At 39.6% G+C, this 57671-nt stretch carries 51 protein-coding genes and 6 pseudogenes (1 of these 57 running past the window's edge); 36 read left to right on the top strand and 21 right to left on the bottom strand.

The genetic code is table 11. From position 1 onward, the window contains the following. The 3 genes from IQ226_RS04435 to IQ226_RS04425 all read right to left on the bottom strand — a co-directional run. On the bottom strand, positions 1-135 hold the 5' portion of the coding sequence (locus tag IQ226_RS04435) for a hypothetical protein (protein WP_193892594.1). 111 nt of this gene lie to the left of the window's left edge; 135 of the gene's 246 nt are visible here — the first part of the coding sequence; its start codon is at positions 133-135; the stop codon falls past the left edge of the window. Between the two features lie 94 nt (positions 136-229). Continuing rightward, positions 230-613: a type II toxin-antitoxin system VapC family toxin gene (locus IQ226_RS04430; RefSeq protein WP_027402759.1), complete on the bottom strand. Its 384-nt coding sequence runs from the start codon at positions 611-613 to the stop codon at positions 230-232. After that, entirely contained in the window at positions 597-863 is a 267-nt protein-coding gene (locus tag IQ226_RS04425) for a hypothetical protein (protein ID WP_193892591.1), read from the bottom strand. Before IQ226_RS04425 ends, IQ226_RS04430 begins: the two co-directional genes overlap by 17 nt. Positions 864-1203: 340 nt before the next feature. On the opposite strand from IQ226_RS04425, the gene IQ226_RS04420 reads away from it, so the two are divergent. From IQ226_RS04420 to IQ226_RS04400, 5 genes are all read left to right on the top strand, one after another. After that, complete coding sequence (locus IQ226_RS04420; RefSeq protein WP_193892588.1) at positions 1204-1371, top strand: hypothetical protein; 168 nt, start codon at positions 1204-1206, stop codon at positions 1369-1371. A gap of 197 nt (positions 1372-1568) precedes the next feature. Beyond that, positions 1569-1865 carry a hypothetical protein gene (locus IQ226_RS04415; RefSeq protein ID WP_193892585.1) on the top strand — a complete coding sequence of 99 codons (297 nt, stop codon included), beginning with the start codon at positions 1569-1571 and terminating at the stop codon, positions 1863-1865. Positions 1866-1869: 4 nt separating this feature from the next. Next, entirely contained in the window at positions 1870-2268 is a 399-nt protein-coding gene (locus IQ226_RS04410) for a type II toxin-antitoxin system VapC family toxin (protein ID WP_193892582.1), read from the top strand. 202 nt (positions 2269-2470) lie between these two features. Further along, positions 2471-2764, top strand: a complete 294-nt coding sequence (locus tag IQ226_RS04405) for a hypothetical protein (protein ID WP_193892579.1) — start codon at positions 2471-2473, stop codon at positions 2762-2764. A gap of 9 nt (positions 2765-2773) precedes the next feature. Next, positions 2774-3181 (top strand): type II toxin-antitoxin system VapC family toxin, encoded by a 408-nt coding sequence (locus tag IQ226_RS04400; RefSeq protein WP_193892576.1) that lies wholly within the window; start codon positions 2774-2776, stop codon positions 3179-3181. Positions 3182-3236: 55 nt separating this feature from the next. Here the strand turns inward: IQ226_RS04400 and IQ226_RS04395 are convergent, their stop codons facing one another. Continuing rightward, entirely contained in the window at positions 3237-3599 is a 363-nt protein-coding gene (locus IQ226_RS04395; protein ID WP_193892573.1) for a hypothetical protein, read from the bottom strand. A 231-nt stretch (positions 3600-3830) separates the two neighbouring features. On the opposite strand from IQ226_RS04395, the gene IQ226_RS04390 reads away from it, so the two are divergent. The 10 genes from IQ226_RS04390 (at position 3831) to IQ226_RS04345 (ending at position 9176) form a co-directional block, all read left to right on the top strand. Next, the gene (locus IQ226_RS04390) at positions 3831-4406 is read left to right on the top strand and encodes a Uma2 family endonuclease (protein ID WP_193892570.1); all 576 of its coding nucleotides are present in this window, start codon (positions 3831-3833) and stop codon (positions 4404-4406) included. Positions 4407-4511: 105 nt separating this feature from the next. Further along, positions 4512-5462, top strand: a complete 951-nt coding sequence (locus IQ226_RS04385; protein ID WP_193892567.1) for a DNA cytosine methyltransferase — start codon at positions 4512-4514, stop codon at positions 5460-5462. A gap of 4 nt (positions 5463-5466) precedes the next feature. After that, complete coding sequence (locus IQ226_RS04380; protein ID WP_193892564.1) at positions 5467-6507, top strand: HaeII family restriction endonuclease; 1041 nt, start codon at positions 5467-5469, stop codon at positions 6505-6507. 436 nt (positions 6508-6943) lie between these two features. Next, positions 6944-7144 carry a type II toxin-antitoxin system VapB family antitoxin gene (locus tag IQ226_RS04375; RefSeq protein WP_190393431.1) on the top strand — a complete coding sequence of 67 codons (201 nt, stop codon included), beginning with the start codon at positions 6944-6946 and terminating at the stop codon, positions 7142-7144. Then, entirely contained in the window at positions 7141-7551 is a 411-nt protein-coding gene (locus IQ226_RS04370) for a PIN domain-containing protein (protein ID WP_193892561.1), read from the top strand. The genes IQ226_RS04375 and IQ226_RS04370 overlap by 4 nt, the downstream gene beginning before the upstream one ends. Before the next feature lie 150 nt (positions 7552-7701). After that, positions 7702-7938 (top strand): hypothetical protein, encoded by a 237-nt coding sequence (locus tag IQ226_RS04365; RefSeq protein WP_228039233.1) that lies wholly within the window; start codon positions 7702-7704, stop codon positions 7936-7938. After that, the gene (locus IQ226_RS04360; RefSeq protein ID WP_193892558.1) at positions 7938-8222 is read left to right on the top strand and encodes a type II toxin-antitoxin system mRNA interferase toxin, RelE/StbE family; all 285 of its coding nucleotides are present in this window, start codon (positions 7938-7940) and stop codon (positions 8220-8222) included. The genes IQ226_RS04365 and IQ226_RS04360 overlap by 1 nt, the downstream gene beginning before the upstream one ends. 107 nt (positions 8223-8329) lie before the next feature. Then, positions 8330-8512 (top strand): hypothetical protein, encoded by a 183-nt coding sequence (locus IQ226_RS04355; protein WP_193892555.1) that lies wholly within the window; start codon positions 8330-8332, stop codon positions 8510-8512. A 161-nt stretch (positions 8513-8673) separates the two neighbouring features. Next, the gene (locus tag IQ226_RS04350; protein WP_193892552.1) at positions 8674-8964 is read left to right on the top strand and encodes a BrnT family toxin; all 291 of its coding nucleotides are present in this window, start codon (positions 8674-8676) and stop codon (positions 8962-8964) included. Then, positions 8961-9176, top strand: coding sequence for an antitoxin (locus tag IQ226_RS04345; protein WP_127055269.1), 216 nt, complete (start codon positions 8961-8963; stop codon positions 9174-9176). The genes IQ226_RS04350 and IQ226_RS04345 overlap by 4 nt, the downstream gene beginning before the upstream one ends. Positions 9177-9308: 132 nt before the next feature. On the opposite strand, the gene IQ226_RS04340 is transcribed toward IQ226_RS04345, so the two are convergent. The 4 genes from IQ226_RS04340 to IQ226_RS04325 form a co-directional block, all read right to left on the bottom strand. Next, a complete protein-coding gene (locus IQ226_RS04340) occupies positions 9309-9539 on the bottom strand; it encodes a type II toxin-antitoxin system HicA family toxin (protein ID WP_071187708.1) in 231 nt (76 codons plus the stop codon). Further along, positions 9536-9775, bottom strand: coding sequence for a type II toxin-antitoxin system HicB family antitoxin (locus IQ226_RS04335; protein ID WP_071187707.1), 240 nt, complete (start codon positions 9773-9775; stop codon positions 9536-9538). The genes IQ226_RS04340 and IQ226_RS04335 overlap by 4 nt, the downstream gene beginning before the upstream one ends. Positions 9776-10165: 390 nt before the next feature. Next, a complete protein-coding gene (locus IQ226_RS04330) occupies positions 10166-10426 on the bottom strand; it encodes a Txe/YoeB family addiction module toxin (protein ID WP_193892549.1) in 261 nt (86 codons plus the stop codon). Continuing rightward, entirely contained in the window at positions 10407-10658 is a 252-nt protein-coding gene (locus IQ226_RS04325; protein ID WP_193892546.1) for a hypothetical protein, read from the bottom strand. Before IQ226_RS04325 ends, IQ226_RS04330 begins: the two co-directional genes overlap by 20 nt. 217 nt (positions 10659-10875) lie before the next feature. Here IQ226_RS04325 and IQ226_RS04320 point away from each other — a divergent pair, with 217 nt between their 5' ends. Further along, entirely contained in the window at positions 10876-11061 is a 186-nt protein-coding gene (locus IQ226_RS04320) for a hypothetical protein (protein ID WP_193892544.1), read from the top strand. Positions 11062-11261: 200 nt separating this feature from the next. Here the strand turns inward: IQ226_RS04320 and IQ226_RS04315 are convergent, their stop codons facing one another. Beyond that, positions 11262-11477, bottom strand: a complete 216-nt coding sequence (locus IQ226_RS04315) for a hypothetical protein (protein WP_193892541.1) — start codon at positions 11475-11477, stop codon at positions 11262-11264. A 546-nt stretch (positions 11478-12023) separates the two neighbouring features. Here IQ226_RS04315 and IQ226_RS04310 point away from each other — a divergent pair. From IQ226_RS04310 to IQ226_RS04290, 5 genes and pseudogenes are all read left to right on the top strand, one after another. Then, a pseudogene (locus IQ226_RS04310) lies at positions 12024-12467 on the top strand (DUF4277 domain-containing protein); the annotation flags it as partial. A 474-nt stretch (positions 12468-12941) separates the two neighbouring features. After that, positions 12942-13043: pseudogene (locus IQ226_RS25835) on the top strand (hypothetical protein); the annotation flags it as partial. Positions 13044-13250: 207 nt separating this feature from the next. Beyond that, positions 13251-13979: a UMP kinase gene (gene pyrH, locus IQ226_RS04300; RefSeq protein ID WP_193892539.1), complete on the top strand. Its 729-nt coding sequence runs from the start codon at positions 13251-13253 to the stop codon at positions 13977-13979. Continuing rightward, positions 13966-14514, top strand: coding sequence for a ribosome recycling factor (gene frr / locus IQ226_RS04295; protein ID WP_193892536.1), 549 nt, complete (start codon positions 13966-13968; stop codon positions 14512-14514). The genes pyrH and frr overlap by 14 nt, the downstream gene beginning before the upstream one ends. Before the next feature lie 176 nt (positions 14515-14690). Further along, positions 14691-15809: a geranylgeranyl reductase family protein gene (locus tag IQ226_RS04290; protein WP_193892534.1), complete on the top strand. Its 1119-nt coding sequence runs from the start codon at positions 14691-14693 to the stop codon at positions 15807-15809. Positions 15810-15974: 165 nt separating this feature from the next. Here the strand turns inward: IQ226_RS04290 and IQ226_RS04285 are convergent, their stop codons facing one another. Further along, entirely contained in the window at positions 15975-17060 is a 1086-nt protein-coding gene (locus IQ226_RS04285) for an AI-2E family transporter (protein WP_193892532.1), read from the bottom strand. Positions 17061-17148: 88 nt separating this feature from the next. Further along, complete coding sequence (locus IQ226_RS04280) at positions 17149-17367, bottom strand: hypothetical protein (protein WP_370567076.1); 219 nt, start codon at positions 17365-17367, stop codon at positions 17149-17151. 340 nt (positions 17368-17707) lie between these two features. On the opposite strand from IQ226_RS04280, the gene IQ226_RS04275 reads away from it, so the two are divergent. The 3 genes from IQ226_RS04275 (at position 17708) to IQ226_RS04265 (ending at position 20418) form a co-directional block, all read left to right on the top strand. Beyond that, positions 17708-18232: a DUF6444 domain-containing protein gene (locus IQ226_RS04275; RefSeq protein WP_193892530.1), complete on the top strand. Its 525-nt coding sequence runs from the start codon at positions 17708-17710 to the stop codon at positions 18230-18232. A 229-nt stretch (positions 18233-18461) separates the two neighbouring features. Then, complete coding sequence (locus IQ226_RS04270) at positions 18462-18911, top strand: hypothetical protein (protein WP_193892528.1); 450 nt, start codon at positions 18462-18464, stop codon at positions 18909-18911. Between the two features lie 481 nt (positions 18912-19392). Further along, positions 19393-20418, top strand: coding sequence for a dihydrodipicolinate reductase (locus tag IQ226_RS04265; RefSeq protein ID WP_193892525.1), 1026 nt, complete (start codon positions 19393-19395; stop codon positions 20416-20418). Positions 20419-20502: 84 nt separating this feature from the next. On the opposite strand, the gene IQ226_RS04260 is transcribed toward IQ226_RS04265, so the two are convergent. Continuing rightward, positions 20503-22200, bottom strand: coding sequence for an arylsulfatase (locus tag IQ226_RS04260; protein ID WP_193892522.1), 1698 nt, complete (start codon positions 22198-22200; stop codon positions 20503-20505). 97 nt (positions 22201-22297) lie between these two features. Between IQ226_RS04260 and IQ226_RS04255 the strand changes: the two are divergent. Then, positions 22298-22636: pseudogene (locus IQ226_RS04255) on the top strand (transposase); the annotation flags it as partial. Positions 22637-22974: 338 nt separating this feature from the next. Here the strand turns inward: IQ226_RS04255 and IQ226_RS04250 are convergent. The 3 genes and pseudogenes from IQ226_RS04250 to IQ226_RS04240 form a co-directional block, all read right to left on the bottom strand. After that, positions 22975-24522: a radical SAM protein gene (locus IQ226_RS04250; RefSeq protein ID WP_193892519.1), complete on the bottom strand. Its 1548-nt coding sequence runs from the start codon at positions 24520-24522 to the stop codon at positions 22975-22977. Between the two features lie 54 nt (positions 24523-24576). Beyond that, positions 24577-25446 (bottom strand): sulfotransferase domain-containing protein, encoded by an 870-nt coding sequence (locus IQ226_RS04245; RefSeq protein ID WP_193892516.1) that lies wholly within the window; start codon positions 25444-25446, stop codon positions 24577-24579. Between the two features lie 163 nt (positions 25447-25609). Beyond that, a pseudogene (locus IQ226_RS04240) lies at positions 25610-25992 on the bottom strand (IS701 family transposase); the annotation flags it as partial. A gap of 301 nt (positions 25993-26293) precedes the next feature. Between IQ226_RS04240 and IQ226_RS04235 the strand changes: the two are divergent. The 9 genes and pseudogenes from IQ226_RS04235 (at position 26294) to IQ226_RS04195 (ending at position 44884) form a co-directional block, all read left to right on the top strand. After that, a complete protein-coding gene (locus IQ226_RS04235) occupies positions 26294-27328 on the top strand; it encodes a methyltransferase (protein ID WP_193892513.1) in 1035 nt (344 codons plus the stop codon). Positions 27329-27534: 206 nt separating this feature from the next. Next, a pseudogene (locus IQ226_RS04225) lies at positions 27535-30513 on the top strand (amino acid adenylation domain-containing protein); the annotation flags it as partial. After that, positions 30502-30927: a phosphopantetheine-binding protein gene (locus tag IQ226_RS24890; RefSeq protein WP_370567080.1), complete on the top strand. Its 426-nt coding sequence runs from the start codon at positions 30502-30504 to the stop codon at positions 30925-30927. The pseudogene IQ226_RS04225 and the gene IQ226_RS24890, both read left to right, overlap by 12 nt. Before the next feature lie 25 nt (positions 30928-30952). Then, entirely contained in the window at positions 30953-38863 is a 7911-nt protein-coding gene (locus IQ226_RS04220) for a type I polyketide synthase (protein ID WP_193892504.1), read from the top strand. Between the two features lie 354 nt (positions 38864-39217). Then, positions 39218-40597, top strand: coding sequence for a guanitoxin biosynthesis MATE family efflux transporter GntT (gntT, locus tag IQ226_RS04215; protein WP_193892501.1), 1380 nt, complete (start codon positions 39218-39220; stop codon positions 40595-40597). Positions 40598-40675: 78 nt separating this feature from the next. Further along, a pseudogene (locus IQ226_RS04210) lies at positions 40676-40906 on the top strand (transposase); the annotation flags it as partial. A gap of 718 nt (positions 40907-41624) precedes the next feature. Further along, a complete protein-coding gene (locus tag IQ226_RS04205; RefSeq protein WP_193892695.1) occupies positions 41625-42158 on the top strand; it encodes a YdcF family protein in 534 nt (177 codons plus the stop codon). Between the two features lie 362 nt (positions 42159-42520). Then, positions 42521-43720 (top strand): DarT ssDNA thymidine ADP-ribosyltransferase family protein, encoded by a 1200-nt coding sequence (locus IQ226_RS04200; RefSeq protein ID WP_193892499.1) that lies wholly within the window; start codon positions 42521-42523, stop codon positions 43718-43720. Further along, positions 43721-44884 (top strand): FAD-binding oxidoreductase, encoded by a 1164-nt coding sequence (locus IQ226_RS04195; protein WP_193892497.1) that lies wholly within the window; start codon positions 43721-43723, stop codon positions 44882-44884. 81 nt (positions 44885-44965) lie between these two features. Here the strand turns inward: IQ226_RS04195 and IQ226_RS04190 are convergent, their stop codons facing one another. The 6 genes from IQ226_RS04190 to IQ226_RS04165 all read right to left on the bottom strand — a co-directional run bounded on the left by IQ226_RS04190 (position 44966) and on the right by IQ226_RS04165 (position 55477). After that, positions 44966-45607, bottom strand: a complete 642-nt coding sequence (locus IQ226_RS04190; RefSeq protein WP_193892495.1) for a hypothetical protein — start codon at positions 45605-45607, stop codon at positions 44966-44968. A 159-nt stretch (positions 45608-45766) separates the two neighbouring features. Next, positions 45767-47458, bottom strand: a complete 1692-nt coding sequence (gene ilvD, locus IQ226_RS04185; RefSeq protein WP_193892493.1) for a dihydroxy-acid dehydratase — start codon at positions 47456-47458, stop codon at positions 45767-45769. Between the two features lie 229 nt (positions 47459-47687). After that, positions 47688-48074: a GxxExxY protein gene (locus tag IQ226_RS04180; RefSeq protein WP_193892491.1), complete on the bottom strand. Its 387-nt coding sequence runs from the start codon at positions 48072-48074 to the stop codon at positions 47688-47690. 97 nt (positions 48075-48171) lie between these two features. Next, a complete protein-coding gene (locus IQ226_RS04175; RefSeq protein WP_193892489.1) occupies positions 48172-53028 on the bottom strand; it encodes a ribosome assembly protein 4 in 4857 nt (1618 codons plus the stop codon). Positions 53029-53248: 220 nt separating this feature from the next. Beyond that, positions 53249-54592 carry an AAA family ATPase gene (locus IQ226_RS04170; RefSeq protein ID WP_193892693.1) on the bottom strand — a complete coding sequence of 448 codons (1344 nt, stop codon included), beginning with the start codon at positions 54590-54592 and terminating at the stop codon, positions 53249-53251. Between the two features lie 114 nt (positions 54593-54706). After that, a complete protein-coding gene (locus tag IQ226_RS04165) occupies positions 54707-55477 on the bottom strand; it encodes a pentapeptide repeat-containing protein (protein WP_193892486.1) in 771 nt (256 codons plus the stop codon). A gap of 241 nt (positions 55478-55718) precedes the next feature. Here IQ226_RS04165 and IQ226_RS04160 point away from each other — a divergent pair, with 241 nt between their 5' ends. Both IQ226_RS04160 and IQ226_RS04155 read left to right on the top strand, forming a co-directional pair. Continuing rightward, positions 55719-56465: a DsbA family protein gene (locus IQ226_RS04160; protein ID WP_193892483.1), complete on the top strand. Its 747-nt coding sequence runs from the start codon at positions 55719-55721 to the stop codon at positions 56463-56465. A 358-nt stretch (positions 56466-56823) separates the two neighbouring features. Next, positions 56824-57519 (top strand): CAP domain-containing protein, encoded by a 696-nt coding sequence (locus IQ226_RS04155; RefSeq protein ID WP_193892479.1) that lies wholly within the window; start codon positions 56824-56826, stop codon positions 57517-57519. The last annotated feature ends 152 nt before the right edge of the window (positions 57520-57671 follow it).

Here is a 57671-nt window from a genome sequence, read left to right as displayed (position 1 = left end):
ATAGTTTAAAATTAGGTAGTGCGATCGCTGTTTGGGGATGTTGGGGTGCGATAGCGAAGCGCTCCGTAGGAATCGGTTAAAATTAGGGTTGTGTGCGATCGCTGTTGAGGATATTAGTTGGAAGAGCGATCGCATAAAATTAGGGTAGTTGTGAGCGATAGCGAAGCACTCCGTAGGAATTTAGATTACATCCATCAAGAGTTGCACTTTATTTAATTCTCATTCCTAATTATCTTTTATATGGTTGTATTGTTATTAAACCTGGAATAACAGCATAATGCTTCACATTAAATGTATGTAATGGTAAACCGAAAGCAATTGATGTTTGACCGATCAAAGCATCAATTAACCCAAGATTATGACTGAGATTATAATCTGCAAATGTTTCTAATGCTTGATCACAAGTTTCAGGTGTTGGCCAAATTACTTCAACATTAGCAATAAATTTGCGAATTTCCTGCAATTCCAACTTATTTCTACATCCTTGCATCAATTCCATCGCTACATAACCAGGTAAAGCAATTTCTTCCTCTCCCAAAGAACTTAACCAACTAATAGCAGGTGGATATTTACGCAGAAAGTCAATCATAATATCACTATCTAGGAGAATCATGATCTCTCCTTTGTGACTGTTCACGCAACTGACGAGCGTAAGCAAGACTATCTATAATATCGTCGCGTTCTTCCCATAAACCTATCAAGCTTGAATCAAGTAATTCATGAGCAGTTAATACCTTTTTCCTTGTAGGAAGAATGGATAATAAAACAATTACCTCTACCTCTTGTCCTTCTACCACAGGTAAATTTTGAAAAGAGATTTCACCATTTTTCTCTATAGTTTTTTGTAACCTAATTGCTTGCATAATTTTGTCATCCTTACAATAATATAATGCTGCTGTTTAATTAAGTACATTTCTAATTATAGAATATCACAAAAAGAGATCGCTGTTTGGGGATGTAGGGAGGGCGATAGCGAAGCGCTGTTGCAAGCAATTCGTTTAAAATTAGGGGTTGTGTGCGATCGCTCTTTGGGGATGTTAGGGTGCGATCGCATAAAATTAGGGTAGTTGTGTGCGATCGCTATTTAGGGATGTTGGGGTGCGATCGTTTAAAATTAGGGTAGTTATGAGCGATCGCTGTTTGGGGATGTTGGGAGAGCGATAGCGAAGCGCTCCGTAGGAATCGTTTAAAATTAGGGTAGTTGTGAGCGATCGCTGTTTGGGGATGTTGGAGTGCGATCGTTTAAAATTAGGGGGTTGTGAGCGATCGCTGTTTGGGGATATTGGGGTGCGATCGTTTATAATTATGGGGTTGTGTGCGATCGCTGTTTGGGGATGTGGGATGCGATTGTTTAAAATTGGGGGGTTGTGAGCGATCGCTTTTGGGGAGTTGGGAGTGCGATAGCGAAGCGCTCCGTAGGAATTGTTTAAAATTGGGGTAGTTGTGTGCGATAGCGAAGCGCTCCGTAGGAATCGCTGTTTGGGAATGAGTATTAAAGAATTAATTTATTGAACGATATAATATAAATAAGAATTAGATTTTTCCAAAGCACAAACAGAGTAAACATCATGCAAGAACAATTAACCGACTATCAACAAGAACTAACAGAACGCATTTCTCATGTTGTCGATAAACTATTTCGTGGTAGTAGTTTCTACATGGTGAAATTAGATCAATATGAAATGACTGAAATGTTAATAGAATTATTTAGCAGATTTTCCACAGAAGAAATGAGAGCAATTAAAGAACATGATTTAACCAGAAGAATTGATAAAATTCTTGTGTTAGAAGCTGTTGCTGGGACATTAAACGATTTAACACCAGAAGAAATAGCGATTTTTGATGCAGCAGTAGCAGGAAAATAAAACCGTGAATTATTTACTGGATTCAAATATCGTTAGTTACATTTTAAAAAAGAATGCCATTGTAGATAATAAACTCCGAGAAGTCAATATTCAGGGAGGAATGGTATTTATTAGCTGCATTACTTATTATGAAATCAAGAGAGGACTTTTATCTATTAATGCTGTAAAGCAATTGTCTGAATTTCATATCTTTTTTCAAAAATATCAAACATTATTTTTAGATGATTTAGAAATTATTGAAAAATCCTGTGAAATTCATGCCAAATTAAAAGCTAAAGGTACTCCTATCCAAGATGCTGACATTTTAATAGCAGCTACAGCAATTGTCCGGGATTTAATTCTCGTTTCTAATGATTCTGATTTATTAAGAATTGAAGGACTTAAATTAGAAAATTGGTTGTGATAGAAATTTAGGAATAAGTTGGGAGAGCAATCGTTTCAAATTAGGGGGTTGTGTGCGACAGCGAAGCGCTCCGTAGGAATCGCTGTTTGGGGATGTTGGGGTGCGATAGCGAAGCGCTCCGTAGGAATCGTTTAAAATTGGGTTGTGTGCGATCGCCCTTGAGTTTAAATAAAATAGAATCATATAACCACAAAACCGCACTATGACTTCACGACTCGAAAATGCGATCGCTGCTATCCAACAGCTATCATCTATAGAACGTCAACAACTGTTGCAAATCTTTACCCAAAGCAATTTATCCTCAAACTCTCAAACTGATCTTAAAAATCTCAGTCATCAGTTTTGGCAAGATACCACGCTCAAAGAACTACTTGTCACACAGAATCCTATCACCGTAGATAACCTCAAACATCTCGCTGCTGACTTTTGGCCTGAAGAAGACTCCATCGAAGATTTTCTCATTTTCCTACGACAACAACGCCAAGAAGTGATTTAACCAAACGCCATGAGTTTTTACCTCATTGATACTGATATCGCTTCTTTCATCTTCAAAGGTAGTGATTATGCCGACCCTTATTTACCTTATTTAACTGGTCAACAATTAGCAATGTCATTCATGACCGTAGCTGAACTGTTTCAGTGGGCAATTTTGCGTCAATGGGGAGATAGTCGTTTAGCACAACTAGAACAATACCTATCTAACTACTTAATTATTCCAGTTGATCAATCACTTTGTCGAGAATGGGCGTATATTCGTGCCAAGCGACAAAGCGCAGGACGACCAATATCTCCACAAGATGCTTGGATTGCTGCAACGGCTTTACGCTACGATTTACCGCTAGTTACTCACAACATCAAAGACTTTTTGGATATTCCCAATCTACGGCTTATTATCCCTTCATCCCCATTATGAACGTCATAAATAAGAACGATCGCTTAAAATTAGGGTGGTTGTAAGCGATCGCTGTTTAGGAATAAGTTGGGATGCGATCACTTAAAATTAGGGTAGTTGTGAGCGATCGCTGTTTGGGGATGTGGGGAGGGCGATCGTTTAAAATTAGGGTTGTGAGCGATCGCTGTTTAGGAATAAGTTGGAATTGCGATCGTTTAAAATTGGGGTTGTGTGCGATCGCTGTTTGGGGATGTGGGGTGCGATTGTTTAAAATTGGGGTAGTTGTGTGCGATAGCGAAGCGCTGCTGCAAGCAGTTCGCTGTTTGGGGATGTTGGGAGTGCGATAGCGAAGCGCTGCTGCAAGCAGTTCGTTTAAAATTAGGGTTGTGTGCGATCGCTGTTGGGATGTTGGGAGTGCGATAGCGAAGCGCTGCTGCAAGCAGTTCGTTTAAAATTGGGGTTGTGTGCGATCGCTGTTGGGATGTTGGGAGTGCGATAGCGAAGCGCTGCTGCAAGCAGTTCGTTTAAAATTGGGGTTGTGTGCGATAGCGAGGCGCTCCCTAGGAATCGTCTAAAATTAGGGTAGTTGCTATTAATTGGTAATTAATAATATAGAATAGGATATGAGATAGTTAAATTTTCTCCCTGAACATTCAATGAGGATATGACAATGAATGCTTTAACTGTCAATTTGAAATCATTAATAGAAATGACTGATGAGCAGTTTTTTCAGCTATGTCAAAACAACCGGGAATTGAGATTTGAAAGAAATGCAAATGGAGAGTTAATAATTATGCCACCAACGGGAGGAGAAACGGGAAATCGTAATGCGGGTATTACTGCTCAACTTTGGATTTGGAATGAGCAAAATCAGGAGGGTATAGTTTTTGATTCTTCTACTTGTTTTAAGTTACCAAATGGTGCAGATCGTTCTCCTGATGCTTCTTGGATCAAGTTAGAAAGATGGGATGCTTTAACTGATGAGGAAAAACAAAAGTTTCCTCCTATTTGTCCTGATTTTGTCATTGAGTTACTTTCTCCTAGTGATAGTTTGAAGACTACACAAGAAAAGATGAAGGAATATATAGATAATGGTGTGCGTTTGGGGATATTAATTAATCGGAAATCTCGTCAAGTGGAGATTTATAGACCTGGTAAGGAGGTTGAGGTTTTGGATTCTCCTGCTACGGTTTCGGGGGAAGATGTTTTAAAGGGTTTTGTTTTGAATTTGGGGATGATTTGGTAGCATCATACATATAGGTATTTATTTAACATAGAACAGATATATCTCAATGACTCTATACTAATTATGTTAAAATAAGTACGATAAACTTAATTAGCCAAACATGAAATGTATAAAACAATTGATTTATTTGCTGGGATAGGTGGAATTAGACTCGGTTTTGAAGCCTATCATTGTAAAAATGTATTTACTTCCGAATGGGATAAAGATGCTCAAGTAATGTATGAGGCAAACTTTGGAGAGAAACCTCATGGTGATATTAATTTCATATCGCCTTCTGATATTCCAAACCATGATATTTTATTGGCGGGGTTTCCTTGTCAACCCTTTAGTATTGCTGGAAAAGGTTTAGGTTTTACCGATACAAGAGGGACTTTATTTTTTAATATCGAAAAAATACTGGAAGTTAAAAAACCACGGGCTTTTTTATTGGAAAATGTAAAACGATTGACCACTCACGATAACGGTAAAACTTTTTCAATAATTTTAGATAGATTGAAAGCATTAGGTTATACCGTTTATTATAAAGTTCTTAATTCTTTAGATTTTGGCTTACCTCAAAAAAGAGAGAGAATTTATATAGTTGGTTTTTTAGAGTTTATTGATTTCAATTTTCCAAAACCATTAGGTTATTACCAACCACTTAGTACCATTTTAGAAAATGACGACAATATACCTCGAAGTTATTTCTTATCAGAAAAAATAAAGAATAAACGGTTAAATTCGGTAAAAGATAATCCTCCTTTTCCTTCTATTTGGCATGAAAATATTGGCGGTAATATTTCTGCATTACCCTATTCATGTGCCTTAAGAGCAGGAGGCAGTTATAATTATCTTGTAGTTAACGGCGTTAGACGTTTAACCGATAGAGAAATGCTGCGTTTACAAGGTTTTCCCGATGAATTTAAAATTGTGTCACCTTATTCCGTAATACGTAAATTAGCAGGTAATTCCGTCTCTATTCCTGTTATTAAAGCAATAGCTGGAGAAATGATCAAGGCTTTAGAATCTCAAAAAATGGCTACACAATATCCTATTCAAATATCATTATTCAAGTAAAAAAATGAATTTAGAAGAAGCTAAAAAAGCATTAGACAAAGTGATTGATAAGGCAAGAGTTCATCTTTATAAGCCGATACAAATTGCTGAAATACTCTATCGTGATAGGGTGGAACAAGATATTAAGCTTTTAGATATTACTACTTACCGCAATCAATCGAAAAAATGGCGTGATATTATTTGTATTCAGTTTTTAGGAAGAACTAGCACATCCTCTGCGCGTTATCAGGATGATATATTCAATGAAAATGCAATCCCTCCCACTACTTTGGAAGTTTTAGGAAAGGAGAATAGAAATACAAATGGTGGTGTTGAAGCCTATATTTATCGTAAATTCCTACAACGCTTTAGCCAAATGTCTACAGGTCTGGATTATTGCATCACACATGATAAATCGAATTTTGAATTAAATGAATTCTTAGCCTTATTTTGGCGTGAACCAGGATTACGTCGTAGTATTGATAAAATTTACGAAATAATAGTTTATGCCTTATTCTCTGCTTTAGTTGAAGCACTTGAAGTGTCTATTGAAATTAGCATGAATTTTGAGCAAATAGATATTCTTAGAGAATTTGAAGATTTTGCTAAAAGCGTTATTCAATTAACTCCTGAACAAACTACAGTTAAACTGAAAGCAAGAATTAATCGTGTGGGTGTAACCAATGCCGCAGATAGAGGTTTGGATATGTGGGCTAATTTTGGTCTTGCTATACAAATAAAGCATCTTTCTCTGACTGAAGAACTTGCAGAAAATATTGTTTCTTCAGTATCTGCTGACCGCATTGTCATCGTTTGCAAAGCTGCTGAACAGAAAATAATTGTTTCCTTACTTAATCAAATGGGATGGAAATCTAAAATACAAAGTATTGTTACTGAAGTAGATTTATTAAATTGGTATGAAAGGGCATTGCGTGGTAAATTCTCTAATTCTTTAGGTGATACGGTTTTGGAAAAATTAGCTGACGAAATACAATTGGAATTTCCAACTACCGATAAAAGGGAGTTTTTACAATTTATAGCCCATATTCCGCACTTCACAATGTAGTATCCATCTTTTCAAGAATTATTCCTAATAAGGGTTAAATTTTTCAATATTAATACTTAAAATGATGGATAAAATATGTGTTTTATTAAACGATAAAAAATAAAATTATGGAAATATTCGCGTATTACAAAATGAAGTGCGGAAAGTGGGTTATAGAAAAACGTGGCTACAGTAAATTAGTGAATAATGTTTGGATGTAACTATGAAGCGCAACATTTCATTGTAGTGCGATCGCTGTTTAGGAATAAGTTGGGAGTGCGATAGCGAAGCGCTGCTGCAAGCAGTTCGTTTAAAATTAGGGTTGTGTGCGATAGCGAAGCGCTCCGTAGGAATCACTGTTTAGGAATAAGTTGGGAGTGCGATCGCAGTATGAATGAAATCAATCACCTAGATTGCGCTACCATTTATTTAGTCATTTTTAGGATCAGAATTGATTGTGACTACATCTCTCAACATCAACGAAGCCTTACTAAAAGAGGCGTTGGAACTTGACAATCAGGTGAACATTGATTCTTTAGTAGAAACAGCACTGCGCGAATATATTCAACGTCGTAAGCGGCTCAAAGTATTAGACCTGTTTGGGACCATCGAGTATGACGAAGACTATAACTATAAGCAGCAACGTCATCAAGCATGAGTATTATTGTTGATACTTCCGTTTGGTCATTGGCTCTACGTCGGAAAACACCGTCTGATTCTTCCCCAGCAGTCACAATATTGCAGAATCTAATTACTAATGACCAAGTTGCCTTATTAGGCGCGATTCGTCAAGAAATTCTTTCTGGAATCCGCAATTTTGAACAGTTTACCCGTCTGCGAGATTACCTCCGAGCTTTCCCTGATTTAGAACTCATGCCAGAAGACTACGAACTTGCTGCCAAGTTTTTTAATACCTGCCGGAGTAAGGGCATTCAGGGTTCAAATACTGATTTTTTGATTTGTGCAGCTGCTCATCGTCGCAGCTACAGCATCCTCTCCACTGACAATGATTTTCAGAATTTTCTAGTACATATTCCTGTGATTTTATTGCCTGTTGAAGGTTAGTGCGATCGCCTAAAATTGAGGTGGTTGTGTGCGATAGCGAAGCGCTCCGTAGGAATCGCTGTTTGGGGATGTTGGGATGCGATATTTCATTATTAGCAAAGCTACAAGAGAAATACTAAAATAAATAAAGTAATTCAGTTGAGAGCATTTATGCAACAAATTAACACATTTGAAGAAGTTCTCAATCTAGTGACTGACCTACCACTTGATCAACAAGAACTACTAATTAGTATCCTACAACGTCGAATAGCTGATATGCGACGAAAAGAATTAGCAAGTTCATCACAGGAAGCACTAGCTGAATTTAGAACTGGTAATCTTAAACCTCAAACCGCAATTGAAGCGATCGCTGAATTAAGAACTTACTTAAATACTAATGAAACATAATGAGAAAACTGGTTCTTACTTCTCGCTTCAAGCGATCTTTGGGAAAATTTGTCAAACATGATCAGAATTTACAAGTACGTATTGAGGAAACATTACAGCAAATGGAAACAGATTTATTTGCTTCTAGCCTTGCTACCCATCAGTTAAAAGGTGAGTTTGATGGTTTACGTGCTTGTTCCTGTGGATATGACTGTCGGATTATTTTCTCTATGGAAAAAGATGATGAAACTGGTGAAGAAGTATTGGTTCTTTTAAATATAGGTTCTCATGATGATGTCTACTAAAAGAGAGCGATCGCTGTTTGGGGATATTGGGGTGTGATCGTTTAAAATTAGGGGGTTGTGTGCGATAGCGAAGCGCTCCGCAGGAATCGCTGTTTGGGGGGTTTGGGGTGCGATGGTTTAAAATTAGGGTAGTTGTGTGCGATAGCGAAGCGCTCCGCAGGAATCGCTGTTTGGGGATGTTGGGGTGCGGTTGTTTAAAATTGGGGTTGTGTGCGATCGCGTTTGGGGATGTTGGGATGCGATCGTTTAAAATTGGGGTTGTGTGCGATCGCCATTTAGGAATAAGTTGAAATTGTGATCGTTTAAAATTGGGGTGGTTGTGTGCGATCGCGTTTGGGGATGTTGGGATGCGATCGCGAAGCGCGACCTAGGAATCGTCTGAATAATCTATAGCTTGTGGCATAATCATAATGTAAATTTTAGGAATACAAATTAAAAATTTAGTACAATAATGAATGAGTTACGATTTACTTGGGATGCACAAAAAGCTGAAAGTAATATTCAAAAACATGGAATTTCTTTTGAAGAAGCAAAATCTGCCTTTATTGATGATAATGCTCGTTTAATTTATGATCCCGATCATTCTCAAGATGAAGATAGATTTATTTTATTAGGAATCAGTGTTTATTATCGCCTTTTAGTTGTTTGTCATTGTTATCGAGAAAATGATCCAATAATTCGGATTATTTCAGCAAGGAAAGCAAATAAACTAGAACAAAAACAATATCAGGAGTTCCTATGAGAGAAAATTATGATTTTTCTAAATCCGTTAAAAATCCCTATTCTAAACAATTAAAAGAACAAGTTACAATTGATTTAGAAAAGGATATTATTCAATACTTTGAAGAAATAGCTCAAGAAACAGGTATTTCTTATTTGAATTTAATTAATCTTTATTTGCGTGAATGTATGGAAAATAAACGTAAGTTATCGTTGATAGAAAGTAACAATTAAATCCGTATTTCCATCGGCGATCGCTATTTAGGAATAAGTTGGGAGAGTGATCGCTTAAAATTAGGGTTGTGTGCGATAGCGAAGCGCTCCGCAGGAATCGCTGTTTAGGAATAAGTTGGGAGTGCGATCGCTTTATTTTTGTACTAATTTAAAAAATGTTTCTTTGTCAATACCAATATCTTGAATCATTCCCATTAAAGTACCTGGTTTAATGTCTTTTCCTTGATGAATTGGAACAACAACTCTTAAACCATTAGTATTCTTGTAAATAGCATGACTACCTTTTTGTCTGTCAAAATAAAAACCCAAATTTTCGATAACCCTAATAAAATCTTTAGCTTTTATACTTGGTAAATTACTCATAATAAAATACTTAATGGCTTAACAATTAAATCCTCTTTAGGAACAGGTTGATTATCAGCTATTAAACTTTCAATATATAATTCAATAGCTTCTGTAATATTCTCAATTGTTTCTTCAAAAGAATCTCCTTGAGAATGACAACCTTTGAGAACAGGACAAAAGGCATGATAACCCCCATCTTGTTCCTTTTCCACAAGTACAGTGTAATTGTAAATTTGTTTACTTTTGTTATCCATATATCTTTACGTTTTTTGAGTTAGTGATTTTTAGCGTTGATTTATTCCATGATAAACGGTTTGGGGAATTTGGGAGAAGTGCATTAGCGTAAGCGTTGCACTCAGTAGGAATCGCTGTTTGGGGATGTTGGAGTGCGATAGCGTAGCGCTCCGTAGGAATCGTTTAAAATTAGGGTAGTGTGCGATAGCGAAGCGCTCCGTAGGAATCGCTGTTTGGGGATGTGGAGTGCGATAGCGAAGCGCGACCTAGGAATCGTTTAAAATTAGGGGGTTGTGAGCGATAGCGAAGCGCTCCGCAGGAATCGCTGTTTGGGGATGTTGGGGTGCGATAGTTTAAAATTAGGGTAGTTGTGAGCGATAGCGAAGCACTCCGCAGGGATCGCATTTATATCAATCATAATGATATTTACAGGAAATGATAATTAATAAATCTTCTTCAAGTTTATAAACCAACCTATGTTCATCGGTAATTCTCCTAGACCAGTAACCTTGTAATTCATATTTTAATGGTTCTGGTTTTCCTATACCTGAAAATGGTTCTCTTTCGATATCTTTAATGAGTGATAATATTTTTTTAAAGACTTTTTTATCCTCTGTTCCCCATTGTCCCAATTCTTCAAAAGCTTTTGGTTCAAATGCTACTTTTTTCATATTCATCTAAATCAACATAAATTAAATTTCCTTTTGCTACATTTTCTATGGCTTTTAGTAAATGCTTTTTATTAGGTTCCGACTTTAAAAGATAACTTGTTTCATCTTCAACAGTTTCTTGATCAACTAACACAATTACCTCTACAATTGTTCCCTCTGACAACTCAGTTGTAGGTAATTCAATCTTGCCATTTTTACCAACAGTTGCCTTTTGTTTAATTCCAGTAATCATAGTTTATATTGAGTTCCTTCTTTCTTCTTATCATAACATCTATACTTAAATAGATTCATCGCCCTTACGAATTTATTTTCCATAAGCAATCACTTTTCTCTTACTCTGGGTCTGGAAAGGTTTGTTAAGAGCGATAGCGTAAGCGCTGCTGCAAGCAGTTCGCTTAAAATTGAGGTGGTTGTGTGCGATAGCGAAGCGCGACCTAGTAATCGCTGTTTTGGGATGTGGGAGTGCGATCGCCCAAAATTGGGGTAGTTATGAGCGATCGCTGTTTGGGGATGTGGGATGCGATAGCGAAGCGCTGCTGCAAGCAGTTCGTTTAAAATTAGGGGGTTGTGAGCGATCGCTGTTTGGGGATGTGGGGAGGGCGATAGCGAAGCGCTGCTGCAAGCAGTTCGTTTAAAATTAGGGGGTTGTGAGCGATAGCGAAGCGCTCCGCAGGAATCGCTATTTAGGAATAAGTTGGGAGTGCGATCGCTGTTTTAAACTGTCCAATCTTCGAGTAATAATCCGGTCACCTTACCAAAATCGTTGAAAGATTGCTGTAATCGTTTCCTGTTTGTCGTTGAAGAATGCTCAGGTGATCTGTATCTAATAAATATTTCATAATTCTTCTGGCGTTTCCAGAATGGATTCATCACCTTGACGAATTACTCTTCCATAAGCAAGCAGTTCTTCAAAAGCTGAGTCATTCTTAAAAGAACCTGTAATTTGTTCTAGCCAATTCATTGGTTGAGGAGCTACAATTTGCTTTTGTAACTGTGTAAGTGCAATTTCTACTGCTGAAAGCCGTTCTTCTATAGATGTATTGATTGTCATTTGAGTTTTCCGTTAATCATTCGTTTCTATCTGAAGCATAATGATTTCAAGAGGATTTGACAACCACTGCTGTTTGGGATGTTGGGGTGCGATAGCGAAGCGCGACCTAGGAATCGTTTAAAATTAAGGGGATGTTGGGAGAGCGATCATTTAAAATTAGGAGTTGGGGGCGATAGCGAAGCCCGTCGTAGACATCGTTTAAAATTAGGGTGGTTGTGAGCGATCGCTATTTAGCCCACATTCCGCACTTCGTTTTGTAGTACAGACACAAGTGTAATAAGTAACATAAATAGCTTAAATATAAACACATAACTAAGTTGGCAATAAATATAGACAGTAATATAAAAATTGCCAACAAATTGAAATTACAGCACTTCTCGGTGTTATGAGGTACATATCTAGCGGGCAAGATGCCCGCACCACAAGAGTTTCATGATTCAACTTTGTACCTCATAAGAGCGGAAACCGCTGTAATAAGGTATTGACAATAAATTCAGAAGAAAAAATGAGAAAATGAGTCTGAATGAAATCAAAATACCAAAAAATATGAATTACCAAAAAAAAGAATTTGAGAGTAAAAACTTAGATCACTTAGGAATAATAGCAGGAATAATAGATGAAATAGAAATAGTAGAAAAAGTCAATGAAATATTGTTAGTAGATAGTAGAGAGAAAGTAAATACAGGCGAAGTAGTTAAAGCAATCATTCTGAATGGACTAGGTTTTGTATCAAGACCATTATATTTATTCCCTGATTTTTTTCAAGATAAACCCATAGAACATTTAATAAGAGAAGGAATAAAAGCATCAGATTTAAATGATGATAAAATAGGTAGAGTAATGGACAAGCTCTACAAACATGGATTAACAGAACTATTCCTAATTATTGCCTTAGAAGTAGTAAAAAAATTTGGAATAGAAACTAAATACTCCCATTTAGATTCAAGCTCATTACATTTACATGGAGAGTATAAGAGGATGTTTGAAAAGTTTCCGGCGATTAGAAATCGCTACTACACAAACAAAGTCCACCTGCGTGGACTAACGAAAAATCAAGGCTTTTGAACCCACGTATCCCTTACGGGACCGAAGGAATAGGTGGGTTTCGTCTGTGTGGTTCCGCGACTTCTAGTCGCCCTTGCAAGTAATAAATTAGACTTTTCAAACACCCTCTTAAAAAGCAACCTATATGCAAGCAGGACACAACTCAAAAACCTGACTTCACTGGAGTTAAATCCTGCCGCATCCTTTTTAAAATAGCGGTCAGAGTCCAGGGATTCCAGTGGTTGAGGCTACACCTAACGGAACTAATAATCAACCGAGGGAACGAATAAAAACGGGTTGAGGGTCTAAGGGCGGTCTAACCCTACAAGTAGGCTGGACGAGCAGCGGAACTCCCTCAATTCGGGGAGGACAGACTGTAATTGGTCTGAGGTGTTCAGAATACACAAATTGGAGCAGAGCATGATTAGACACAGAGAAAACTCTAGTGAATCCTGGAAAACGTTGCCTTGGAAGAAATTCCGCCGTAACTTATTCCGCCTACAAAAACGAGTGTACAAAGCGGAAAACATGGAGACAATTCACAAACCTTGTGTTATGTGTATGATATGCTGACGATTGTTTATGGCCAAATCAGCAAATAGATCCAGCCCAAACCGAACAAATGGGGACTTTATGCAAATGGCGGACAACCTAACTAGACACAGATAGTCACTGTACTGTTATCTTAGGTTGGAGGCAATTGCAACTTTTTTGATAAAGCGGAACTTCATGGGAACGAATTACCGACGGGTTTTACTTAAACTGAGCGGTGAAGCCTTAATGGGCAACTTAGGCTATGGCATTGACCCAGAAGTGGTCGAGGAAATAGCCAAGGAAATAGGCGAGGTGATAGCCAGTGGTGTGCAGGTGGCCATCGTGGTTGGCGGTGGCAATATTTTTCGAGGCATTAAAGCAGCATCAGCAGGTATGGATCGGGCAACCGCTGACTATATCGGGATGATTGCCACAGTAATGAATGCTATGACCCTGCAAGATTCTCTAGAACGGATGGGAGTTCAAACAAGGGTGCAAACAGCGATCGCCATGCAAGAACTAGCAGAACCATATATTCGCCGTCGTGCCATCCGTCATCTTGAAAAAGGACGGGTGGTAATTTTTGGCGCAGGTTCAGGAAATCCCTTCTTTACCACAGATACCACTGCGGCCTTAAGAGCGGCAGAAATTGAAGCAGAAGTGATTTTTAAAGCTACTAAAGTAGACGGCATTTACGATGCTGACCCCAAACTTTATCCTGATGCCAAGCGTTTTACCACCCTTACCTACGCCCACGTTTTGGCTAAAGATTTGCGAGTTATGGATAGTACCGCAATTGCTCTATGTAAAGAAAATAATCTCCCCATTTTAGTATTTGACCTGACGGTGCGAGGTAACATCCACCGGGCAGTCATGGGAGAATCTATTGGCACTCTTGTGGGAGGTTCTTGTGAAATTAGCTGAAGCTGAGAGTACGATGCAAAAAACCGTTGAGTCTACTCAACGAGCTTTTAATACAATTCGTACTGGTCGCGCCAATTCGAGTTTATTAGATAAAGTCCAAGTGGACTATTACGGTTCACCAACACCCTTGAAATCTCTGGCAAACATCAGCACGCCAGACTCTTCAACCATCCTGATTCAGCCCTACGATAAGGGCAGCTTAAATATCTTTGAAAAAGCTATCTCTCTGTCGGATGTGGGCTTAACTCCCAGTAACGACGGTAGTGTGATCCGGTTGAATATTCCCCCACTAACTAGCGATCGCCGGAAAGAATTTGTCAAACTTGCCGTTAAGTATGCCGAAGAAGGTCGTGTAGCAATTCGCAATATTCGCCGAGACGCTCTCGATTCCATTCGCAAACAGGAAAAAAGTGCGAAAATCTCCGAAGATGAAGCACGAGATCAGCAAGACAAACTCCAAAAACTGACCAACAAGTACATAGCAAAGATAGACGAATTGTTGATAGAAAAGGAAAAAGAGATTACCACTGTGTAAGGTGACAGGTGACAGGTGACAGGTGACAGGTGACAGGTGACAGGTAAGAATTTTACCAATCACCAATCACCAATCACCAATCTCCATTTACTAAAAATTGATAAAAAAAATCATAGCCTCCTAATATATACTGAAAAATCAACTAAGTTAAGATAGAGCGCGAAAAATTAGCCATTATGTACGACTGCATTATTGTTGGCGCAGGTCCTGCCGGAGGAACAGCAGCATATCATCTAGCCAAAAAAGGGCGCTCAGTTTTAATCCTAGAAAAGGAATCCCTACCCAGATATAAGCCCTGTGGCGGTGGTGTGTCACCTAGCGTAGCTCAATGGTTTGACTTTGACTTTAGCCCTGCTATCTCTACTAAAGCTGACTCTTTGCGCTTTACCTGGGAATTAGGCGATCCTGTAGAAGCAAAAATTGACACCAAAGAACCCGTTTGGATGGTGCGGCGGGATATTTTTGATCATTTCCTGATCCAACAAGCTCAAAATCAAGGGGCTGAACTACGAGACAAAACAGAAGTTACAGGGATAGAATTTAAAACCGATGCTTGGCAAGTTACCACAGCCACAGGAATAGTCACTGGTCGTTATCTCATTGCCGCTGATGGTGCAAAAGGTCCAATGGCTAAATGGCTAGGGTTTAAAGACCGCAAACGCCGATTGGCCGGAGCATTAGAAGCAGAAATTCCGGCAATTGTCGAGAAAAAAACCACAATTCACTTTGAGTTTGGCTTAGTCAAAAACGGCTATATCTGGAACTTCCCCAAAACTGACTGTTATTCTATCGGAGTCGGCACTTTTATGGGTGGCGAACCCCAAGACTTTAAGAAAATTTTGGATGAATATGCCAAATCTTTTAATTTAGATATCAAAACTAGTAAACAATACGGTCATCCTCTATGTATTTGGGATGGAAACCAAAAACTCCATACCCAAAATGCAGTTTTAGCTGGAGAAGCAGCTTGTGTAGTTGACCCCTTTACCGCCGAAGGTATTCGTCCCTCTATTTTTAGCGCCGTTCTCGCCGCAGGGTTTATTCACGATGCTTTAAGTGGTGATATTAACGCTTTAGAAAACTATACCAATGCCATTAATGAACAATGGGGAAATGATATGGCTTGGGCGCAAAAACTAGCAGGGGCATTTTATCGCTTCCCTGGTATTGGTTACAGAGTTGGTGTTAAACGTCCCTCTGGCGCTCAAATCATGGGTAAAATCCTCTGTGGAGAATTGCGCTATGATGATGTTGTTGGTCGCGCCTTAAAGCGATTAATTCCTGGTTTTGGTTGATAAGCTGTTGTGCATTTAGTTTGTATAATTCTAGCGGGCAAGATGCCCGCACTACAAAGTTCAAGTAAATTATGGTTATCAAATTTAGCTGCGTAACAGCTTACAGCAGGAGTCAGGAGTCAGGAGTTTATAAACAAGAAACAAAAAAATATCTTTCATGAACTCCTAAACTTCATTATTAATATCGGAATGTTCCTCAACTATAGTTAATTTTGTATGATCTTCTTGATCATTATTCCATTGATCTAACACATCTTTAATTAATACTTCTTGTACCCAAATTTTGGCAACAACCGTCAGAGGAAGTGCTAAAAATAATCCTAAAAATCCAAAAAAGGTCACAAAAAATAACTGAGAAATTAAAGTCACAGCGGGTAGTAAAGATACTTGATGAGCCATGACTACAGGTGTGATGAAATTACTTTCAGTCTGTTGAATAACAAAGTAGAGAACGAACACAGCAACAGCTTTCCAGGGATTATCCAAAAGGGCGATCGCCATAGCGGGGACTACACTCATAGTCGGACCCAAATTAGGAATTAAATTCATAAATCCGGCTAACACACCCAAAGCCAGCGCAGCTTTTACACCCAAAATTGATAACCCCACCAAGCTCATCAACCCAACTACAAACACGCCAATAGAAGCACCAGTCACCCATCCCTCTAAGGAAACTTCGCACTGTTCTATAATTCCTACCACCCGCCGCCGATAAAAGGAGGGAAATATGCGAACAAATACCTTTTGATAAGCATCGGGATTAACTAATAACATTCCTGTTAAAACCAGGACTAATAAAATTTTCAGAACAACTTCTAACGAGCCAGAAACAAAAGCAAAAGAATTACCTAACAGGCGATTAAATAGCGGTTGAGCTTGTGCAATTAAACTATTTAGATCCGGTATATAAGGTAATAATTGTTCAGGAATATGACTTCTTTGGACATCAATCCAACTATTCAACCGCCCAAATCCTTGGGGAACTCGATAAGTAAGTTCATGAAATTGCTGGACAAAAGGTGGGACAATTAACCAGAAAAAACAGACAACACCCCCCAAGAAAATCCCTACAGCTAATAAAACTGCTAATCCCCGTTTTATTCCTAAACTTTGAAAGCGTCGCGCGAGACGATTTAAAGTCGTCGCTAACACAACCGCCGCAAATATTAATAGCAAAACGTCACGAAGTTGCCACAATATATATAAAGATATAACTAAAGCAATTAAGCCTATCCATTGACCAAGATTCACAAGCAAGACTCCCAGCTTGGTAAAATGCTTTTTGATGACAATGCAGTTAGATTAGCTGATTTTAGCAACATTACCTATATTTTTTTGATTAATTTTGCTTTTGTCTTGGTATTCGCCACAGGAGAACAGTGGCCATAATTATAGTTGGTGATAAAATCATAATCAGCACATTTGTCACCGTTGCTGGAATCCCTAAAAACGGAGCAGCATATTTAATTAATACCGATAGCAAAGTCGAAAATAATAGCAGCTTCAGCAAAAATCCCAATTGATTTTCCATAACAGTGCGGGGAACACATAATTTCATAGGGTATATACCAAATAATAACTGAAAGTAAAGATACTAATCTCTCCTCTGGGTGTAGGTAGAGGATTCAAAGGTACTGACGGAAGCGATAAATCACAGCGAGAATATAACAAAGCTAATTGTAAAATAGATGACAAACCATATCCAGAAAGCCGATTTGTAGCCTCCGTACTGTACGAACACTTTAAATTAGACGGAATCATATTCATTGGTACTGTTAAATCAATGTGGGAAGAAGTTTATCGCTTTTTCTGTGAAAAAAATCATATAACGTAACCGTTCAGGGGGGTAGAAGAGCGATCGTTAAAAATTACCTCCAAAATGTGATAAATTAAGTGACATGGAACTAAATCGCGTCAATCACTTAGAACAGATACCTCCAGAAGATTGGGGTAAGACTCCAGCCAGCGTCAAGAAACTGGTGGAGGAAATGGCGCAGGAAATAGAAAAACAGTCAAAGAAACTAACAGAAGTCCTGACAGTTCAAGAACAGCTATTAGAAAAAATAAATAGGAGTTCCGTTAACTCATCATCACCACCATCAAGTGACCCACCGGGATTTGGAAAAAAGCCTGTAAAACAAAAAAGCAGCAAAAAAAGAGGGGGTCAAGCAGGTCATAAAGGAAATAGCCGAGACTTATACCCAATCGAAGAATGTAGGGAAGTCATAGAACATCATCCCGAAGAATGTGTAAATTGTGGAGCTACCCTGACGGGAGTTGATACAAACCCCTATCGTCACCAGATAGTAGAAATTCCACCCATCAGTCCCATAGTGATAGAGCATCGTCTACATCAATTGACCTGTAAAGGATGTGGCACAAAGACCCGTGGGACATTCTTTGCTTCCACAAGTTACTGCTGATTCTGATGATTCTGACTTGTTGAAAGCTGCTTAATTTTACCTGAGTTCGACATAAGATAATTTGTGGAAAACTCGCCCCAAGTATGAGTCTCAAACCCTTATGATCTCGTTGAAAAAATCATAACTCCGTTCGCGTAGCGTCTCCGAAGGAGAAACTCCTAACACCGAACTCAGGTTAATTCAACCTATCGGACGTAATCGTAAGTTTCAACCCTTATGGCTGGCTTGGTTGGGTCAGACAATACCTGCATTAGAGGATCTCTGGCACAAATATTTACGCCGTTTTACTCTAGAACATTGGTATCGTTTTGCAAGGCAAAGGTTACATTGGACACAGCCTCAACTTAGCTCTACTCGGGCAGCAGAAGGATGGAGTGATCTAATGCCCCTGTTAACTTGGCAACTATGGCTGGCAAGGGCAGCCTGCATCGACTCCCCATTGCCTTGGCAATCAACTCAGAATACACTGTCTCCAGGGCGTGTAGCACAAGCCTTTCCCCTAATTTTAGCTGCTATTGGTACTCCTGCCCAACCCCCCAAAACTCGCGGTAAATCACCCGGTCGCGCCCAAGGACATCAGCCACCTCCACGTCCCCGTTATCCCACTGTCAAAAAACACGCATCTAAAAAACCTAAATCAGAAGAAACACTGAAGAACGCCGACCTAATTACTGCTTAGTTTCTGCTTCTTTTTCCGCGATTCGACAACACTGGGTCTCTCAAGGACTTTGGGTAATTTTCTCTTGCCTTCTTTTCATTATCATTGTTGCTAAATGCCAGTGAGTCCAAACTCAAGTTTATTCTCAACAACTAGCAATTATTGAGAATAAAGTTTCTTTAGCTAAAAGTCTTTAACTCTCTCCCCATGTGCTTTCTAGCGGATTTTTTACGTCGAACTCAGGTTAAATTAAGAGAATTCTATCTTATTTTTTTCAAAATGAGAATTGCTGTGTATGTGGTTTTCGAGTTGTTGTTTTGGAAGACTATAACTCTACTACATCAGCCCTCTCGCTTCATACTCTTTTTTTGGCTACAGTATTGGTAAAGTAACTTTAATTCGGCGTTCGACCGGATTGATTGTTGCTTAAACTTGATGTAAAGCCACCCTCCGCTTCGCTAAAGGGTGGGGTTTCTACCCAATTGTCCAATGAGGATTAGTAATGAAAGAGCCTAAAATTAGAGCGATCGTGTGGGGTTGTGGTATGATGGGTCAGACGCTCATCAGGCACTTGCATGAAAAGGGGATCGAACTTGTGGGTGTGCTTGATCGCAATCCCTCCCGGATTGGCAAAGATGTTGGTGAAATCTTGGAGATCGAGACATCCTTGGGGTTACTCATCCGCCATCCTGATGAAGCCGAGCAAGTTTTTCAAGCTGCAAAGGCCAATGTTTGTATCATCTGTACCCGTAGTATGATGGTAGATCTCTACTCTCCCCTAGAAATGGCAGCCAAACACGGTGTTAATGCTATCACGACTGGAGAAGAAGCCTTCTACCCTTGGACTACCTCCCCCAACCTGACTCAAAAACTGGATCGGCTGGCTAAAGAACACAACTGTACCCTGATCGGTTCTGGTTTTCAGGATGTCTTCTGTGGGCATCTGATCGCCACTGTGGCTGGTGCAACTCACCGCATCGATCGCCTTGAGGTGATTACACGCTACAATGTTAATGATTATGGGAAAATTCTCTCCGAACTGCATGGTGTGGGGCTAACAGTGGCAGATTTCCAACAAGTAATCGCCACCCACAAGACACCTGCTGTCAACTGGCATGTCAACGAGTGGCTCTGTTCCCATCTAGGATGGAGAATTCGGACTCAAAAGCAGCAATTTATACCCACTACAGACACAGAGATTGTCCCAGCCATCTGTCTTGACAGGGATATCCCCGTCGGTGACGTTACGGGAATGAAATCAATCGTCACTACAGAAACCGACCAAGGTCCAATTGTGGAAACTCAGGCGGTGGGAAAGGTCTATAGCACTGGTGAATTTGACAGCCATGAATGCTCTGTGATTGGCGAACCGAGCACTACCCTAAGAATCACTCGGCCTGCTGTAGCGGTCTTAACCTGTGGCACGGTTGTTAACCGATTGTTACAATCGATCGATGCACCTCCTGGTTTTCAAACCACAGATCGGCTGCCACCACCCAATTACCTCAATCTGCCCTTACATCTGTAGGGCTTATCGACAGATCGGGTAGGGGCACCTGAGGCATGAATTGCCCCTACCTGAATGGAAACCAGATCGCCCAAACCGCCTGAACTAGCTGCCTCTGTCAGCAGGCTTTGCGGGGACAACGCCTTTTTCCTGTTCATACTTCTCGTACAAAGCAACCATTTTATTCAACTGCAATGGATACATCTGAGCTAGATCTTTCAATTCAGTGGGGTCAATACTTAGGTTGTACAGATGCCACTTTCCATTTCCCCAGGGCTGCTTCAGCTTGACAATTTTCCAATCTCCCAAGAATAATGCGCTATTTCCTACGCCGTAAAGCTCCATGCCAACAGGTTCATTCAGACCATAGATTCGCTCCGCTTTCCCTTCCAGAAGCGGACGCAGGGAACGCCCTTGCAATGGGAAGATGGGACGTCCCTGATAATTGACACCTGGATGCTTGATTCCAGCGTAATCAAGCAAAGTTGGTGTCAAATCGAGGGAATTAGCGAAGGCATCGATTTTACTCTTAGACTCGATCTCCCCTGGACGGAAAACAATCATCGGCACGCGAATACCACCTTCAGACATTTTCCCCTTGAACCATTGGAAGGGCGTGGTTCCTACTTGCGCCCAAGGTTGTCCGTAGCCCACGAAGGAGTTAGCATTTCCAATATTCTCATAGCTGTTATTAATTCCCATCTTCTTAAACCATGCTTGATAGGTTTGGGGATCTTCCTCGGAGTAGTCATCGCCAGCCGCACTATTGTCACTTAAAAAGACGAAGATGGTATTGTCATACTCGCCGATCTGCTTTAAGTGTTCGACGATCCGTCCAATGTTGCGATCTAGGATGGTCGTACTCGCAGCATAGATTGCCATCTTCTTGGCTTCGTACTGCTGCTGCTCTGGCTTCAACGTATCCCAAGCAGGAACCCTGGGAAATCTGGGTGGTAACTCCAGATAGTCAGGAATGAGAGCCAGTTCCTTCATCCGCTGGAAGCGTTCTTGACGCAACCGATCCCACCCTTTTTTATACTTGTCGATGTGCTTGCTAATCTCTTCCTGGGGTGCCTGCAATGGTTCGTGGGGGGATGTGTAGGCAGCGTAAGCAAAGAATGGCTTGCCATCACCATGATTTTTATCGATGTATTCAATCAACTTGCTCGTATAAGTAACAGTCGAGTAAAAATTTCGGGGCAGTTCGACAGCTTTACCATTTTCCAGGTAAGTGGCTGCTGAATATGGGTCAAATGGCATATGGTTAAAATGACCGCCACCACCTTCGAGTAAAGTAAACGATTGCTCGAAACCTTTATCGGAGGGAAAAGTCCCTGGGATCTTACCCAGATGCCATTTACCAGCCATAAAAGTGTGATAGCCAGCATCTTTCAATAATTGAGGTAGGGTTACAATCCTGTTGTTGAGATAGCCTTCATAGCCAGGCTTCCCCTTTTGATTAGGGGTTAAAAGCTCTTCCATATTCCCAAGACCATTTTGGTGGTTATCCACGCCAGTCAGTAACTGAGAGCGACTGGGAGAGCAAGAGGGCAAAGTATGAAAGTTAGTTAACATTCTGCCCTGTTTAGCGAAGCTATCTATGTTAGGGGTAGGAATCTCACTCCCAAAAGCCCCTAGATCTGTATACCCCATATCGTCAGCGACAAGTATCACAATATTAGGGGATCGGTTCTTGCCTCGATTACTGTTGGCTTGATTGCTTTTTATCTTAACTGAAAAGCCGATGATGCTTAGGCTGGTAAAAATTACCATCAGTAAAAAATTTGGAATTCGTCGGGACATATAGCAATCCTAAATGTAAATGAGAAGTTACTTTAATAGTCTACTAGTGGTCTGTCAATTTTGATTTTGTGCGTTACCGATTTCCAGAATTATTGTGGAACAGTCAATACAGAATAATACTACTCACAATTTTAAGCTTGACTGTCCTGAAAATGTAGAACAAGGAGCAGAAAGTCGCTACCATAAAATTAGTCATTTTCAAGAAGAGATTGAGAAATTATTTGTAAACATATTTTTAGATTTGGATGTAACAGATGATTTAGTACATGGAAATCAAGAACAAGTATTTTTCAATACTTATTATGGAGGATATTGCTATGGACCACTTTATATTTTCTGTGGAAAACATTTATTAGCAGCTAAACTTAGGGCTTCCAATGTAGATCCAGCAGAGGGAGCATTATCAGAATTACAGAGAGTTATTAAACAAATACGTGCAGAATAGAATAATGTAGAGATGTATATATTACCTAAATAGCTCTTGATATTTAACTAAGTTTATCAAAAATATACTTAGAAGATATCCTTTTTTCATCTTTACTATTTATGTATCAAATAAACTTCCTTTGTTTTACTCTTTATGAACAATTTTTTTCGCTTGTGAGAAATCCGGGCTTAGTGTGCAGAGATTTGGAATGCGTATTTTTAAGTTAGAAAGTGCTTGCCGTCGGCAAGCACTTTCTCTATCACCTCATAATGATTATCATTCTCTACAAATTTTGTTTTTTGAGTTTTTCTGGGGATTTTATTTTTTGGAAGTCCCTAAAGAAATAGTTAAACTATTTCCTGAACTAGGCGCTTGTCAAATTCAGCGTGTACTGCGCTCAAATAAGAACCATTGTTGATGGCTGAATTCATCGCAAACAGACGCATCTGCCAATCTGAAACCTCCTCATAGCTTAAATGGAGAGTGTCAGAACAAACTGAAAACAACCCCCCAATCACAGCCGGATCGTCATAGTGTAGAAGACCCAACTCCCGCAAATTCCGATCCTGTGGTGTTCCGGGTAGAGGCGAGATGGTCAGTGGTGCGAGAAAAAATTTCAGTTCTGGATTGATCGCCTTCAGTTCCTGAGAAAGTTCCCATACCGCCTCTTCAAGGTAGAGATAGCTATCATGGTTATCCTCTGGCATCCCAATGATGACTCCGTAGGCAAGATCGGGAACACCAGCTTCAACTATGGCTCGTAGCATCTCACAATGCTGATTCCAAGGTAGGAGCTTTTTATAATTGTCCCTCCCCATAAACGGACGTTCTGCCGGAATGTAAGCATGAAGACAACCGACTTTACCGTCATAGCCCCAGACAGCCTCAATCAGTTCACGATCGGGTGTCAAGTCGGTGTCGTCATAGTTACGTCCGCGTCCTTTTGTTGCTTTTCTGATTTCAATCCCATTGTTCCAAGCGAAACCCAGTTCCATTTGCCTTATCCCGCTCACAATCTCCAGCACCTCCGCATTCCCTTCCGGAAAGAGGACCCGTCCCAGAAATTGATCGGAAGCGGACACAATGAAATCTGCTCCAGCCGCCTTTTGCAGAGCGCACCACTCTAGTGCCCTTTTCGGCGACATTCTTTTATAGCCTGTGCCATATGTAGGAGTCTGACAGAAATCGCACTTGCGATCGCAACCAATGTCAAATACCACTGAACCCACATTCCGAATAGTTCCCTTAAAACCTCCTTCTTTGTATTTTGTCCCTAAGCACTGCTTGACTACTTCTAGTGATGGTAGAGGCCAATCTTCTGGACTGAGTGGGTGATTGCTTTTTGGGTATTGACGACCATCAGCTAAGATGACACCGCTTAGCTGCGATCGCGATTCTCTTCCTAGCACATCGTCAAAAATAGCCCAATTAGCTGCACCAGATTTGTCCGTGACCACTGCTTTTGCCCCGGCTTGCAGGTATAGCTGCGGTACAGCAAGGGCATCAGAACCCCCAACGACAACAGGCTTACTACCACCTGCCAGATGCTTAACTACTTTCAAGGCTAGATCGCGGTATTCTGTGAAATTGCTCGTCACACCCCAAACCTCGTAAGCTTCGGGGTCTAGATTAGAAATTTTTGTCCCTACGTATTTTTTGGTGAGCGGTTTTTCTCTCCATGTCACCGTGCCATATTCTTCAGATTCATTGCCAGCTTGCAGGTTAACCAGTTGAGCGTCAAACCCTCCCGCTTGCAGGCTAGCAAGTAAAACTTGCTTGCTAATCAGAGGCATTCCTACACTTGGAGTAGAATAGGACATTCCATCTGCATCGATTAGTTGATGTTCTGGTAATTCAACTAATCCAATTGTGGGAGCCATGTCATCTTTTAGCATATACTATACTTTTCCTCAATTTCTCTTTCCTTAAAGTTCTCAAAAAATCTATTCTCAGGCTGGTTCTATTACTGCTAATGGAGGTAAATCTCCAGCATTTTCCATCCAACTGACCAATTCAATCGGCAACTTTTCAGAGACAACTTTTTCATAATTTTCAAGCATTTCCGGGGTTAGTAACTCTTTCCACAGACCATTTTTCCCCTTGCCAAAAAATCCTTGAGGAAGAAATCCTGGGGGCTGAAATTTCTCCCAATTCTCTTTCATATAGGCTAGGGAGGATTGATGCAAAATAATTTCTTTTCTTTCAGCATCTAGTTTCAGATTTAGAAAGTTAGCGATTCTTTCAATTTCGTTTAGCTTATCCTTGTCTAAATTAGAATAATGTACGAAAAGCACATTAGGAAGGTGTCTCACTTTCCACCAACTATTTACATTTTCCCAAAAAGACCATAAAGGTGATCCAGTTTCTAGCCATTTATCCCAAAATTCAAAAAAGCTTCCATTAATTAGGGTTTGCCAATGTTTGGGATCGTAACTCCCAGACTGATTATACAGGGATAGGGCAATGTCTCTTGCGTCTCTGACAAGATAAATGTATTTCCAATCGGGATAGTATGGCAGAGCCTCAAAAGGTAGGTGACTCTTGAGAAATCTAGGATCTGGTAAGTTTTCTATATGTTTCAGTTTTGGCTCTGGCGAATCAAACAATGGGTCAGCTACTAGCTCTACCCAGGAACTTAGTTGATGAAGAGACTTAAATTTATTAAATTCACTGTTCCCGTTAATTAGTAGATTGACTATTTGTTGAGTCAAAGTTGTTCCAGCTTTGTAGCAAGAAGCAATGACTATATCTGTTTGCCGGGGTTTAACACCATTCCAAATAGTTGAATCGCAGTCGTAGTCTTTTATTACTAAAGTCATGGTTTGTTGATGTTCGATTGCCTATTTAATAAATATGCTGCCTGCTCATTCTCCAGTCTCAAGGCAGTTACGTTACCGTTGGCGCGATCGCCCCCAACTAAAAGACTGGGATATTTTAGGACTTACGCATTGACAAAAAACATTATCTATGTATTCTAGATTATTGGACTTTCTCCTCATCTGGCAGATATAAAATATAATGTCTAGAGTCTTCTTTTTTAAAGTCTTTCCTAAACAACTTTATAAATCCAAATTCTTTCAGATGAGGTGACTAAATTTAAGCCAATATATAGTTTTATGAACTTTACCTGACCAAAAATAACTGATTAATTCGGCATTTTTAGGGTCGCTGTAAATCTTTTCTATGACTGTATCGTCTACACTTAATATCCCTCCTACCAAGTTGATGATTTTCTCTATTATGCTGAATAAATCTTTAGGTTCGTATCTCTCTCTCAATAAAAAGCGGTTTACACTATCATCTGAAACATCTCCCAATATCTCTGCTAACCTACTGCACCCTCCATACTTTGGCTCTGACAGCAAAAATAAGGTGTAGATGTCTAGATTGCATTGTGCTGTCGAGGGTCTAGTAATTTCTCTCATACTCTCATACCCATTACTAGACAACCCTTATTTATCAATACACTATTTTGTTATTCTGTCAATGCGTAAGTCCTATATTTTATTGATTTGTACACCCTGAGTCCTCAACCGTCAAGTGATCCCATTTTTAAGTTTTGTATCGTAAAAGTAAGAAAAATTATTTGAATAATTTTAATAAATTTTGATAAACTGTGATTTTGCATTACGATCAAACTTACTAGCAAGTTATAATAAGTACAACATGGCAACCAGTGAAACCCAAGAAACAGCGTCATCATCTATAATTGCTTTTATCAAGCTAATCAATGGCTCACGAATTTTACAAGCGATGAATGTAGCTGCTAGGTTAGGCATCGCTGACTTGCTAAAAGATGGAGCCAAGAGTATTGAGGATCTATCCCAAGCTAGTGATAGTCATGCTCCATCACTGTATCGAGTGCTTCGCGCCCTTGCAAGTGTCGGTGTTTTTACTGAAGTTGAACCTTGCCGATTTGCGTTGACTCCGATCAGTGAATATCTCCAGAGTGACATTCCTGGCTCCTTACGCTACCTGGCTATAATGCATGGCGAAGAGTGGTTTTGGAGCGGTTTAGCTGAAATGTATCGCTCTGTCAAAGAGGGTAAACCTGGAATCAGCTACGTTTATCCAGTAAACAGCTATTGGGAATACCTCGTCCAAAATCCAGAACCCAAGGCTATCTGCGATCGCGGAATGCTTGATGTTACCAAAAATTTATATAAGTCGTTCATCAAATCTTATGACTTCTCAAGTTTTACCAAAGTTGTAGACATCGGCGGTGGCACAGGCAATTTAATCTCATCGATTCTGAAAGCTAACCCGCACTTGCAGGGTATACTCTTCGATCTACCGGAAACTGTTACCGAAGGAGCAAAGTTTCTGGAGATAGAGGGACTAGCCAACCGCTGTGAAACAGTAGGTGGAGATCTACTAAAATCTGTACCTGTCGGTGGGGATCTCTATATAGTTTCATTCGTGCTAGTAGATTGGGATAATAGTAGTTGTTTAAAAATTATCAAGAACATACGTCAGGCTATAGTGGAGACAGGGAAATTACTGATCGTTGATTTTATTATTACTCCCGGTGATGAATATCATCAAGCGAAATGGGTAGATATATTTGAGCTATGTATGGGCAATGGACGAGTACATACTGAGACAGAATATAGAGAAATATTTGAACAAGCTGGTTTTCGATGGTTACGTACTTTACCTACGGAAGCCGCTGCTAGCGTCATAGAAGTAGTACCTGTATAACTTAAGGCGCTTCTATATTAATAAATATTGTGTCGAGATTGCAACTTCTGCTAGACTGAGGAAACTCAATTAAGTTAATTTGGCTCTAAGAAACAGAAACTTCAAGAGCGATCTTTGAAATCACCACCAATACCGTAAAGTTAGGTAAAAATGATGTTAAATTCGTTACACAAGACTCATTTACATTAGTTTCAAGGAAGGCTATCATGGTACTGCGTCCCCAAATTGTTAAGCCAATCCCCTCCAAAATGCCTCTGATTTCTGGGAGCGATCGCAATTTTCAGCCAGAACTCCCTGAATCTAGTACAGAAAATTTAACTAAATGTTTTCCCCTCTCTTATGCTCAGAAAGCCTTGTGGTTAATCTATCAAATGGCTCCGGAAAGTGCAGCATACAACATCTATAATACGGTACGGATCTCCTCTAAGTTAAACATACAAATATGGTATCGAGTATGGCAGAAAGTTGTAGAACGCCATGCAATATTGCGTTCTACATATACCAATTGCAACGGCGAACCAATTCAGATAGTTCATGCTCACCAAGAAATTGATATTAAGTTAACAGATGTATCGTCTTGGAGCGAAACATTTTTGAAGCAACAAATTCTGGCAGAAGCTCATCGCCCTTTTAATTTAGAACGAGGTAAGCTATTGCGGGTCAATCTATTTACTCGTTCCCTCACAGAACATATTCAACTGATTGCAATACATGAAATTGTAGGAGGAATGCCATCTATTAACATAATGATTGATGAATTTATCGTTTTGTATCAGATAGAATTGAACGCATTGACCTAAACGAAAATAATGATAAAAACTAACTTTTCAAACGATAATGCGCTCCCGTTACCTAGTCAGCAATACGAGGACTATGTACGTTGGCAATCTGAGATGTTAGCGACTTCCGAAGGAGAGCGACTTGCGGCTTACTGGGAAAAACAATTGATGGGTGAGTTGCCATTCCTAAATAATCCGCTTGTAGATCGGCCAAACCCCACTGTACAAACTTATAGAGGAGATGTATATCTCGATCGTCTCCAAGAATTGACTATATTTAAACTGAAAAAACTAGAAAAAATTGAAAAAACAAGCATTTTCCAAATTTGTCTAGCAGCTTTCTATGTATTACTCGAACGCTTATCAGGTCAAGAAGAGATCCCGCTCGGAGTGCCGATGACTACTGGTTGGCCAGGACTAAAGGAGTGTGAAAGAGTAGTTGGGATGTTGGCTAACCCAGTAGTTTGTCGGGTAAATCTGGCCGGAAATCCTACCTTTAAAGAACTTCTCGTTCGAGTTTCTAGCACATTAAACGAAGTAAAAGAGTATAGAGATTATCCTTTTTCTCTGTTAGTCTCCCGGCTGAAACCTCACCGAAATAATAGCAACTCCCCAATTTTGCAAGTGTGCTTTGGTTGGGAAACCCAAACCTGGTATGAAAAGAACAACTTATTATTTGAAAGAGGCGATCGCGCCCTAAAAATAGAACCATATCTGCTCGGAGAGCAAGGTGGAGGGGCTTTCGATCTCTATTTGACAATACTGGAAGCTGGCGATAATTTGCAACTTTGCTGGAAATATAGTACAGACTTATTTAATGCTAGTACAATCACCTGCATTGCCAGCTATTTCCAAACTCTACTGGCAGGAATTATCACTAGTCCAAACCAGCACATTGCAAAATTACCACTTTTGACAGCAGCAGAGCAACATCAACTGCTCGTGAAATGGAACAATACTCAGACAGATTGTTGCCAAGAGCGATGTATTCATCAATGGTTTGAGGAATTAATAGAGCGATCGCCAAATGCTGTGGCGGTAGTTTTTGAAGGGAAGCAACTTACCTATCTAGAACTTAATCAGCAGGCAAACCAGTTAGCTCGATACTTACAGACACTAGGGATTGAACCAGAGGTCTTAGTGGGTATCTGTGTAGAGCGATCGCTAGAAATGATTGTAGGCATCTTGGGGGTTCTCAAAGCTGGCGCAGCTTACGTGCCGTTAGATCCCAACTATCCTCAAGAGCGCTTGGCTTATATGGTAGCAGATTCTCAACTACCAGTGCTGTTAACTCAGCAACGATTAGTTGAGGGACTTCCTACAAGCACTGCCAAAGTGGTTTGCTTGGACTCAGACTGGGAGACAATTACCTCTTTTAGTAAAGAGAATCCAGTCCACAAAGTCACACCTGATAACTTAGCTTATGCAGTCTATACTTCAGGTTCGACGGGCAAACCTAAAGGAGTTTTAATTGCCCATAGGGGATTGTGTAACTTAGTTGAAGCTCAAATTCGCAGTTTTTCTGTACAGCCAAATAGTTGCGTTCTCCAGTTTGCTTCGTTTAGCTTTGATGCCTCAGTCTCAGAAATTTTTATGGCTCTTGGGGCTGGGGCAAAGTTGGCGATCGCCCACCCAGAATCTTTACAGCCTGGACCTGATTTAATCAAGCTATTTCAAAAACAAAAAATAACTCATGTAACTCTGCCTCCCTCAATCCTCGCAGCTCTACCTTATCAGGAGTTGCCCACATTGCAAACTATGATTGTGGCGGGAGAAAATTGTCCCCCAAACTTGGCTAAAAAATGGTCTAAAGGACGACGATTCTTTAATGCCTACGGCCCTAGTGAAACAACTGTCTGTGCTACTATTGCTGAAATCACCGACATTGACGATAAACTTCCTATTGGTCGACCAATTGCTAACACGCAAGTCTACATTTTAGACCGTCATCTTCAACCCGTACCAATTGGCGTACCAGGGGAACTACAGATCGGTGGTATTGGTTTAGCTAGAGGTTATCTCAACCGTCCTGATTTAACCGCAGAAAAGTTTATTTCTAATCCTTTTAGCCAAGAAAAAGGAGCGCGTCTCTACAAAACGGGGGATTTAGCCCGCTACTTACCTGACGGCAATATCGAATTTCTAGAGCGTATAGATCGTCTAGTAAAAATTCGGGGTTTTCGGATCGAACTGAGGGAAATTGAATCTATACTGATACAATACCCCTCGGTACAACAAGCAGCAGTTATCGACCGAGAAGATATACCAGGAAATAAACGTCTTGTTGCCTATTTAGTTGCTCAGGACAACCTAAAACTTGGTGAATTAAGAAATTTTCTGAAAACAAAACTGCCAGACTATATGCTGCCTAGTGCCTTTGTGTGTTTGGCAGCAATGCCTGTTACTTCTAGTGGCAAGCTAGACCTTCGTTCACTCCCAACTCCCGCAGATTTACGCCCAGAATTGGAAACGGTTTATGTCAATCCTGAAACCGAGATTGAGACAATGATTGCTACTGTTTGGCAAGAAGTCCTTGGACTAAAAAAGGTGGGAGTTAACGATAATTTCTTTGAACTAGGCGGTCATTCCTTACTAATACCTCAGATCCATAGCAAATTGTTGGAAGTTGTCGGGCAACAAGTTTCTATTGTGGAACTGTTTCAATACCCAACCATACAATCTTTGTCTAATCATTTGAGTCAGAAAAAAAATATACAGCCTGAATCTCCCTCAATTCATAAACGTGCCAGTACCCGTTGTGCGCTAATCGCAGAAAACGAACAACAGCGGCAACGCCGAAGAAAGCATCGCGATCGCTAATATTCAGTAAAAAAATATTAAACAAATGAACACAGATTATTCAACCGATTCAATTGATAAATCAGCCCTAGCAATTATCGGTATGTCTGGACGCTTTCCAGGCGCTAAAAATATTGATGAATTTTGGCAAAATTTAAAAAGTGGAGTGGAATCTACTTGTAGTTTTTCTGAGGAAGAACTTCTATCAGAAGGTATAGACTCAGTTTTGGTAAACGATCCGCACTACGTAAAAATTGGTTCGATGCTATCAGACATCAGCGGATTTGATGCTGCTTTCTTTGGATTTAGTGCCAGAGAAGCTGAATTAACTGACCCACAACAGCGGATATTTTTGGAGTGCGCTTGGGAAGTATTGGAAAATGCTGGTTATAATCCTGAAATCAGCGACTCTGCAATTGGTGTTTACGCAGGAGCAGGGATGAATGTTTACTTGCTCAATAATGTTCATCCTAACTATAATTCATCAGGTCGTTATTTAATAGACTCAGCCCTCGGCACTCAAATAATGATTGGCAATTATGAAGATTATTTGCCAACACGGGTTTCTTATAAACTCAATCTGAAAGGCCCTTCAGTTAATGTTCAAACCGCCTGTTCTACTTCCTTGGTTGCTGTTCATATAGCCTGCCAGAACTTGCTAAATGGCGAGTGCGACATGGCTTTAGCTGGTGGAATTTCTCTGCTGCTGCCACATAAAGCTGGCTATATGTATCAGCAGGGGATGATTGTCTCTCCTGACGGGCATTGCCGCGCCTTTGATGCGAAGGCACAGGGAACATTTTTTGGCGATGGCGTGGGAGTTTTACTGCTCAAGCGATTGCAAGATGCGATCGCCGATGGAGATTACATCCATGCCATTATTAAAGGTTCTGCCATTAATAACGATGGCAATTTAAAAGTAAGCTACACCGCTCCCAGTGTCGAAGGTCAAGCCGAAGTAATTGCCGAAGCTCACGCTGTAGCTGGAATTAATGCCGAAACTATCAGTTATATAGAAGCTCATGGCACGGGAACAGCAATTGGAGATCCGATTGAAATTGCCGCACTCTCTAAAGCATTTGGTGCTAGTACCCATAAAAAGGGATTCTGCGCGATCGGTTCAGTAAAAACAAATGTCGGACATCTAGGGGCGGCGGCTGGTATAGCTGGTTTGATCAAAACAGTGTTGGCTCTAAAACATCAATTAATTCCTGCCAGCCTCCACTTTGAAAAACCAAATCCTCAAATTGACTTCGCCAATAGCCCTTTCTACGTCAATAGCCAATTGTCGGAATGGAAAAGAAACGGTACTCCAAGACGCGCTGGAGTGAGTTCTTTTGGCTTCGGTGGTACAAATGCTCATATAATTTTAGAAGAAGCTCCTCTTGAGACAGTCAAAAGTAAAAATGTTGTCGCTCAATGCCCGCAGTTAAAATTAAAAAGTCAGTTATTATTAATATCTGCTAAAACCAGATCTGCACTCGATACTGCTACTAAAAATTTAGCCGCACACTTAAAGGAAAATCCCGATCTTAATTTAGCTGATGTAGCTTACACTCTAAGCATCGGTCGGAAGGCTTTCAATCATCGGCTAGCCGTTGTTTGTTCCAGTGTTGACGAAGCAGTTTCTACTCTGACTACCCTCGAATCAAAACGAGTTTTTATCAATGAATTACAGGATATTAAGAAACGACCTGTTATATTTATGTTTTCGGGACAGGGTTCTCAATATGTGAATATGGGGCGGGAACTTTACGAGAACGAGCCGATATTTTGCGAACAGGTCGATCTGTGCTGCGAACTGTTAGAATCTCATTTAGGCTTTGACCTCCGAGATGTATTTTACCCTAATCAGGAAGAGGAACAAGACGACTATTCCCTGCAAGAAACTGCCATTACTCAGCCTGCATTATTTGTCATCGAATATGCCCTCGCACACTTATGGATGGAGTGGGGGATTCTTCCGGTGGCTGCGATCGGTCATAGCATTGGCGAATATGTAGCGGCAACTATTGCTGGCGTTTTCTCCTTAGCAGATGCACTAGCTCTGGTAGCAGCACGGGGTAAATTAATGCAGTCAATGCCAAAAGGGTCAATGCTTGCCGTTCCCCTCACCGCACCAGAACTGCAACTGCTGCTGGATGGGCGTGTACCAGAGTTATCCTTAGAGGTGGCACTAATTAACTCCCCAGCGGATTGTGTAGTGTCAGGAACGACCGAAGCGATCGCGGAATTAGAGAAGCAGTTAGCTGTCAAAGGTCTGGAGTGTCGCCGCTTACATACCTCCCATGCCTACCATTCACAGATGATGGAACCCATTTTGGCACCCTTCACTGAATTAGTTGAAAAAGTTAACCTTCAGGCTCCAAAAATTCCTTATATCTCTAATCTTACTGGTACTTGGATTACAGCGGCAGAAGCCACAAATCCCAGTTATTGGGCACAGCATCTCCGGCAAACAGTCCGCTTTGCCGAAGGCGTGCAACAGTTTTGTGCCAAACCAGACCAAATCTTGCTAGAAGTAGGTCCAGGGCGGACGCTGAGTAGATTGGTAAAACGACATCCAGATCGACGTGCCGAGCAAATTATACTTACTTCGCTACCCCATCCCCAAGAAAACCAATCAGATCTAAGCTGTTTATTAAGTACATTGGGTCAGCTTTGGGTAGCTGGTGTAGAGGTAGATTGGTTAAGATTTTATACCCATAAGCAGCATTATCGCCTCCCCTTGCCCACTTATCCTTTTGAACGGCAGCGGTACTGGCTCGAACCGCCCCAACAGGTCAAGCCCAAGGGCAAAGTCCAGCAGATTGAAAAAAATTTGGCACCGAGTTCTCCCTCTTCACAACTGAATGAGTTAGTCGAAAACAATAACAAAGATACTGTCAAAACCCCACAACTTACATTAGGCAAAAAGCCAGATATTGCTGACTGGTTCTATGCCCCATCGTGGCGGCGATCGCCGATTTCATTTAAACCAAATGAGATCGAGTTTGGTGCCTGCACTCTCGTGTTTATAGATGACTGTGGTTTGGGTTCTCAATTGGTAAAAGCTCTGGAACTGAAAGGTCATAATAAAGTGGTCAGCGTTAGAGTTGGCTCTCAGTTTACCAGGATTGAGCCTCGCAATTATCTCTTTAATCCCCAACAAAGAGATGATTATGATGCCTTGCTTAAAGAATTAATCGCCGAAAATTTACTTCCCAAAACTATCCTTCATTTATGGAGTGTTGCGCCTAAAGAACAGAAAAACTCAGAACTCGATTGGGTGGAAACGTCTCAGAATCGAGGATTTTATAGTCTGCTATTTCTAGCACAAGCAATTGGCAAACAGCAAATTAGTGATGAGATCCACATCGCGGTAGTAACAAACAATATGCAGAATGTTACCGACTTTGATCTGTTATGCCCAGAACAAGCAACTGTGTTGGGTCCGTGTCAAATCATTCCGATAGAATATTCTCACATTAGCTGTAGCAGCATTGATATTGTGCTGTCCGAATTGGGTACAGGATCGGAGCAACTCAGAGACCAAATCTTATTAGAAATTGCAACCAAACCATCTGACTCAATTATTGCCTATCGAGACAGCGATCGCTGGGTGCAAACCTTTGAACCAGTAAAATTAAAGGCAAGAGAACCGGAGCCAGATTGTGCCTCCGCACTTCTTCTTGCCTCCCGCTTCAGGGAAAAGGGAGTCTATCTCATCACTGGTGGATTGGGGGGAATTGGTCTGACCCTAGCAGAATATCTGGCACAGACTGTTCGGGCTAAACTAATTCTAACTACCCGTTCCGCTTTTCCTTCCACAGATGAATGGGACCAATGGCTGGACACTCACGATGAGCAAGATGCTACAAGCTCCAAGATTCGGAAATTGCAGGCGATGCAATCTCTAGGAACAGAAGTAGCGATCGCCCACGCCGATGTTGCTAATCGACAACAAATGCAAACTGCGCTCGCTCTACCGAGCGAGCGATGGGGTCAAATTCATGGCATCATCCACGCCGCTGGTGTTCCTGGTGGGGGAGTGATTCAATGGAAAACACGAGCAATGGCACAACGTGTTCTAGATTCCAAAGTGAAGGGGACACTGGTACTCGATACACTCTTCAAAGATATTCAACTTGATTTCTTTGTAAATTGCTCATCAATCACTGCGATCCTGCCTCTATTCGGACAAGTAGACTACTGTGCGGCGAATGCCTTTCTGAACGCTTTTGCCCACTATAAAACCGCCAAAGATGGCACTTTTACCGTATCAATTAACTGGGATACTTGGCAAGAAGTTGGGATGGCAGTAGCGGCAGCAAAACAGCAGACAGGAGACAGATCGACTCAGATTCCTGAAATCAAAAAAGTGACCGATTCTTTATTCCACAAATGTATAGTTGAGGAAGATCGAGAGATATATGTTACAAATTTGAGCGGTTCCACACACTGGCTTTTGGATGAACATAGAGTTTTAGGTAAACCAACACTACCAGGAACAGCTTATTTAGAAATGGCCCGATCTGCTTTTGAAGCTCACGCTAATGGCGGCTGTATTGAAATCCAAGACGTATATTTTCTGAATCCCTTGGTAGTCGGTGAGAATGAAGTAAAAGAAGTTCGGACAATTATTAACAAACAAGGAAGTAATTTTGAATTTTCGATTGTCAGCCCAGATCCCGCTGACGAAGGATGGCAGCAACACGCGATCGGAAAAATTACCTCTATCGAGGCAGAATCGCCAGAAAAATTTGAAGTAAAACAGTGGGAAAACCAGTGTCAGGAAAAAATATTAAACCCAAAAAATCATGAGGAAATCATGGAGTTTGGACCTCGATGGGATAGCCTACAGCAATTAAATTTTGGCGAAAATCAGGGGTTTGCCTACTTGGAGTTGCCAGCAGCATTTGCCGCCGATCTTAAGACCTATAAGCTCCATCCAGCCTTATTGGATACAGCCACCAGTTTTATGAGCTTAAAACATGGTGGTGATTATCTGCCATTTTCTTATAAAAGACTGAGAATCAAAGCAGCTTTGCCTGCCAAGTTTTATAGCTATATTAAGTGCGAAGAAAATCATCACTCGGAGGGAAAAACCCTGAAATTTAACATAGCGATCGCTGATGAACAAGGAAGAGTAATTGTTGAAATTGAAGACTTACTTATCAGAAGCATAGAGCGCACCGAACTTGGCAGTAAAAATCAAAACCAGTCTACTGCTGAACCCGAAAACTTCTCCTTAGAGATAGGATCGCCAGGTTTGTTAGAGACATTAACATTTCAGCCTACCACCCGCCAGAAACCTCGACCTGGTGAAGTAGAAATTGAAGTTTCTGCCACTGGTATTAACTTTAAGGAAGTCCTGCTCGCACTAGGGATGCTTTCTATTCAATCTGATACACCTAAACAGTTTGGCTGGGAATGTGCAGGAAAGATTGTCTCACTAGGAGCAGGAGTTGAGGAATTTCAGATCGGAGATGAAGTGATTGCCTTTGGCTCTTCCTGCTATAGCCAATTTACAACTACTGCGTCCAAATTGGTAGCCCCTAAACCCGCTCATTTGAGTGCGGAGGAAGCGGCAACAATTCCGGTAGCTTTTATGACTGCCTACTATGCTTTAGTGAAATTAGCCAGACTTTCTCAGCGCGAAAAAGTTCTCATTCATGCTGCTGCTGGGGGTGTTGGGTTAGCCGCAGTGAAAATTGCTCAGATGCTAGGTGCAGAAATCTTTGTTACAGCAGGTAAACCAGAAAAAAGAGCATTTCTACATAATCTTGGCATTGAGCATATTATGGATTCCAGATCTCTGGCTTTTGCCGATGAAGTAATGAAACGCACTGATGGCAAAGGTGTGGACGTAGTATTGAACTCTTTAAATGGGGAATTTATACCCAAGAGCCTTGCGCTGCTAGCACCCTACGGACGCTTTCTAGAAATCGGGAAACGGGATATCTATGAGAATAGTCAGTTGGGTTTGCGACCTTTTGACAACAACTTATCGTTTTTTGCCATTACCGTAGAGCCAAACCTCCCTAATTTTAATTCCATCTTGCGGGAAGTTGTTCGCTACTTCCAAGATGGTAATCTTAGTCCGCTACCGCAGCAGGTATTTCCGATTACTGAAGTAGCTAGTGCTTTTGATTATATGGCACGAGCTAAACATATTGGCAAGGTTGTGGTATCGCTGGAGAATAAAGCAGCGGTAAAATCTCTGATTACTGAGGGTGGAAATGCTCTCAAAGGAACTGGAACTGTTCGGAGTAGTCAATCTTTTGCTGCTAATGAGCATCAACAGCAATCTGAAGTTAAAAACGTAATTCTCAAACACCTGAATGAAGGGTTATTACCTACTGAAGGTGTAGATGTTTTTCAACGAATTTTGGCAAGTAATCTACATCAGGTGATTGTATCGACACGAGATTTAGAGTCTGTTTTTCAGCAAAACTCTGTCTCTGCTCTCCTGGGTTTTCTAAAAGAATCAGCCTCAGAAGATCTATCTCAACTGGCACAACCGCGCAGGAAGTTTAGCAATGCTTACGTGGCTCCCCGCAACCAGCTAGAGCAAACGATTACCGAAATTTGGCAGCAATTTTTCCGAGTTGAGCAAATGGGAATTGAGAATAACTTTTTTGATTTGGGAGGAGACTCCCTAATGGCGGTCCAACTCATCTCTCAGGTCCGCAAAACGACCGGTGTAGATATATCATTGGATTGCTTGTTAGACTCACCCACTGTGGCTGGACTTGCAAGTGCTATCTCTACGCTACGTCAGCAGAAAACTACCAATGCTATTGTCACAAATAAGGCGATCGATTTGAAGGCTGAAGCGGTACTAGATTCTAGCATTCATCCTGAAACATTCCCGATTGAGTTTATTACTAACCCAGATGCTATTTTGTTGACGGGGGCTACAGGATACATTGGTACTTATTTACTTGACGAACTCCTCAAACAAACTTCAGCAAATATTTACTGCTTGGTTCGTTCTGCTAACCTTGATGAAGGCAAGCAGCGGATTCAACGCAAGCTAGAATCATCTGGATTATGGAATGGAAATTACCACGGCAGAATTCTTCCTGTTATCGGCGATCTATCCGCTGAACATTTAGGTCTTGACAAGCAACAGTTTTACACCCTTGCTAATCAGATTGATGTAATTTATCACAACGGTGCATGGGTTAATTTTGTTTATCCCTACTCCATGCTGAAGCCAGCAAATGTTCTGGGAACTCAGGAAGTTTTGAGATTGGCTTTTCAAAACAAAGTAAAGCCTGTACATTATATTTCTAGTTACGCGATTATCGCTACAATTTATTCACAAGCTAAATTGGTTCGAGAATCAGATCCCCCGATCTACAACTCACGTTTAGAGCGGGCGTTGGGCTACGGTCAGAGTAAATGGGTGGCAGAAAATTTGGTGACGCAGGCTCGCGATCGCGGTCTTCCTGTATGTATTTACAGACCTGGAGAAATTATTGGCAATCAAAAAACAGGTATTCCTAATCCGAATCAAATGATGTGGGCAATCATCAAAAGTTGTATTCAAATGGGAATAGCACCGGAACTGGAGACAATCATTGACTGGACTCCTGTAGACTATATTAGCAGGGCAATTGTTCATCTATCGCGGCAAAAAGAATCCCTAAAAAAGGTATTTAATTTAGTGAATCCACAAATAATTACTTGGCGTGAACTGTTTAATTCAATCTGCTCTTTGGGGTACTCCCTAGAGCTAATTCCAGCTGATAAGTGGCGCTCACATCTGATTGAACATGCCGAAAATCACCCAGAAAATGCTTTACACCCATTTTTGCCGATGTTTGCTGAGAAGATGGCTTTTGGGGAATATCTGCCTCAGTTGGACTGTCAGAATACCCTGAATGGATTGGTAGGTACGGACATCGTTTGTCATGGTTTAGAGACACAATTGATCCAAGCTTACTATTCACATTTGATTACGGGTTAAACCAGATAATTTAGATGCGTTTCCCCTGATCTCCCCATCCCCCGTCCCCTAAACTTTCATACCTGAATTCAGCAACACCTAGAGTATAGTATAGTAGAGCTTTGACTAACTAACGTAAGTTGCTAAGAGGATGTTTGGAAAGTATAGCTTATTACCTCATCAGGGCTATTTTATACTCGATCAATAGTCTCGAAGCCTAAATTTTCCATTCAACTCCGTGCCATTAATGTATATTTTCAGGCTGTAAATCTGGTACTCTCCGTATTTCCAAACATCCTCTAAGTACTTTTCCTTTGCCACACTCCAAAACTAAAACTCGCGCAACTTGCGTCAACTAGCAATTTGAGTTAATTTATGAACCTAATGCTCCCTAGCGATTATGAATTCCTCCCTCGCTTCTTTCGACTAGCGATCACCAACATCATATCCAATATCATGACCCCACTGGCTGGTTTGATCAGTATCAGCTTTTTGGGACATCTTGACGAAATTCATGACTTAACTGGAGTCGCCTTGGCTACAAACTTGCTAAATAGCCTCTACTTCATCTTATCATTTTTACGAATGGGTACCACTGGGGTAACAGCTCAAGCAGTAGGCAGAAATGACCCAGAGGCTTTGCTGTTAGTAGTACTACGTAATAATTTGATTGCGCTGACTTTGGGTCTGGCACTCTTACTCTTCCAGTATCCTTTGGCAGAGCTGGGGTTTGGTCTTCTCAACGTTGTCCCAGAGGTCAAAGCTTCGAGTCTTGCCTATTTTTACACCCAAATTTGGGCAGCTCCTGCAGTCTTGCTCAACTTTGTCCTGATGGGTTGGTTTCTAGGACAGGAAAAAAATGGATTGGTTGTATTGTTCGCTGTGGTTGGCAACCTTGCCAAGATCGCACTCGATTACCTCTTGATTTTCCAGTGGGAATGGGCAAGTACAGGGGCTGGACTCTCATATGCTATCAGTCAGTATCTGACCCTGTTGCTGGGATTAATTTTTTTCTGCTTAGAACTCAACTGGCAAGAGGTAAAATCGGTAGTTAGCAAAATCTGGGAATTCTCGGCAATCAGATCTACCTTAACCCTCAATGCAAATATCTTTCTCAGCAATTGCTGTTTGATTTTTGCTGTCTTAATTTTTAACTATCAGGGGGTAGGGATGGGAAGTAATAATTATACTGAAAATGCGTTGCTCTTACAGATATTCATCCTATGTGGCTATTTTGTTGAAGGACTAGGATTTGCGACAGAAGCACTGGTCGGCAACTCTAAAGGGAAAGGAGCTTCACAGCAGTTAATCCCATTGGCCAGTGTCTCTGTTGAAACTGCGCTGCTAGTGGCACTCTCTTTCGGCGGAGTATGTTGGCTATTTCCTCAGACTGTTTTTGGCTTTTTAACCGACCATAAGGAACTTACAGAGCATATTAATATTTATATTCCCTGGTTAGTACTTGTATTGTTGTGCAGTTCATTGGCTTGGATTTTGGATGGATACTTTTTGGGTTTAGCACAAGGGCATACCCTGCGGAATGCCAGTTTAGCCGCTTTTATACTGGGATTTGTACCGACAATTTTTGTCGCCTATAATTTTCAGAGCAACCATATTTTATGGCTGGCTTTATCTTTGTTTTTTGCAATCAGAATGATGGGACTGGGGCTAAAGTTGCCCAGCAGTTTTACCATTGATGGTGAAGACGATCTTGTTTCTCTTGGCTCTGTGGGAGCAAAATCTCTCGAACAATAGTAACCCAAGTTGCTAGTTATAGTGAAAAGCAATACCTACGACCAGCAAAGCGATAGCGAAGCGCTCCGTAGGAATTATCATACAAGTAAAAAAATCAAGGAGAAAGAGGAAGAATGGCGGCAGAAAAATCTAGAAATATTTTACCTATCAACCTATTCTCCCCAGTTAAACTTAATTGAGATTCTTTGGAAATTTATGAAATATGAATGGATAGAAATAGATGCCTATCAATGTTGGGATAATTTAGTTAATTATGTAGAGAAAGTCATTCGCCAATTTGGAGAAGAATATGTAATTAATTTTGCGTGACCACTTATCTCATTAATTTTTTCTACTATTCCTATCTCATCTATTATTCCTAAGTGATCTAAGTTTTTACTCTCAAATTCTTCTTTTTGGTAATTCATATTTTTTGGTATTTTGATTTCATTCAGACTCACTTTCTCATTTTTTCTTCTGAATTTATTGTCAATACCTTATTAATTTCAATTTGTTGGCAATTTTTATATTACTGTCTATATTTATTGCCAAATTAGTTATGTGTTTATATTTAAGCTGTTTCTGTTACTTATTACACTCATGTCTATACTACAAAATGAAGTGCGGAATGTAGGGTAAATATAAAGATTTATGTATTCTTTCCTGATTGTATTCATTAAGAATTGAGAATTATGTTTGTGAAAACAAATAAATCATTGTCACATATAGCAAGCAGTTACACTAATTAAAATTCTTAGGCGTGTTAAGTCTTATAGTAAACCTGAAAATTATGTTGTCAATGAGTGGTAAGACACCTTTGATTAATTTTCTCAGATAGTTTAGGATATGGCAGAAATTACAGCGACGTGGATTCAGTTACTATGACTGCAAAGTTACCAACTTCTTTTTAGGCATACTTCGCAAAAACTTATACTAACCATCATCCTTATGCATCATGGTACTGATTGTTAAAGAAAATTCTCGTCCGAATAGACATACTTATCAAGCCTTGAATAAGCTAATTTTGACAGGGAAATCTGTGAGAGTTATGGTTTGCCTCCTCCCCTTATTTATCTGGTGGGGGTGCAAAGCAGTACAAAACCAATTTGTCCAACCACAAGCAATATTAGTTTTAGGCGGTTCTACTCGCTTACTAGAAAGAGAAAAGTTTACAGCCAAATTAGCCCGCCAATATCCCAATATACCTATTTGGATTTCTGGAGGCAGTCCACCTCAGCATACTAAAAAAATATTTGCCAATGCAGGAGTTGATCCCCGGCGTTTAAATTTAGACTATGAAGCTGTAGATACAGTTACTAATTTTACTACGACAGTGGACGAATTACAATCTCGGGGAATCAAAAGTGTTTATTTAATCACATCTGATTTCCATATGCGTCGTGCTTGCATCGTTGGTGAAATTGTTTTGGGTAGTCGAGGCATGAATTTTAAACCGGTATCAGTTCCTTCAGAAAATTCACCAGAACCGATTCAAAAATCTATTCGGGATGGTGCTAGGGCAATTATTTGGGTGGCCACAGGTTATACAGGCGCTAACTACGCCAACCAAAGTAAGCCCTAGCAAACCATAGCACATCATAACGTAATTAGAGCGTGGTTAAAAAGTTTTAAATAGAAAAAGTTATGCAAAAGCAGCACCCTATAATGAAGCTTTAATTTTACGGGTTGCAGCATTGTTGGAACAACAGGTGTTCATATCATTTAGGGCTTGCTAAATAAAGCTAAAACCATTTATTAATAAGGGTTTAGCGGATTTTTATCAGAAACTGTCACCTGTCACCTGTCACCTGTCACCTGCAACCTGTCACCTGTTACCGTGTACAATTGATAGTAACACCCTACAATGAACTCTTGATTTTACGGATTGCAATATTGTTGTAAAAAATACTATAATAATAACATTAAAATCTAAACTTTATGATAATGAAACGCAAAAAAACAATTGATAGCTTGTACTATATAACACATATCAATAATGTTCCATCTATTCTTAAGAGAGGAATATTATCTCATGCACTTATTGAAAAAGAAAATATTCAACCTACACCTGTATATGATCAGCAAATCGTTACAAACCGTAGTCATAAATTAACACCAGATGGTAAAAGCTTATGGGAATATGCAAATTTCTATTTTCAACCAAGAAACCCAATGTTATATAGGGTCATAAATGAAAATAAAGATTATGGAATAGTTGTTTTATCAATACAACCGGGGATATTAGGTCGTCAAGGTGCTTTTATAACCACTGGAAATGCAGCTAGTAACATATCTCAAATTTTACCAGCTACTAGCTATAAAGAAAAAGAGATTATTAGTGAAATAATCAAAGGTATAGATATTGAATGGTGGAAAGATGAAGATGGGACAAAAAGAAAAATAATGGCTGAATGTTTAGTCCCTAATACAGTTACACCTGATTTAATTCAAGCTATTTATGTACCAAAAGAAAATACGGCTAAAAAATTAGAAGAAGTCATACAAAATTCTGAATATAAAAATTTAGTTAAACCACCAGTAAGTATAGAACCAAATATTTTCTTTTTACCTTCAAATAGAATAGCATTAACAAACACAGTTTCTCTAGTAGAAGGGGATATGTTTTTCTCTAGGATGCAAACACTTACTATCAGTGTAAACTGTGTGGGAGTGATGGGTAAAGGACTAGCATCAACAGCTAAATATAGATTTCCAGATATGTATGTTCATTATGAGGATTTGTGTAAAAAGAAAATATTACAAATGGGTAAACCTAAATTACACAAGCGCGAATCTTCAATCTTTAATCAACTAGCAGAAGAAACAACATCCTTACCTTATGAAAATGGAGAAACATGGTTTCTTTTATTTCCTACTAAACAACATTGGAAAAATAATGCTGATATCCAAGGAATTGAAGAAGGACTAAAATGGATCCGGGATAATTACAAACAACAAGGTATAAAATCTTTAGCAATGCCGGCTTTGGGTTGTGGACTTGGTAATTTGCAATGGCAAGATGTTGGACCCTTGATGTGCAAGTTTTTAAAAGAGTTAGATATTCAAGTGTGCATATATTTACCTACTGATGGAAAAATCGCTGATGAATTTCTAACAAAAGAATTTTTACTTTCATTAAAATAAATGAAAACCTATAATTGGATTGTTATCGGTGCGGGAATTACTGGTGCTGCACTTGCTTATGAACTAACAAAAATCGGATTTTCTGTACTTTTGTTAGAACAATATGAAATATCTCAAAATGCTACTGGTTATAGTTATGGAGGAATTAGTTTTTGGTCAGGAAAAACACCAATTACACAACAATTATGTCAGGAAGGTATTACTCGTCATCGGATTTTGTCACAGGAATTAAATGCAGATACTCAATTTCGGGAATTAGATTTATTGATGACTATTCCTGTAGATATGAATCCCGAAATCATGGTTCAATCCTATCAAGAAGTTTTGATTCCTCCACGTTTAATTACTATTCAAGAAGCTTGTGAATTAGAACCTTTATTAAATCCTCAAGTCATATCTGGTGCATTAACTGTTAAACATGGTCATATTCACCCGGAAAAAACTACCCAAGCTTACATTCAAGCTATGGTAAATTTAGGAGGAGAAATTCAATTGGGGAAATTTTTAGAATTAATCACTACTCCCACAAAAAAATGTACAGGTGTGAAAACAAATACCACTACTTTTAATAGTGATAATGTTGTGATTTGTGCTGGGGGAATTACTCGTAAATTACTCAAATCAATGGGTATTGCTACGAAAATATATTTTTCCCATGCAGAAATCATTGAAACACCTCCTCTAGATATGCAATTACACACCTTAGTATCACCAGCAAATTTGCAAAGATATCAATTAGAAGTAGAATCTACTCAAATTGATGAATTATGGGATAATCCAGATTATGAAATAGTACCACCTATTTTAGATGCTGGTGTGGTGCAATTTCTTGATGGTAGTTTACGCTTAGGTCAAGTTAGCCGAGTTCTAACAAATCCACAAGCGGAAATTAATTCAGCAGCAAGTGAACAATGGTTACGAGAAAGTATTACAAAAATATTACCAAGTTTAGGAAATTTACCAGGAATATGGCATCATTGTTTAGTTGCATTTACTCAGGATAAATTACCTTTAATTGGTGCTATTTCTGAATTTTCAGGATTGCATATATTTTCTGGTTTCAATAGTCCTTTTATCTTTGTTCCTCCTTTAGCTGTGCGGTTTGCTAAGTTTGTATCTGGTGCAGAAGATGAGATAATTAAACAGATGTCTCCTTACCGTTAGTCTTTTTTTTACTATATAAGGGTTTAAGAATTGAACGCTGATGAATGCAAATAAACGCAGATGCACATAAAGATTTTAAGATTAACTCTGTTCTTCTTTTCTTTCTTCGTGTCTTTGTGGTTCATTTAATTCGTACTTTTCTGACGCAGAGGGAATTTTCATGAGTTTTGCAGCTTCTTGTAATAGTGCTTGTTGTTCATTGTGAATAACTTCTAAACGCTGGGAAATTTCGGCTAACCTTTGTTGTTTACTGTGAGTTTTTCTAATTGGGAAAATTCCGAATCTAGCAAATTTTATCCAAAGAGATTTTAATATTTTTTGGAATAATATAAAAGGAATTTTAAAAATTGACCAACTAGCCGTTTCTATAATTTTAACAATTGCTTTGATAATACTCCAAAGTACAGCAATTGTAAATAATAAAATTACTACGCCTCTGACTGGGTGATTTATTCCCCATGTGAATATTTCTAATATTTGGAAAAACCAGGGATATTGTGATAAGAAATCATGAATAGTAGTATTAATATTTTTTTGGATTACTTCTGATGTATTGTCAGTAATTTTCTCGACATTTTGCCAATGATTTTCTAAATAAGCTTTAGTGTTATCTGTTGTTTGTGTGGCTTTTTGTTGTACAGATTGGGTGAAATTATAAACACCATTTTTTACTATTTGCCAATGTTGGGTAACTTTGTCTGGTAAGGTTGGATTTAGCTGCATAGGCTTGAAAATATTCAAGATAACGATAGCGAAGCGTGGCGTTAGCCATACCACAGAGGCGCAGAGGACACGGAGAGTAAGAAGGAAGAGATGCTATTTTCAAAATTAATTTTATTCAATTACCCAACTTCTTTAAGAAGTCGGGTATCTGGTATAATTCTAATTAGCAAACAGGTCTAAATCTGTGACTGCACCTACACTGCTGGAAGATACCAGTTTGGCATATTTGGCCAGTACGCCTTTGGTATATCTGGGTGGTAGTGGTTGCCAATTGGCGCGACGGGTGGCTAATTCTGCATCTGATATATTCAGTTGCAACAGACGATTATGGGCATCTATGGTAATGCTATCACCTTCTTCTACTAGGGCGATCGCACCACCTACAGCCGCTTCTGGGGCAACGTGGCCGACTACCATGCCGTAAGTACCACCAGAGAAACGTCCGTCGGTAATTAAGCCTACGGAGTCTCCTAAACCAGCACCAATAATGGCGGAGGTGGGGGCTAACATTTCCCGCATGCCGGGTCCACCTTTTGGTCCTTCGTAACGGATCACAATGACATCACCGGCGATGATTTTTCCGGCTAAGATGGCATCTAAACAGGATTCTTCGGATTCAAATACTCTGGCTGGTCCGGTAATGACGGGCTTTTTGACTCCGGTAATTTTGGCTACTGCCCCTTCCGTGGCGAGGTTGCCTTTGAGAATGGCTAGGTGTCCCTGGGCATACATGGGGTTATGCCAGGGACGAATTACGTCTTGGTCTGGACGTGGTTCGGCGGGGATGTCTGCTAATACTTCGGCGACGGTTTGCCCGGAAATGGTGATACAGTCTCCATGCAGTAAGTCATGAACCAGAAGCATTTTCATGACTTGGGGAATGCCGCCGGCTTTGTGTAAGTCTGTGGCGACATATTTACCACTGGGTTTTAAATCACAAATGACGGGAACTCTACCGCGAATGGTTTCAAAGTCGTCTATGGTTAATTCTACTCCAGCAGCGCGGGCGATCGCTAGAAAATGCAATACGGCATTGGTAGAACCACCCACAGCCATAATTACAGATATGGCGTTTTCAATAGATTTCCGGGTGATGATTGTCCGAGGTAATATCTGCTTGCGAATGGCTGCCACTAAAACTTGAGCAGATTGTTCCGTACTGTCGGCTTTTTCTGGGTCTTCTGCAGCCATGGTGGAGGAATAGGGTAAACTCATGCCCATTGCTTCAAATGCTGAAGACATGGTATTGGCTGTAAACATCCCACCACATGACCCTGCACCGGGACAAGCACCCCGTTCAACAGCTAACAGTTCATTTTCGTCAATTTTGCCAGCGCTGTATTGACCAACGGCTTCAAAGGAACTGACAACGGTTAAGTCTTTACCCTCATAATGTCCGGGTTTGATTGTTCCACCATAGACAAAGATAGCAGGGATATTCATCCGCGCCATTGCTAACATTGCCCCAGGCATATTTTTATCACAACCACCAATTGCTAATACACCGTCCATACTTTGGGCGCTACAGGCTGTTTCAATGGAATCAGCGATGACTTCCCGTGATACTAGGGAGTATTTCATCCCTTCTGTTCCCATGGAAATCCCGTCACTGACAGTAATTGTCCCGAAAATTTGGGGCATGGCACCGGCGGTTTTGACTGCGGCTTCTGCCCTTTGTGCCAGTTTATTAATCCCCATGTTACAAGGGGTGATGGTGCTGTAACCGTTGGCTATACCGACTATGGCTTTGTTAAAGTCTTCATCTTGAAAACCTACAGCCCGCAGCATGGCACGATTAGGCGATCGCTGTACCCCTTGTGTGATAGCTTTACTTTTAAGATTTTCCGACATCTTTTTTCCTTGTTTACTATCTATTGTTGCTTAGTCTTCAGTATTCCTTATACCAAATTAAGATGTAGCTGCATAGAATCAGATTTTTGGATTTATTAAACGCTGATAAACGCTGATAAACGCAGATAAAGACGGATGAATTAAATAAATCCTGTACATCCTTTAATCCTGAAAATCCTGATTCAGACAATTAAAATCCTGAAAATCCCATAATCCCGAAAATCCTGATTCAGACAAAAACACCTTTATATTTAGGATTAAATACCTTTTTAAACTGAAGACTAACAGCACCAAAATTAATCAGCAACCCCACAGGGAAATCATAAGCGACAACATAATTTTTCACCTGTGATAAATGCACATCCTCCAAATTGATCAGCGCCTTCAACTCCACAATAACCTGGTCTTCCACCAGAAAATCTGCCCTGCGCGTACCCACATCAATGCCATCATAATAAATAACTTGTTCCACCTCCCGACCAAAATTCAAACCCGCCCTTTTCAACTCAATTTCCAAACATCTTTGATAAATAACCTCCTGAAAACCATTACCCAGAGTATTATGTACCTTCATCGCACAACCATTAACCCTATATGTTATCTCATCCAACTTCATATAAATCCTCCACATCCTTAAAATCCAAAAAATTCCAACTCAAACCAAAAAATAAATCCTGAAAATCCCATAATCCTGAAAATCCTGATTCAGACAATTAAAATCCCTTCTTAGCAAACTCCTTTGCCTTTGCTTGAGGGTCAAATTGTAAATTCTTATCCCATTCTTTCGCTTGGCGGAAATTAGCTAAAGCCCCATTTATATCATCATTTTTTGCTAAGTTCTCACCTTGGATAACTAACACCGTTGCTGCTAATAATAACCGAGATGGAGTTTGGCAATCCTTTAATTCTGCCAACACTTGAGGATTACCAATCAAATAATTATTCAGTAAACTGCAACCACTGATGACTAAATTATCTAAATCCAAATCCCATAAAATAATCGTCTTGTCTTCACTCCCAGAAGCCAGTTGTTTGCCGTCGGGGCTAAATCCCACACTATAGACCGAACTATCATGACCTTTCAGGGTATTCAGGACTTTCCCTGTGGTCACGTCCCAGATTTTAATCGTCTTGTCAAAACTCCCAGAAGCCAATTGTTGTCCGTCGGGGCTAAATCCCACACTATAGACCCAACTATCATGACCTTTCAGGGTATTCAGGACTTTCCCTGTGGTCACGTCCCAGATTTTAATCGTGTTGTCAAAACTCCCAGAAGCCAATTGTTTTCCGTCGGGGCTAAATCCCACACTCCAGACCGAATCCTCATGACCTTTCAGGGTATTCAGGACTTTCCCTGTGGTCACGTCCCAGATTTTGATCGTCTTGTCAAAACTCCCAGAAGCCAATTGTTGTCCGTCGGGGCTAAATCCCACACTCCAGACCGAATCCTCATGACCTTTCAGGGTATTCAGGACTTTCCCTGTGGTTACGTCCCAGATTTTGATCGTCTTGTCAAAACTCCCAGAAGCCAATTGTTTGCCGTCGGGGCTAAATTCCACACTATTGACCAAACTCTCATGACCTTTCAGGGTATTCAGGACTTTCCCTGTGGTCACGTCCCAGATTTTGATCGTCTTGTCAAAACTCCCAGAAGCCAGTTGTTTGCCGTCGGGGCTAAATCCCACACTATAGACCGTACTCTCATGACCTTTCAGGGTATTCAGGACTTTCCCTGTGGTTACGTCCCAGATTTTGATCGTCTTGTCAAAACTCCCAGAAGCCAGTTGTTTGCCGTCAGGGCTAAATCCCACACTAGAGACCGAACCCTCATCACCTTTGTTAGCGTAGCGTTCCGAAGGAAGGGTATTCAGGACTTTCCCTGTGGTCACGTCCCAGATTTTGATCGTCTTGTCAAAACTCCCAGAAGCCAGTTGTTTGCCGTCGGGGCTAAATCCCACACTCCAGACCAAACTCTCATGACCTTTCAGGGTATTCAGGACTTTCCCTGTGGTTACGTCCCAGATTTTGATCGTGCTGTCTGAACTCCCAGAAACCAGTTGTTTGCCGTCGGGGCTAAATCCCACACTATTGACATAACCCTTATGACCTTTGAAGGTATTCAGGACTTTCCCTGTGGTCACGTTCCAGATTTTAATCGTGTTGTCATTACTCCCAGAAGCCAGTTGTTTGCCGTCGGGGCTAAATCCCACACTATAGACCGTACTCTCATGACCTTTCAGGGTATTCAGGACTTCCCCTGTGGTTACGTCCCAGATTTTGATCGTCTTGTCACGACTCCCAGAAGCCAATTGTTGTCCGTCGGGGCTAAATCCCACACTAATGACCGAACCCTCATGACCTTTCAGGGTATTCAGGACTTTCCCTGTGGTTACGTCCCAGATTTTAATCGTGTTGTCACGACTCCCAGAAGCCAATTGTTGTCCGTCGGGGCTAAATCCCACACTCCAGACCGAATCCTCATGACCTTTCAGGGTATTCAGGACTTTCCCTGTGGTCACGTCCCAGATTTTGATCGTCTTGTCACGACTCCCAGAAGCCAATTGTTGTCCGTCGGGGCTAAATCCCACACTATTGACCTCACTCTCATGACCTTTCAGGGTATTAACTGCTAAGGCTCGTTTTTCCTTCTCTTCATCACGCTGCAAATATACCGCTTGCCTTAATGCTGCTATCGCTGGTACTTGAGTATCAGATTTTGCCCAAGATGCGAGTTTAAGTTTTCCACCAGCCTTCAAGCCTTCTATTAAAGCGTTTCCGGTGTCTTGTAAGGCAAACTGGGCTTCACTGGATTTAGTTAAGGCTTGAATTGCATTAATATCAGCTTGTTGTTTTTGAGTTTCTGCCCTCTTTGCAGCATTCCAAGCTGTGACTGTTAACAAGGTCAATGCTACCCCTGCGGCCACTGAACCTGCTAGGGCAATTTTGAGAAAGCGATTGAGTTTAGCTTCACCAATTTTTCTTTGTTGTTTTTCCTGTTCCAGTTCTGCTATCACCGCTTTTAATTTCGGTTCTTGTTGTTGGCGAATAAACAAAGCCAGATAATCATGAACTAATTGATAACGTTCACAGGGATTTTCCGGTAACAACACCACTAAACCAGATTTGACAAATATCTCTAATACTAAATCTAAGTTATTCTCAGCTTCGGTTTTATCTCGTTCTAATAATGATTGTAAATTTTCTTCTAATTCTGCCTTAGTTTTTAACGGTCTTGTTCCTTGTTCGTCTGTCAGAAAATAAAGTAATAATTCCGCAAGTTCTTGATTTTTCTTACCGCAATCATTGACTATTTCCCCTAAATAACGTTTAACTAATTGTTGTTTGTTACCAATTTGCTGATATGCTGCTAATGTGGTGATATTTTCTGTTTCTAATTGCGCCCCCACAACTTGTAATTCAATGGGACGAACTGAACCTACTTCTCCTGCTAAATCTTCTACCAGTCGGTTAATTAAATCAGGTTCTAACTGAAAAGTTGTTTTTTTAGTTAAACTCTCAATAGTAGTTTTAGCATTGTCTGGTGTTAAATTTCCTAATTTGTATAGGACATTTTTACTCAAAATACCATCACCAACAATATTCATGTCGGGGATTTCATCACATTCTAATAAAAAATGTAAATAATCTACCCGCAAAGATAAAATTATTCGCAAAGATCCAATATTTTTATGATTTAGACATTTCCCTAAAAACTTAAAAAATTCTGTTCTGGCTTTATCGTCAGGACACACAAAGAAAAATTCTTCAAATTGGTCAAAAATTAACACTGTTCTCAGGTTTCTTTGTTCAATTTCTACCAGTTTTAAAATAAACTCTTCTTGAGTATCTAATTTTAATTCTGCTGGTTTGAATTTCGCTGGTAATACATCTAATAGTTGTTTTGCTAATTCTGTAAACCAACTATTATAAACTCTAATTGTCACAGGTAAATTATCTTTAAACCCGATAGCCCTATTTTCCAATGCAGGAATTAACCCAGCATTAACTAGAGAACTTTTTCCAACTCCTGACTGTCCATGAATAACAATGATTTTTTTATCAGTTCTACCAATTCTTGCTAGTAATTCATCTACATCTATTTTCCGCCCAGATGCCTCAATTTCAGGAGAAATATTTTCTTTTTTAATGGTTTGATTTGTTTGTAGAGACGTTCCGTAATTTGTTTGTAGAGACGTTCCATGGAACGTCTCTACATTTAGATTTGTATTTTTTGCTGGTTTTAACCAACCTGCACCAATAAACGCCCGCAAACCAAATTGTTGTTCAATAGAACGAGATTCTAATTTGGTGTTAAAAGCTTCTAAATATTCTGTTTTTTGAAATAATAGTTTTTGTAAAAGATTGAGAATTTTAACATACAGCTTTGGTTGATTATTGATAACCCCCATATCTTTAGCCAATTTTAAATTACTAACTGCTTGTTCATGTTGTTGTAATTTTTCTTGAGCTTGTGCTAGAATCAAAAATAGACTTTGACGATAATAATTTAGTGGGGGTAATTCATGAATTACCCCTATCCCTTGATTAGCAATTTTGTCTGCTTCTGAAAAATTTGATTGTTCAAAATTAGCTGTTGCTAAAAATATATAATCTTCCGCTATTTTCAAGATATTATTTTCAGCTTGATGTATTTCTAAAGCTTGTTGAGATAATTCTTTTAATTGTTCCCATGCTTGTAAATCTTGCAGAATTAACCCAAATTTTGATAAAGACTCAGCAATTAAATCAAGACGTTGAGCATTTTTAAACTTTTCTAATGTTCGTTGAATACAAATTATTATTTCTCCCCCTTCCCTGCTAGGGAAGGGGGCTGGGGGGTTAGGTCTTAATTTTTCATAATTGCAAATTGTCAGATTATAAAGTATTTTCCCTTGAATTTCTAAATTATCCGTTGTTTGCCAAAAATCCCAACTTTGTTGATAGTAATTAATAGCTGTATCTAATTGTTTTTTGTTATATGCAATAAATCCTTTTAAAAAATTACAATTAGCTGCAAATTCTGGTTCTAACTCTTGACCATTTTTTTGTAAGTCTTGTAATGCTAACTCAAATTCTTGTAAATTTACATTCAAATCATCATTTAATACTTTATCTATCATTGATTTGAGTAAATTAGTTAATTCATCGAAAGGAAGAGAAAAATTGATAGTAATCCCCCAACTTTCTAAATCAGGTGCAGATTCCATGATTTGTTGATATATTGCATCATTAATCCATAGCACTACAGGATATGGACAATTATTTCTAAATTCTTCCCGAATTTGATTAGCTGAACTAAACATTTTCGATAAATTCGGTAATGATTCCCAACCGACAATCATTAATGCTGCAATTTCCTGATCAAATTCTTCTCGAATAGCATTATATAATGTTCTTTCTGATGTTTGTAGCCGTAAAATCTGAATTTCAATCTCACATATTTTCTGTAATTCTTGAATAAGTTGATTTTGTAAGTTGATATAATTACACTTAGCCAAAATCAGCTTAAATTCTCCCGCAGAAGCTTCTAAAGACCATGCTAAATCTTCTAGTTGTTGTGAGTTGGTCATAGTGTTAATTTGTGATAAGAAAGATCCCTAACTTCTGACTTTGTAATTGGTTAATTGAGATATAAGAACCCCACCCCCAACCCCCTCCTCGCTTGCGAGGAGGGGGCTATGATAATATATCTTAATCCTATTAATCCTCAAATCCTGGAAATCCTGATTCTGACAAAATATTAATCCTGCAAATCCTTTAATCCTGGAAATCCTGATTCTGACAAAATCCTCATTCAGACAATTTTTCCGATTCTGCTAAAATCGGATTGATATCAAACCATAATTCACCTTGATCTCGATATTCAAAGACAAATCTACTGCGAATTAATTTCTGATATCCTAAATCATCACTAACTTCCTTAGTTTCTTTGACATGACGTAATAATTGCCATTCTTCAGCAGAAAGTCTTAATGAGAAGTCGTTACGTTGGTCACGAATAATCTGCTCTAAAGTGTTACCCTGGAGAGGAAATTTTTTATCTTTCATAATCCAGGGGTTTAATAACTTTAAAATATCGCGCACATGACCACCGCTAACCTGACACAAACGGTCTAAAGTTGCTGGAGTATCAAAAATGTCGGTAATTTTATTTAAGCGGTCTTCTGGGGCTAAATTAGGAAATGCTCTAGCTAAAATCATCTGTCGCATTAGCTCTAATCCCTGTTGATGGATGCTACCATCTGAATACTTAACGGGAACCATTGGTAATATTTTCGGGCGTTCTGGAAATCGTTGAGTTAGTATGCCATATTCATTGGAAAATTTCAAAGCCAAAGGCATGGTATAAATGACATGACAATTAAGTTGAGTTAGATATTCACCTTGGTCTACAAATATATATTCTTGTTGTGTGCGACCCCAGGGTTTAACCGTGTTCTCTATGCGGTCCAGGTTATCAACTATGACAACTAAACCATTTTTACCCTGTTGTTTAAGTTTAGAAATGGCAGGTTCTAAAAGTTCTTGATTAATTGCTTTTATTAAGTTTGTTTTCTGTGGTGCTAAATATTGATTTATTTTGGTTCTTAATGTGGGATCACTTTTCATTTTGGTGGTGATTTCCCCAATACCCAATGACAAAGATAATTTTTGTCCGTCAACAGTATAACCAATATCTTGACCAGCAAATTTACCTTTAACACCTGTAACTTCAGAGTTTAAAATATTCCATGCACCTTGAAGTAATTCCTGAAATTTTTTCGGTTCTTCGAGAACAATTTCCTCAAGACTTTTACTAATGCGACTAGCAATAGCTAAAAATACATCAGCAATATCTACATCTGTAATTTCTAGGTCTTCGCTAGATTCAAAATAGACAACATAAAAATCTGCTGCTTCTAATTCTACCTGCAACCGTAATAATTCTGTGGATTTACCGCAACCTATATGTCCAGTAAATAGGTTACAGGTAGGCTCATCTGGATTCCAAATTGTAATACTATCTTTAAGAGTGCTGATGATATCCTCACCACGCACTTCGGAAAAGTCAATATAACATTTTTGGTCTTCTTCATTCCGCGCTTTCAGAGTGCGTGCGGGGTTAGTGGCTTTGTGAAAATCCTTAATATCCATTTTGTCAGTAGTATGATTATCCTGATAGTTGCGGAATATCTCTACTGACAATAATACTTGTTCCTCAGTAATTAGAAAAGGGTTTAAAACCTAATTTTCTGGATAAAATGGGGACTAGAAGGGGAAAAACTGTAATAAGACTGAACCTAAATTCCCTACAAAGTCCATCAAGCTGGGTTTACCCGCACTCACTGTTTCTGAGTAAGGCGTTTTTAATTCTGTAATGAAAGCTTGTGTTGTTTTTAGTCCTTCGGTATTTTTTTCTTTTTCAAATAATTCTGCTGCTATTTGAGCATCTTGTAAGGCCTTTTGTCTGTCTAAACTTTGATAACTAGCAATACCGCGGGCTAAATATGCGCCGGCATAATCTGGTTTAAGAGCGATCGCTTGGCTAAAATAATCAATAGCTGGTTTAAGATTTCCCTTTTGGGCCGCTGCTACACCCCAAGCATAAAAATCCTCTGATTTAGCAATTTGCGAAGGTATTCCTACCGCACCTTGAAAATTTGCACCTGTAATATTCGCACCTTTCAATTCAGCATTCATTAAATAGGTATCTCTTAAATCAGCACCAGTTAAATTTGCACCACTGAGTTTAGCCTCACTTAAATTCACACCAAATAAACTTGCACCGCTTAAATTCGCACCCCGCAAATCCGCACCAGCTAAATTTGCCCGACTTAAATTAGCACCCACAAGATTAGCACCGTTTAAATTTGCCCCAGCTAAATCAGCCATTACCAATCCAGCGTTACCAAGTAAGCATTTTGGACACTTTTTATTTGCTAATAACTGCCTAATATCCTCATAACTTGCAGCTTGAACTGCACCTGATAAGCTTACACTGAGTAAAAATACAGATATTGCCAAAATTTTACTGTTCATAATTTATTTTTGTATTAATCCAAGTTTCTGGTTTAGTGTGGTCAGTTGTCAGTTGGTAATTATTTCCCCCTACCCTCTACCTCTTCCCTATTCAGCCAAGTTTAAACCAATAATACCGATAATTATAAAAGACATAGAGATAATTTTTACAACCGTCAAAGACTCATGAAACCAAATTACACTAATGCTGTTTTCTCCGCTACTTGATAAAATCACATTGCTAGTTATCTACCTTTGACAAATGTTCAAAATTTTTACTCATTTTCGCAATTTAGCAATTGTTAGCTTGATCTGTCTGATATTAAGCTGGTCACTTCCCGTCCAAGCTGAGACTAAAATAGACCCCCAACTAGAAAAACAAGTTCTAGAAATTATCCGCAAACACCCAGAAATCATTATTGAATCCGTGGGAGCATATCAGCAGCAACAGCAACAGAATATCCAAAAATCACGGCAAGAATTTATCAATAATTTTCAAGCAAATCCTCAATCCGTAATTGGTGATTCTCCCACAATTGGTGCAACCAAATCAAAAACGGTATTGATAGAATTTTCAGATTTTGAATGTCCTTATTGTGCCGAAGCACATCAAACACTCAAAGATTTATTGGCAAAATATCCGAATAAATTCACCTTAGTTTATAAACATTTTCCCCTTTATCAAATTCATGATCAAGCATTACCCGCAGCTACAGTAGCTTGGGCAGCATATAAACAAGGTAAGTTTTGGGAATATCATGATGCCCTGTTTACCAATCAGAAACAATTGGGTGAAACTTTATATTTAGATATTGCCAAAAAGCTCAATTTAAACCTCAAAAAATTTGACAATGATCGCAAATTAGCTAATAAATCCATCGAAAAAGACCTATTATTAGCCCAACAATTAGGATTAGGTGGTACACCATCTTTTATTATCACCAGTCCAAATTTTGCTGGACCTGTAAAACTCACAGAACTAGAAGAAATATTGCAAGGTAAACCATAAAATTTGATAGTTGGGCAATAATTTATACTAGTTTTATAGTTATTGCCAATAAATCTGCACCTTTAGCTAGAGGTGGCACTTATTAATTAAGTGTTCTAATTACAGTAAGTGTAAGGAGTAGTCTTATGAGAAGTGATGAGGATAACTTTTCGCTTCTCAATTCCTATTTTATTGAAGTAGGAGTCGGTAGTCAGAATAAATTAATGGGGGATTCCCACCTTACATACATATATTTCAAAAATCAAATATTAGCCCAATCATACTTTACATTTAATAGCAAAGAAGATTACAATAGGCAATAGGTAGTTATCCAAAAAGATCACTACTACAATAATTCCACAAGAAAACGAGGTTATGAATGCGTCACCTGGGATTTTTGCTATTATTACCTATTACGCTGGCAACAACTTTTGCTGATCAATTACTAAAATATCCAGAATCTACTCTGCCACTGATTGCTGATAAAAATAGTCAAACTTTATTAGCACAAACAAGTTATCTGTCCACCTTGGAAAAACAAGTAATTGTTGAAACTAACAAAGTCAGAACCAATCCTCGTTCATATATACCTATTATAGAAAATTATAAACAGCGGTTTCAGGGAAATCAAGTCAAAATTTCCCATAATACCTATTTAATGACCCAAGAAGGTGTAAAACCTGTTGATGAGGCCATAAATTTCTTAAAATCCGTCCGTCCCGTTGGTGCATTACGTGGCTCAAAAGGAATGTCTTTAGGTGCGCGAGATCATGCTAAAGACCAAGGAGAAAAGGGAACAACAGGTCATAATGGTAGTGATGGTAGTAGCCCTAGCGATCGCATCAGTCGTTATGGTAAATGGCAAACTACCGCTGGGGAAAACATTAGTTACGGACCAAATACAGCCCAAGATATTGTCATGCAACTAATAATTGATGATGGTGTACCTTCTCGTGGACATCGAACAAATATTTTTAACCCATCTTTTCGGGTAACTGGTGTGGCTTACGGTTCTCACAAACAGTACAGAACTATCTGCGTCATTACCTATGCTGGTGGTTATATCGAAAAATAGAACTCACATCAACCTGATCTCGACATACAGCAGTTTGAGATCAAACGCGGTACAAAGATGGTAAACTTTAAAGATGTAAAAAAAAGAAAATAATTGAGATATATGGCAGCAGCATATTCGACTGATATAAGACAAAAAATATTAAGTGCTTG

It is taken from the genome of Dolichospermum sp. LEGE 00240 (genome assembly GCF_015207875.1).
Taxonomy (GTDB): Bacteria; Cyanobacteriota; Cyanobacteriia; order Cyanobacteriales; family Nostocaceae; genus Dolichospermum; species Dolichospermum gracile.
Note: the sequence above shows the minus strand (reverse complement) of the source record. Positions and strands in the feature narration are given on the sequence as shown.

Excerpts from the sequence above, each read along its gene's own strand:
- IQ226_RS04430 (WP_027402759.1), bottom strand. The coding sequence starts at position 613 with ATGATTCTCCTAGATAGTGATATTATGATTGACTTTCTGCGTAAATAT.
- IQ226_RS04425 (WP_193892591.1), bottom strand. The coding sequence starts at position 863 with ATGCAAGCAATTAGGTTACAAAAAACTATAGAGAAAAATGGTGAAATC.
- IQ226_RS04415 (WP_193892585.1), top strand. The coding sequence starts at position 1,569 with ATGCAAGAACAATTAACCGACTATCAACAAGAACTAACAGAACGCATT.
- IQ226_RS04405 (WP_193892579.1), top strand. The coding sequence starts at position 2,471 with ATGACTTCACGACTCGAAAATGCGATCGCTGCTATCCAACAGCTATCA.
- IQ226_RS04400 (WP_193892576.1), top strand. The coding sequence starts at position 2,774 with ATGAGTTTTTACCTCATTGATACTGATATCGCTTCTTTCATCTTCAAA.
- IQ226_RS04390 (WP_193892570.1), top strand. The coding sequence starts at position 3,831 with ATGAATGCTTTAACTGTCAATTTGAAATCATTAATAGAAATGACTGAT.
- IQ226_RS04385 (WP_193892567.1), top strand. The coding sequence starts at position 4,512 with ATGTATAAAACAATTGATTTATTTGCTGGGATAGGTGGAATTAGACTC.
- IQ226_RS04380 (WP_193892564.1), top strand. The coding sequence starts at position 5,467 with ATGAATTTAGAAGAAGCTAAAAAAGCATTAGACAAAGTGATTGATAAG.
- IQ226_RS04370 (WP_193892561.1), top strand. The coding sequence starts at position 7,141 with ATGAGTATTATTGTTGATACTTCCGTTTGGTCATTGGCTCTACGTCGG.
- IQ226_RS04365 (WP_228039233.1), top strand. The coding sequence starts at position 7,702 with ATGCAACAAATTAACACATTTGAAGAAGTTCTCAATCTAGTGACTGAC.
- IQ226_RS04360 (WP_193892558.1), top strand. The coding sequence starts at position 7,938 with ATGAGAAAACTGGTTCTTACTTCTCGCTTCAAGCGATCTTTGGGAAAA.
- IQ226_RS04350 (WP_193892552.1), top strand. The coding sequence starts at position 8,674 with ATGAATGAGTTACGATTTACTTGGGATGCACAAAAAGCTGAAAGTAAT.
- IQ226_RS04345 (WP_127055269.1), top strand. The coding sequence starts at position 8,961 with ATGAGAGAAAATTATGATTTTTCTAAATCCGTTAAAAATCCCTATTCT.
- IQ226_RS04340 (WP_071187708.1), bottom strand. The coding sequence starts at position 9,539 with ATGAGTAATTTACCAAGTATAAAAGCTAAAGATTTTATTAGGGTTATC.
- IQ226_RS04335 (WP_071187707.1), bottom strand. The coding sequence starts at position 9,775 with ATGGATAACAAAAGTAAACAAATTTACAATTACACTGTACTTGTGGAA.
- IQ226_RS04330 (WP_193892549.1), bottom strand. The coding sequence starts at position 10,426 with ATGAAAAAAGTAGCATTTGAACCAAAAGCTTTTGAAGAATTGGGACAA.
- IQ226_RS04325 (WP_193892546.1), bottom strand. The coding sequence starts at position 10,658 with ATGATTACTGGAATTAAACAAAAGGCAACTGTTGGTAAAAATGGCAAG.
- IQ226_RS04315 (WP_193892541.1), bottom strand. The coding sequence starts at position 11,477 with ATGACAATCAATACATCTATAGAAGAACGGCTTTCAGCAGTAGAAATT.
- pyrH (WP_193892539.1), top strand. The coding sequence starts at position 13,251 with ATGGGAACGAATTACCGACGGGTTTTACTTAAACTGAGCGGTGAAGCC.
- IQ226_RS04290 (WP_193892534.1), top strand. The coding sequence starts at position 14,691 with ATGTACGACTGCATTATTGTTGGCGCAGGTCCTGCCGGAGGAACAGCA.
- IQ226_RS04280 (WP_370567076.1), bottom strand. The coding sequence starts at position 17,367 with ATGAAATTATGTGTTCCCCGCACTGTTATGGAAAATCAATTGGGATTT.
- IQ226_RS04275 (WP_193892530.1), top strand. The coding sequence starts at position 17,708 with ATGGAACTAAATCGCGTCAATCACTTAGAACAGATACCTCCAGAAGAT.
- IQ226_RS04265 (WP_193892525.1), top strand. The coding sequence starts at position 19,393 with ATGAAAGAGCCTAAAATTAGAGCGATCGTGTGGGGTTGTGGTATGATG.
- IQ226_RS04260 (WP_193892522.1), bottom strand. The coding sequence starts at position 22,200 with ATGTCCCGACGAATTCCAAATTTTTTACTGATGGTAATTTTTACCAGC.
- IQ226_RS04250 (WP_193892519.1), bottom strand. The coding sequence starts at position 24,522 with ATGCTAAAAGATGACATGGCTCCCACAATTGGATTAGTTGAATTACCA.
- IQ226_RS04245 (WP_193892516.1), bottom strand. The coding sequence starts at position 25,446 with ATGACTTTAGTAATAAAAGACTACGACTGCGATTCAACTATTTGGAAT.
- IQ226_RS04235 (WP_193892513.1), top strand. The coding sequence starts at position 26,294 with ATGGCAACCAGTGAAACCCAAGAAACAGCGTCATCATCTATAATTGCT.
- IQ226_RS24890 (WP_370567080.1), top strand. The coding sequence starts at position 30,502 with ATGCCTGTTACTTCTAGTGGCAAGCTAGACCTTCGTTCACTCCCAACT.
- IQ226_RS04220 (WP_193892504.1), top strand. The coding sequence starts at position 30,953 with ATGAACACAGATTATTCAACCGATTCAATTGATAAATCAGCCCTAGCA.
- gntT (WP_193892501.1), top strand. The coding sequence starts at position 39,218 with ATGAACCTAATGCTCCCTAGCGATTATGAATTCCTCCCTCGCTTCTTT.
- IQ226_RS04205 (WP_193892695.1), top strand. The coding sequence starts at position 41,625 with ATGGTTTGCCTCCTCCCCTTATTTATCTGGTGGGGGTGCAAAGCAGTA.
- IQ226_RS04200 (WP_193892499.1), top strand. The coding sequence starts at position 42,521 with ATGAAACGCAAAAAAACAATTGATAGCTTGTACTATATAACACATATC.
- IQ226_RS04195 (WP_193892497.1), top strand. The coding sequence starts at position 43,721 with ATGAAAACCTATAATTGGATTGTTATCGGTGCGGGAATTACTGGTGCT.
- IQ226_RS04190 (WP_193892495.1), bottom strand. The coding sequence starts at position 45,607 with ATGCAGCTAAATCCAACCTTACCAGACAAAGTTACCCAACATTGGCAA.
- ilvD (WP_193892493.1), bottom strand. The coding sequence starts at position 47,458 with ATGTCGGAAAATCTTAAAAGTAAAGCTATCACACAAGGGGTACAGCGA.
- IQ226_RS04180 (WP_193892491.1), bottom strand. The coding sequence starts at position 48,074 with ATGAAGTTGGATGAGATAACATATAGGGTTAATGGTTGTGCGATGAAG.
- IQ226_RS04175 (WP_193892489.1), bottom strand. The coding sequence starts at position 53,028 with ATGACCAACTCACAACAACTAGAAGATTTAGCATGGTCTTTAGAAGCT.
- IQ226_RS04170 (WP_193892693.1), bottom strand. The coding sequence starts at position 54,592 with ATGGATATTAAGGATTTTCACAAAGCCACTAACCCCGCACGCACTCTG.
- IQ226_RS04165 (WP_193892486.1), bottom strand. The coding sequence starts at position 55,477 with ATGAACAGTAAAATTTTGGCAATATCTGTATTTTTACTCAGTGTAAGC.
- IQ226_RS04160 (WP_193892483.1), top strand. The coding sequence starts at position 55,719 with ATGTTCAAAATTTTTACTCATTTTCGCAATTTAGCAATTGTTAGCTTG.
- IQ226_RS04155 (WP_193892479.1), top strand. The coding sequence starts at position 56,824 with ATGCGTCACCTGGGATTTTTGCTATTATTACCTATTACGCTGGCAACA.